Source organism: Gulosibacter sp., from assembly GCF_052090685.1.
Lineage (GTDB): Bacteria > Actinomycetota > Actinomycetes > Actinomycetales > Microbacteriaceae > Gulosibacter.
In genome coordinates, this window is record NZ_JBQDBE010000006.1 from 57,102 (window position 1) to 114,772 (window position 57,671).

The following is a 57,671-nucleotide window of genomic DNA, read 5'->3' on the forward strand; positions in this document are numbered from 1 at the left end:
TGTGCTCATGCAGGGTGTTAAAGGTGTGGAAGAACGCTTCCATCGTGGAGTCCTTGCCCTGCAAGAACTGGATGTCGTCGATCATCAGGATGTCGTTGTTGCGGTACCGGGAATGGAACTCTTGTGCCCGGTTCGCACCGATGGAGTTAATGAAGTCGTTCGTGAACTCCTCGCTCGACACGTAGCGAACCTGGATACCGGGGTAGATGTTTTCCGCGTAGTTGCCGATGGCATGCAGCAGGTGCGTCTTCCCGAGCCCGGCGTCACCGTAAATAAACAGTGGGTTGTAGCTTCGAGCGGGTGCTTCCGCGACCGCAACTGCTGCAGCGTGCGCAAATCGGTTTGAACCACCGATGATGAAATTTTCGAAGGTATAGCGCAGGTTGAGTCGGGAGTCGTGCTCCGGAGGCGCCGTCGGAGCCTCCGCGTGATACGGAGCCTGCTGCAGGACATACGGGGAAGATCCCCCCTGTGGATAACTCGGGGATAAGTCCTCAGCAACCACGTCTGCCTGCGCCAAACTCGCTTGCTCGAGCGCACTTGGTCGAGACTCATCGAGTTGGTGCTCTTTGGTATCGAGTGTCGGGAGTGGTTCGATATCGGGGTTCACGACCACCGCGAAATTTGCGATTCCCGCTTCTGATCCGAGTGTGCCGATCGCGTCGAAGAGTGCTGCGCGACCGCGTTGTTCGATCATCGTGCGGGTCATATCATTTGGCACTTCAAGATAAATTGTGCCGCTGATCACGCCTTTTGGTTCGACGAGCGAAAAAAAACCTCGCATGGATGCGGGGAGAGAATTGTCGGCTTTCAACGTAGTCAGGAGTGATGACCAGATGACGGTGACGTCTTCGGTCATGTACTGCTCCTCGTTCTGCGACTGCCGGTCGGTGTGTGGTGTTCCAAAGCGATGACTATCGCTCAGGCGTGTCTCGCTTGATCTTGCCCGTGGTTGCCTTAACTAATCAAGTTATGCACAGGTCCTGTGGATAACTGTGGAACCTGTGCATAATGTTAGTCGTAGACGCTCAAGCATAGGACCTCCCCCTGGGGTTCTCGCAACCGAATGGCGAATCCTCGGCGCGTCGCGCGAAAAGTGCCACCCTTGGGTGGTAAGTGTCACCAAGTCTCAATGAATACTTGACCCACAATTGTCCTGCGATGTAGTCTGTTCCGGTTGAGCCCGTAGTCAGGGCGAAGAGTCGTTCCCCGTTGACGGGGTCACAATCCCGGAGTCAATTTATGTCTAAGCGTACTTTCCAGCCGAACAACCGCAAGCGTGCCAAGAAGCACGGTTTCCGTCACCGCATGCAGACTCGCGCCGGCCGCGCGATCCTTTCGGCACGTCGTGGCAAGGGCCGCAAGGTTCTCTCGGCGTAGTCTCGGTGCTTGCTCACCCGAATCGAGTCACGCGAGGCGAGGACTATCGTCGAATCTCTCGCAAGGGTCTTCGGGTTGGCGCGCGAGGTTTACTCGTGTTCGCCGAGCTACAAGCTGATGCTGCCGCACCCACCCAATTCGGATTTATCATCACGAAGCGGGTGGGTGTTGCTGTTGTCCGGAACCACCTTCGGCGAAGGCTAAAGGCCATCGCTCGTGAATTGCTCGTGGCGGTACCGACCGGTGCGGCGTTCATCATCCGTGTTTTCCCAGATGCGGCTGAGCTGAATTTTCAGCAGCTTCGCACACGAGTCCGCAGCGCCGTGTTGGATGCTGGCGATCAGCTTGGCGCAACTGCGATCCCCGAGCAGTGCTCATGTTCCGACGTGGTCGATTGACTTGAAACCAGTGCTACACAATCTTGCCCTGATTCCACGAAACATTGGCGTGGCGTTGCTCCTCGGGTACCGGAAAGTGATTTCTCCTATTTACGGTGATGTATGCCGGTACTATCCCACTTGTTCCGCGTATGGTTTAGAGGCAGTACAGATATACGGGCTCATTCGCGGAAGCTGGATGGCACTACGACGAATACTGCGCTGCCACCCCTGGGCCAAGCCTGATTTTGACGAGGTACCTGAACCAAAACGTGTGTTCGCACTGCGCACCACGTCCATTGGTTTTGTCGTATCAACCCTCCAACCGAAAGACTAAGCACCCGCTATGGAATTTATTGACACACTCCTTTGGCCGCTTCGGTGGGTGATCGAGCTCATCCTGGTCGGTGGTCATGCTGGATTGTCGGCTGTTGGACTCGGCGATCTGGATGGCTGGACGTGGATCCTCTCCATTCTTCTGCTGGTGCTGATCGTCCGTTCGGCGATGTTCCCGTTGACGATTCGGCAAGTGAAGTCGATGCGCGGAATGATGGAGCTCCAGCCCGAACTTAAGCGCATCCAGGACAAGTACAAGGGCAAGCGGGACCAGTTCTCGCAGCAGGCCATGCAGCAAGAGACGATGGCGCTCTATAAGGAGCACGGTTCTAGCCCACTTTCCGGCTGCTGGCCGATGCTGATTCAGATGCCGATCTTTTTCGCACTCTTCCGGGTGCTGAACACGGCAAACAACAATGAGGCCGGCGTTGGTCTCATGGATATTGATCTGGCGCAGTCATTCTCAAGCTCTGAAATCTTTGGTGCGCCACTCAGTGCGACCATGATGAACTCGGACGGGGATTTTGCGGTTATCTTTACCGCAATTGTCATCATCATTCTGATGGTCGGATCGCAGTTCTTTACGCAGTTCCAGATCACCTCGCAGAACATCTCTCCGGCGGCCAAGGAGTCGCCGATGTTCAAGCAGCAGCAGATGATGATGTACCTGCTGCCGCTCGTGATGGCGGTATCGGGGCTCATGTTCCCAATCGGTGTGATGAGCTACTGGATGATGTCGAACTTCTGGACCATGGGTCAGCAGTGGTGGACCATTCGGGCGATGCCAACGCCTGGTTCGGATGCGGCAAAGAAGCGTGAAGAGCGCCTCCGCCGTCAAGGTAAGTGGGAGACTTCGCCAGATAATCCCGCGAACCAGAAAAAGAAGAAGAACGGCGTCGAAGAGATCGAGCCAGAGAAGCCGCAGGGTCAGCGGCAGCAGCCCATTTCGAAGCAACGGGCGAAGAAGAAGAAAAAGAAGAAGTAGTTTTGCAAGGTGACGGACTTGGTGCGTCACGAGCCACCCGCTGAAAGGGATGCGAATGAGTAGCGGTACCAGAGAAGACCAACTTCACGAAGACACGGTCGGTGTCGACACGAGTCACGACGATGTTGCTGAGGAGCAGGGCTCTATGGATGCGTCGGGCGCGGATGCCACCGCTGACGCGTCTGCGGCGAGTGAGCTTGTGCAGGACTCGGAGGATGATCAGCTCGAGGACGCCGAGTCTGACGAGGATGAGTCGGACGAAGATGATCGCGACGAAGGTGATATCGCGGCTGACTACATTGAAGAACTGCTCGACATCGCTGACGTTGACGGAGACCTCGAGATTGATGTCACCGGTGGACGTACCTACGTCTCGGTGACTGCCGGTGAGAACTCGAACCTGTCCAAGCTCTCTTCGGGTCAAGTGGTGGATGCTTTGCAGCAGCTCACGCGTCTCGCCGTCCAGGCAGAAACTGGCGAATTTTCCCGCTTGATTCTTGATGTCGGCGGTTCGCGAGACGCACGCAAACGCGAATTGGAAGCGCTGGTGGATCGCGCCGTTGAGCGGATCGTGGATGGCGCAGCAAGCGCGGCACTTCCCCCAATGTCTTCCTATGAACGCAAGATCGTTCACGACATCGCGGCCGACCGAGGCTATCACTCGGAGAGTGAAGGCGAAGGTCGGGACCGCCACACTGTGCTGCGCGCGCAAACGGCATAGAGTCGAACACCATGAGTGACGCGATCGAGATTCCCGAGCCAATCCTTGAGTTGGAGATTGACGGTGAGCGGGTCGAAGTTGAACCGCGACCAGAAGTTGCCGACGAGATCTTTGGTGATCGAATTGGGGTTGCACAGGCATATGCGAACGCGCTCGTCCGCGATGGCGAACTCCTCGGGCTTCTTGGTCCACTTGAGTATCCGCGATTGTGGACGCGTCACATCATTAATTCCGCGCTCATTGCGCCGCTGCTTCACGGCGAGGTGGGTGACGTTGGATCGGGGGCAGGGCTTCCTGGAATTCCACTTGCGATCGCACGACCGGACGTGAAGTTCACGCTGATCGAACCCATGGAGCGCAGGCACACGTGGCTAGTCGAACAAATAGACGAGCTCGCGCTTAGTAATGCAACCGCACTGCGTGGACGAGCGGAAGAGATTGCGGAGAACGTGGCCTTCGATCAGGTGACCGCTCGAGCCGTAGCTGCGCTCTCAAAACTGTTGCCGTGGACGGTTCCGCTCGTGAAATACGGTGGCGAGATCGTATTACTCAAAGGTCGCTCGGCCGAAGCCGAAATCACCAAGGCGGCGAAGGTCATTCGCCGGTTCGACCTCACCGATATTCGAGTGGAAGAAGTCGGCGTGGAACTGGATACGGAGCCGACCCGCGTGGTGCGGGCAACGGTTCAGTAGCGCATTTACATACGCGTGAATATCGGATCGATATTCAGAATAATCGTTGGTTGATCAGGGATTTCTTCTGAAAACTCGTTTTCTTGATTCGAGTAGTTTCACGCCCCGCTTCTTCACCGCAACGAGTCCTGACTGTGGTAGAACGTTAAATTCGTCCGTCCATTTATTGAGCCTGATCCGTTTCACGTGAAACAAATCACAGTCTGACTCATGACTCTTTGTAATTGAATCCAAGTGGTCGTCAGCCGGTCTCCATTATTGAATAGTTGAGCCTTTTCACTTCGATAAGACATCATCCCTCGAAGGAACAATGCTCACTCGGTGATAGGTGCCGAATGCAATTCGATGGCTAGTCGACGATGCGAATGTTTCACGTGAAACTTGATCAACGCTAAGTGATGTGTCTGCTGCTCCATTTAATGCAGGGGTTCGTTTCAATCGAAAACGTATGCACTCCCACTCCTCACACTCGGAGTTTCCATGTGTGGAACCTGGTGTGGAATCGAATGAAACAATAGCTGAATGCTGCCGCTGGTCCATGTTTCACGTGAAACGGTGGGCGGATTTTCATGGACCGATTTTTGTCTTCTACTTCCAAGCCAGTGAAGACGGGATTCACGTGGAAACTAGTGGGCAAGATGGTCAGCCAAGCCTCGTCGGCGGGGCGGTCGCTCCACGCCCAGAGGCCGAGCGCGGCGAGACGTTGTGTTGGGTGGAGAAGTGAGACCCGAGCATTCGATTTGAAGTTGATCCCATCAACTGTAAGTGCGGAGACAAATTGGCACTTCGATACCAGAGTTCGCGGATTGAGCGGTCAAGACCGGGCAATTTTCCCGATGATCGTTCCACATGAAACGTGAGACACGTGATGTCTGCAGTTGGTGGCCAATATCTGAGCTAATCGAGTTCACGCGATTAGCTGTCGGCGTTGTCGGGTGTGGAGAATGGCAAGTGTCCCTCCACGCATTTTCGATCGGATGCCTTCTAGCGCGCGCCGGATTCCGTCGATTCGAGAACTGGAATCGTGGGTGCGTCAGAGCTACATTTCGGAAGTCAATTGGATGCGGAGTTGGGCTGTCTTGGATGAGTATCGAACTGTATTGCTTCAGACATTTGGTTCTTAATAACGAGGCGTCGTTTCACGTGAAACGCTTGCCGACGAGCCTAAGCCCTTGCTCCCAGGGTAAGTGTCTGCTTCTTGTCGAGGAGTGAAGGAGCGGCCCGCGCATGAGTCTCTGCTAGGCACTGCGGATTTGCCGTCTCACGTGAAACGTTCCTTGTGGTCGAGTTGCCCAGTCGGATGAGCTCGATGAGCACTCCGTTAGGCATAAGGCTCGAAGTTTGGTGAGTTCATCAGTCTCTACTTGCTCTGTCGCCTCCTCTCGAAGTCGCGTATTTGCGTGATGCGTGAGAGTCCATTCCGTTAACATTCCTGGTTGCCGCCGGACGATTTGCAGAGGACAATGCCATAGTCCCTGCTCGAAGAGCTGGAATGCGTGATCGCGTGGTGAGTCAGTTTCGTTTGCATCGCTCTCCACTTCGACCTTCTCGACCAGGTTTCACGTGAAACGGTCGGCCGCCATGGACAATTGGTCCTACGGCCAAGTAGGTGTGCTGAAGACGAGTACTCTTCGAGAGACTCAGGAAGTGAAACTGTAGGGCAGGTGGCTTTGAATGGTGAGCTTGCGTGTAGTTGCGCTATCCCGCATCTTTCAATGACTTTCCGATTCACGGATATCGCCCCACTCAACATCTTCTCTTCGGTAGGCGATGGCGTTTTCGGTCCAAGGTGTAGTTTCACGTGAAACATTCTCTTGAACTGGAGTGACGAATGAGCTGGTGAGCTCCCGCAAAGATGCTCTAATCGTCTCTATAGGAGCGCCGTCAGAATTGTGTGGCGACTTTGTCTGTCCCTTCATGCGTTGTCGAACAGCACCGGCTCTCTTTGGACTCGCGTCAAATTGCGGGTTTGGGGTCGTTTGGTCCGGCTACCGAAGTCAACAGTGATGGCGGTCTGGTGCATAGTTCCGAGTCGGTACCCGTGGTGTTGACAGTAGCCGCGTTCATCACGGTTATCCCTCTCTAGCGACGTACAAGGCCAGAGATACTTTGTGTGCGGAACCGACGGTTTCACGTGAAACGGTCGGCTTGGATTAGCTCGTTTCACGTGAAATATTGCTGCACGAGTGAAAATCAGAGTTCCGCCTGAGACGGGAGTTCTTCATGCAACAAAGTCGGTGTTGTAGTTTCACGTGAAACGGGAATGACCGAATGCTCTGCACGTGTCTCAATTTAAGGGCGAATCAGCCCTGCAGATAGCCGATCTTCAGAGCAAAGAGAGTATTTGTCAATTGGTGCGCTGAAGGGAGGGTTTCACGTGAAACGGTGTGCTTTGGATGGTCTTGTTTCACGCGAAACGCGAGTGATCGAATGTTCATTACGCCCCGAAATCGAAGGGTTAGCCGGACTCGGAGATGAAGCAATTCAGACTGAGATGGCCGGCTCAGGCCAAGGATCGGCTACCAGTTCTCGATAGATGCAGCCATCAAATTGGCGCTGTGTAGGTTTCACGTGAAACGGGCAGTACATCGAGGCCGGGAGGCTGCTACCGGCAGGTATTTCTCGATGAGACGCATCATGAGTCGTCAGTGCATTTGGTGGTGTGCTGTGTCGAGGCGTTTCACGTGAAACGGGGTGTAGGTGCCGATCGGCGATGGTTAATGTTCGTTCCTTGGAACGAGAACTGCAAGAACGAACGTGTCAGAGGTGAGAAGGTCAGGCGCAGAGCGCTGATGTAGGGGTGTTAGTGCGAGATAGTTACTACAGCCAAGGAGGGATGGCAGTACGAATTGCTGACATGAAATGTCGGTGGCCAATGAGAACCTGGTACATGTCCCGGAATTAGACAGGAAAGGTCACCGACGGTGCCGGCTCTTAGCCACCAGAACCACAAACTCTCATGTTTCACGTGAAACGTACTTTGATACCGGCCGCGAGCCTCGCGCCGCAATACTGAAACTAAACGAAGATAGAAGTCCCGGATCGCCATCAGTCTTGAATACGGTTTGGGAGAAAGGGTTTGCCAGCATGAGCGACGTTTTTGATTCGCCAATTGCCCGTCAGATCAGCGAGCTGAACGCAAAGAAGAAGACTTTGAAGACGAAAACAGCCCCCCGACCAGGGAAAACTCGCGTGATTACGGTCTCCAACCAAAAGGGTGGTGTGGGCAAAACCACCACAACGGTGAATCTTGCGGCTGCACTTTCCACGTTCGGAATGCGCGTGTTGGTAATCGACAACGACCCCCAGGGAAACGCCTCGACTGCACTGAATATCGAGCACCGAGGTGAAACGCCTGGCACCTACGAAGTACTCATCGATGGTGCGAACCTCGCAGATGTTGTGCAACCCAGTCCGGATCTCAAGAATCTCTACTGCTGCCCGGCAACTCTTGACTTGGCAGGCGCAGAAATTGAACTCGTTCCCATGGTTTCACGTGAAACGCGTCTCAAAACGGCAATCACCAACTACCTTGAGCAGCAAGAGGCGAATGGCGAGCGGATCGATTATGTCTTCATCGATTGCCCTCCTTCGCTCGGGCTTCTCACCATCAACGCCTTCGCCGCAGCGCAGGAAGTGTTGATCCCGATTCAGAGCGAGTACTACGCACTTGAAGGACTCGGGCAACTCCTCGACTCAATCGAACGGCTTCGGGAATACCTCAACCCCGCTCTTAGGGTCGGCACCATCCTTCTGACAATGTTCGATAAACGAACGAATCTTTCGAAGGATGTTGCCGATGAAGTGCGTCGCCACTTCCCAAGTGAGCTACTTGACACTGTCATTCCCCGCTCCGTACGGATTTCTGAGGCACCGAGTTTCAACAAAACAGTCCTCACCTATGACCCCGAAGGCGTCGGTGCAGTCGCCTATAAAGAAGCTGCACTCGAAATGGCAAAACAAGGAGTGACGAGCAATGGCAACTAAGAAGCGTGCCGGTCTTGGCCGAGGGCTGAGCGCCCTCATTCCCCAAGCCCCAATTCAGGACGATCGCGCAATTGATGTGTTCTTTAACGGTTCGGCACCCAGTGGCCGACAAGAACCATCAAAAATTGCCAAGGAAGAAAACCAGAACGCCCAAACGGTTCCTGCGGGCGAAGATTTTAACCCGGATAAAGGTACCCAGAAGCCGGCTGATGGCTCCCAGGAACCCTCAAATTCCTCACGTTTCACGGGAAACACCGAGTCTGTCCAGACAGAGAGCGACAAAAATGCCGAGCTCGACGCTGAAATAGAGGCCGACGTGCGTGCGGCACTTGCCGCATCAAAGAATGGCTCCTCCATCGAGAATGGGCACGACGACATCGCTGCTCGTCAGTTCCAGAATGAAGATCGAGTAGCGGATAGCGTCCACAAGTTATCCACAACTTCTGCACAAGACCTGCCAATGCTTAATCATGGAAATGAAGATGCGGCGGTAGAACCAGCTGAGGGACTACTTCCGGTCCCTGGAGCGCAGCTTGGAAACCTTGATCCCTATCGAATTGTGGCGAACACGCGTCAGCCTCGAAGCGAATTCGATGAAGAGGCGCTCGACGAGCTGACACTCTCGATCCGTGAATTTGGTGTCTTCCAGCCCATCGTGGTGCGTCCACTTAATAGTGATGATCCGCGTCGTGGCGATGCCGACTACGAACTCATTATGGGTGAGCGTCGTTTGCGCGCGACCAAGGCCTCCGGCCGTGACTCCATTCCTGCCATTATTCGTCACACCGATGATGAAGACATGCTTCGGGATGCGCTCCTCGAGAACCTCCATCGCGCTGAACTCAACCCGCTGGAAGAAGCATCCGCGTATCAACAGTTGCTTGATGACTTCGGATGCTCGCAACAAGAACTCTCGGATCGAATCGGTCGCTCCAGACCGCGAATTTCAAACACGCTGCGGCTGCTCAAGTTGCCGGTTGATGTCCAACGAAAGGTTGCCGCTGGTGTCCTCAGCGCCGGTCACGCACGAGCTGTACTCTCGGTGCACGAACCAGCCGCGATGGCGCAACTCTCCGACAAAATCATCAACGAGAACCTTTCGGTACGTGAAGCGGAACTCGCGGCATCCACTATGGGCATTCGAACTGAAAAGAATCCCTCGCGGCAGAGCCAAGTTGGTAGTGACTCACTCAATGCCCACCTGTCTACCGTCGGCGAGCGCCTCGGTGACCGACTCAATACCCGTGTAAAAGTCGTACTGCGAAAGACAAAAGGCCAGATCAGCATCGACTTTGCGTCAGTTGCAGACCTGAATCGAATCCTCGAAGCGATCGGCGAATCCACCGAGGCATAGCGTTCACGAAGGCATTCGAAAGTGACGTCGGGATGCGGTAGTCGGCTATGAAGCTGACCACCGCATCCCGCACTCAGTCAGGTGCTAGACCACGAAATCAGTATGCGTTGGTGTGTTTCGGGGTCCGCGATCTGCAGCGCGTTCGGCGAGCTTTGCGTAGACCTCGGACAACTCGAGCCCCGCGGCGTCGATCCCGAGCGGCAAGAGTGAGGTCTCGGTCATTCCGGGAATCGGGTCGGCCTCAATGAACCACGGAATTCCCTCGTCATCAATAATGAAATCAACGCGAGCCATGTCCGCCATTCCGATGACGTTATAGGCGGTGATGGCGAGCTCAGAGACCTTGGCGATAAGCTCAGGCGCCAGCCGGGCCGGCGCAAAGAACGTCGTCTCACCGGCGTTGTAGCGCGCGGCGTAGTCGTAAACACCACTCGTCGGAACAACCTCCACCGGAGGCACCGCAAACGGGCCGTCACCGAGATCCAGCACCCCCACCATGACTTCGGTGCCGGTGACTTTCCGCTCGATCAAGACTCCCTCGTCATAGGTGAACGCAGTGACGAGCGCACGTGAGAACTGCAAGGTCTCCTCGACGAATGACACACCCTGCGAAGATCCACCTTCGACGGGCTTTACCACCGCAGGGAAATCAATGCCCTTGGAAATCGCATGAATTACGCTCGCGGCACCCAATTCGCGGAACGTATCCTGCGGGAGAACAATCGATTGTGGTGTTCTGAGACCCGCACGCTTCACGAGTGCCTTCGCCGAAGCCTTATCCCAGGCGAGCTTCGCCGCCGTGGGGCGGGAACCGACATACGGCACCTCGAGCGCACGTAGGAGCGAGTACAGCGAACCGTTCTCGCCAGAAACTCCGTGCAACACCGGCCAAACGACGTCGACATCCTCGAAGTTCTCCTCGAGCCAGGGCAAGAGCGTCTCATCGGGCTCACGCACCGTGACCCGAGCGCCTGCCTTGATCAGCGCATCCGAAACCCGCCGACCCGAACGCAGCGACACATCCCGCTCATGTGAGATTCCGCCCGAAAGTATGACTACGTGACGTCCTTCGATCGTCATAAAAACTGCTCCTAGATTCGCGTGAGTATGTCGGGCTGAAATCAGTTGATGTTCGGCGGAGCCGAGGGGAAACGGTTGTCATCATCGGATCGGTTGCTGAAGGTGCCAAAGGTTTCGATGAGGTCGAGCTCGTCATTGATGACGTTCGCGAGTCGACGCACTCCCAGTCGGATGCGTTCGGGCTCGGGCAGCGAATAGGAAAGTCGAATCTTGTCGTGCCCACGACCATCCGCGTAAAAACCGGTGCCGGGCGTGTAGGCAACGAGCTCCTTGGTCGCTCGCGGCAACATTTGCTTTGAATCGAGAGTGTCGGGAAGCTGCACCCACATGAAGAAACCGCCATTGGGGATCGTCCAACTCAACTGCGGCAGGTATTCCTGCATTGCAGCAAGCATCGCATCCCGCCGCTCACGATAAGTGTGCCGGAAGGTGTCGATCTGAGCTCGCCAGTCGCTGCCCTCGAGATACTCGGTCACGAGCCACTGATTCAGCGAGGAGGGTGACAGGATGGACGACTCCACCGCAAGAATAAGCTTCTCGCGAATGCCGTGCGGCGCGAGAACATAACCGACGCGCACCCCCGGAGAGAGAATCTTCGAGAATGACCCGAGGTAAAGCACGTGGTCGGCATCAAGCGACCGGATTGCGTTCGGTGCCTTCTCGTCAAAGTAGAGCAGCCCATACGGGTTGTCCTCGACAATGAGCACACCTTCGCGGATGCACAGATCAAGGACCTCCTGCCGACGCGTTGCCGACATGGTCACCCCGGTGGGGTTATTGAAGTTCGGCACCGTGTACAGAAACTTGACTTCCTTACCTTCGGCCCTGACCTTGCGAATATTTTCGGCAAGCGACTCCATATTGAGCCCCTCGTCGTCCATATCTACGTGGCGAACATCCGCCTCATAGGACTTGAAGGTGCCAAGCGCCCCGACGTAGCTCGGGGTTTCGAGCAGAATCACATCGCCGGGATTGATGAAGAGCTTCGTCACCAGGTCGATCGCGTGCTGCGAGCCGGTGGTCGTGACCACATCGTCGGCCGAGGCACCGGTAATGCCTTCGAGCGCCATGAGCTCCAGGATGCGTTCGCGCAGCTGCGGGATTCCTTGACCCCCACCGTATTGCAGGGCTTCGGGGCCGTGTTCGCGCATCATCCGGTCGAAGGCGCTGCGAACAAGCGAATCCGGAAGCGCGGCGACGAACGGCGAGCCGCCCGCGAGCGACACAACTTCGGGGCGTGACGCCACCGCAAACAGCGCTCGCACCTCACTTACGGTCAGGCCGGAAGTACGGCTCGCATAGTTGTCGTACCAGGGGTCAAGGTTTCTTCCCCCGGGTTGAGTAGCTGGATCTGGCGATGACACGGGCATCCTTCGCGTAATAGACGAAACGCCAGTCTACGCCCGTGCGGACGAAGACTGGCGTTTGACCAGCGGCGTGGACTAGTCGAGGTAACCCGCGAAACTCTTCTCGAAGGCACCCTTGGACTGCGCGCCGATCACTTCCTTGCGGATCTCGCCACCCTCAAAGAGCTTGATCGCGGGAATGCTCGTGACCTGGTATTTCATTGCGAGATCCATTTCTTGATCAACGTCGACCTTGACCACCTTGACGTTGGGGTGCTCGTCCGCGATCTTGTCGAGAATGGGCGATACCTGGCGGCAAGGGCCACACCAGGTTGCCCAGAAGTCGACGATGACGCTGCCTTCAGCGTTGAGGACTTCCTCCTCGAAATTGGCATTTGTGACGTCAATAACCGTGGACATATTCAGATCTCCTTGAACATTGCAAAATGAAAACTACTTATCGGCGAAACTGCTCGGGTTCAGCGCGATTGGGTTGAGCGAGATGACCGGTTCGGATGCGGGCTCTGTTGTTGCTTCGTCGGTGGTTCCGGATGCGTCTTCCGCAACTCGTGCAAGTAGCTCGCGATCGAGCGTGCCGAGGTACTCCTCGACATCAAGTGCCGCAACCGTGCCAGAACCCGCTGCCGTGATTGCCTGACGGTACTGGTCGTCGAGGACGTCGCCAGCGGCAAATACGCCCGGCAGCGAGGTGCGTGAACTGCGGCCCTCGACTGCGACAACACCGGTCTCGGTAAGGTCGAGCTGGTCGCTGAAAAGTTCGGTGCGAGGGTCGTGACCGATTGCGACGAAGGTTCCGGTGAATTCGCGATCAAACTGCTCACCGGTCTGCGTGTTTTCGAGACGAAGGCCTTCGAGACTGGTCTCGCCGAGGTACTCGAGCACCTTCGCGTCGGTGAGCCATTCGATCTTCTCGTTCGAGCGAGCACGGTCGAGCATGATCTGCGAGGCGCGGAAGTTCGCTGAACGGTGGATGATCGTAACGCGGTCGGCGAAGCGGGTGAGGAACAGCGCCTCTTCCATGGCCGAGTCGCCGCCGCCGATCACGGCAATGTGCTGCTCGCGGAAGAACGCACCGTCACAGGTGGCGCACCAGGAAATACCGCGGCCCGAGAGTCGATCCTCACCGGGAACACCGAGGCGGCGATAAGCCGAACCGGTTGCGAGAATCACGGCGAGCGCTTCGTAGTCACCCTCGTAGGCGGTGTGGATGCGCTTGATGTCGCCTTCGAGTTCCACCGATTCAACATCGTCGAAGACGAGTTCGGTACCGAACCGGACTGCCTGATCCTGGAACTTCTGCATCAGATCCGGGCCGAGGATCCCATCCGGGAAACCGGGAAAGTTCTCCACATCGGTCGTGTTCATGAGCTCTCCACCCACGGTGACCGCGGAAGTAAACAGCACCGGCTTGAGACCGGCGCGGGCTACGTAGATTGCTGCGGTATAGCCGGCGGGACCGGAACCAATGATGGCGACATTTCGCATGGGGACGACTCCTGGATGCAGGTGGTTGACTTCGACTGCTATTGAGGGCAACCGAAGAGGTGGCTTGAGTATTCCGCACAGTAGAGCGGATGGACTTTGGGATCAGATGAGCGGTTCATCATCGAGTTCTACGCGCTTTTCGTAGGCCTCTCGCTGCTTCTTACGTTCATATTCGCGCATTTCACGCCGGCTCGGCATCTCAGTGGTGACCTGGCTTGCCATCGCCGCCATTTCACCTTCCGGGCTTGACTGCGAGGTGGAACCAATGCCTGATCCCATATCGGGCGAGTATTGGCGCACGAGTGAGTTGTGCTCTTCGGCAAATTTATCGGCATTCACCGCGGCGGCTGAGTGGCGGGCGAGTTCGACCGAGTGACGACCGCGACGCCCCACGATGCGATTGATGAGCGGGCCAACGAAGGTCTCGATTTCGGGGCTGCGCGTCGCAATGGCAAGACCAAAGAAGACGATTGCCATCGCACCGCCAGCCACCAGGCAGGCGATGAGCGCATTCACAATGCTGATTCGCGCCCAGCCGCTCGCTTCAAATCCGCCGAGCACCCACATGAGCAAGAGCCCGACGATCGCGGCGGGGATGATGAACACGCTGAAGCGCACCGTGGCACGAACAAGATTCCGCCCGTCCACTCTGCCGAGGCGCTTGCGCAGCACGTTGATCATGATCAGGAAGCGCAAAATGGTCGTTGCGGACTGCAAGAGCACGAGCTGCAATACGAGCACTTCCACCGGCGCGAAGTTTGCGATGAGCAAAATACCGGCGAACTGTATGGGTGAAGTGAGGGCGTAGAGCAGGAAGACACTCTTTGTGTCTTCAAACGCGTAGAAGACGCGCTGGATGTAGTAGAGCAGCGAGTAGGCGAGCAAGCTCAGCATCGCTCCGGAAATCAGGATCGCGAGCGCTTCGAGCCCGACGTCGCTCGCATCAAAAATTCTCGCGAAGGCGGGCGAAATCACCATCAGGCCAACGGCGGAGAAAATCATGAACATCGTGATCGATCGCGCACCGCGCGAGAAATCGGCGATGACCGATCTCGTATCCTTGGCGGCAGCTTTCTCGCTCAGCGAGGTAAACATCGTCGTGGTCAGTGACACCGTCACGATTGAGTGCGGCAGCATGAAGATCATCCACGCGTTTTGCCGCGCCGCAATCGAAGCGGCCTGACCGAAAGCCACGTTCGCTGCGACCGTCTCAAGCCAGCCGGTGATCTGCACCACGATGAGCAAACCGAACGACCATCCCGCGAGCTTTCCGATGCGGCTGAGGCCGGTGCCGCGGAAGTGGAAATCGGGCCGGTATTGCAGTCCGGCCTTCTTCAGGAAGAAGAAGAGTACGACCGCCTGTGCGACCACACCGAGGGTGGTACCGCCACCGATCACGGCGATCATTGTTGGCGTCCAGTCCGCGATTTCGCGCGATCCGGCGGGGTCTGCGCCAAAGATGACCGAGAACAGGATGAGCATCAGGATCGCGATGACGTTGTTGAGCGCCGGGGCCCAAGCGAATGGCGCGAAGATACTGCGCGCGTTGAGCACCTCCGACACCACCGCGTACAAGCCGTAGAAGAAAATCTGCGGCAAACACCAGTACGCGAGCGCGATCACCAGGCCGAGTTGCTCTTCCGAGAGCGTGATGCCGTAAATCCACGACAGCACGGGTGCACCGATCGTGACGATCAGCGTGAGTCCGCCGAGCAGCACGATCGAGAGTGTGATGAGTCGGTTCACATACTCGCGACCACCGTCGGGTCGCTTCGTGGCCCGGACGATCTGCGGCACGAGCACCGCGTTGAGCAGACCACCGGCGATCAGCGAGTAGATATTGGTCGGCAGAGAGTTGGCATTCGCAAAGGCGTCGGCGGAGGCCGACCCCACGAGACCGATCGTCTGCGCGAGGACGATGGCCTTGATGAACCCGAGGACACGCGAAACGAGTGTGCCCGAGGCAAGTACGAGGCTCGTACGTCCGAAAGATTTAGCCATTGCTACGTGTCGCTACTGCTTCCTGATTCGCCGGTGTTTTCCACTGCTTCGGGTGTGGATGCGGTGGTTGCATCGGTCGATTCTCCCACTTCGTCGGCTCGATCGCGTTTTCGACGGCGGATTGTTCGCCAGACACCGACGACAAACAGCAGCACACCAGCACCAATTAGCAGGGAAACGGCGACGGTTTCGAGACTCGCGTGTACGTTGACGACGAGTTCCGCAGAGTTGTTGAGCTGCGTGTTCTCGACGGTCCACAGGGTTGCTTCGACACTCGAGACGCCGTTCGCGATGGCCTGAACGGGGATGCTTGCGCGGGTAACGCCTCCCGCGGGGATCGTAATCACGCTGGTGTCAGTGACGGTGAGATGCCCGGTGGTGGCACGTAAGCGCACTTCCACGATCACTTCACGATCGCTCTGATTCTCGATAAAGATCGGAAGCGAACTGTCGTGGCCGATCAGTTGAATTTCGCTGCCTTCTGCGACCGAAATCTGGTCGGCGGCAGCGGTGGCAAACTCAATGAACTCATGCGCAACGGGTGTCCAGCCATCGGTATCAATGATCGGCAGGCGAATCGAGTACAGCAGCTTGGCGCGAAGCTCTTCGGCGACTGCCTGCGGCTCGGCATAGAGTGCCGTGAGCTCGAGACCTCGCTCATTGGCAGTCGCGAGCTCTTCAAACTGGGCGATTGCCGCATCCGAGTGCGAGCCGGGAAGCAGTTCGGTTTCCGTGAGTACCGTTGGATCCTCGGCACGGTCCGGAATCGAGTCGAGTTCGGTCCAACTGTTCTCGGCCATTGCGTCGAGCAGTTGCGCGAGCAGTTCGGGGTCTTCGAGCGCGGCCCGCGGCAGCGTGGTCACGATCTGGCGAGCTTCGTTGGGGAGCTCGCGCGCAATCACAGCAAGCAGGGTGGCGACCTCGGCGGATGCGTCGCGGAAGTCGAGTTCTTCCGTCGCGGTCACCGTGCTCGCGATTGCGGCATCCAACTCCGCGTCGGTCACCAGCACCTCAGTGCCTGCGACCTGGTGCTGCGAGCTGGGTGTCGCGTAGCGGTCTGGTGAGAGCGTGACCTGGTCGCCACTGAGGACGATCGCGCCCGCGCCCCAGTCGCTGAGCGCGTCGAGGTCGCTTACGGTGCCGGCCGCGGGCCATTCCAGTTCGGGACGGGTGTAGTCGAAGGCCATGAGCTCTTCGAGATCCGGCGCCGGCCGAGGCTCGAGGACCTCCTCTTCTTCCTGGGTCGGCTCGGGAGCGTCCTCGGCGACGGTGCCCTCTGGGTCGGTTGCCGTGGGATCGGTCCCAGCTGGTTCAGTGGACGAGGGATCCGAGGGCTGTGGTTCTGCTTCGAGTTGGTCTGTGGGGTCGGCTGGCGGTGTTGGGGGTACTGTTTCGGATGCGGTCGGGTCGCTATTGGTGGGTGTCGGGGTTGGAGTTTCATCCGGCTCAACGACCGTAAAAAATTCGTGATCGGCCGTCGCATAGGAGAAACCTGTGGGCTGCAGGGGCTGCTCGAGTCCGGCCTGCTGTTGGAGCGTGAGGCTCGCATCCGCAAACTCGAGCGGAAAGCTCTCGTTTTCGAGCTGCTCAAGACGCTCGAGCCACGCCACTGCCGTTGCGGGTGCATCCGCACCGAGCGCCCGAATCGAGACCAGCAGTCGCGGGTCAATGGCGAGTGTCGCGTCCGTGCCTGCCACCGCATCCACCAGTAGCGTGAGATCACCCTGCGGCGCAGTAAGGATCTCGAGCTCCGCAATGCTGAGCAGCTCCTCCTCACCGAGGTCGCTCACAATCGGCACGATGGGGCTGATGCTCACAGGCGAAGCAAGCGACTCGGCATTCCAGACGAACGTGGCACGGTCCTGTGCGACAACCTCCCCGTTGGTTTCCCACTCCAGGGTGATGCCACGGGCACCGAACTGTCCATCATTGAGCGATTCCGTGGCCTCGGCGCTCAGCGTTACCGGGATTTCGAAGGTGGCACCCGGCTGGATCGCACCGATGACATCACGGAAAACCTCAGTTCCAGAAGAAGTGTCGGCGTCCGGATCTTCTTCGCCGGTCCACTGATTCAATTCGTAGCGAGTGTCAATCGTGTTGCTGTCGATCAGGAGCGCAATTTCGCTGGCGTCGGCGACCTCCTCGGTCCGGTTCATGAGGACCACGGTGGCTCGCGTTTCCTCGTCGGCGGTGAGCACCCCGCCGTCCAGCAACACGATTTCGGCGGATAACTCGCCATCGACACCGTCCCCAATGGCGCCGCCTGCGGGCGCAGTTGCCGCGTCCGGTGCAGTGGCGGGCGCGGCTGCTGCGAGCGAAGGAACCGCTCCACCGAGCCCAAGCACCACGGCTGTTGCGGCGACAACCCGTCGCCACAGCCGTGGTGCTCGCGGATGCGGTGCATCGGACATGACCTTCAGTGTACGAGCGGTGAGGCTTGGTTCGCCTCGTCCGCGCGACGGAACGCGATATCCGGCTAAACTCGTAGACTGATTCGGTGGAACACGTGCAAACAGCAATGGCGAGACTGACGGAACTCGCCCAATCGGGACCCGTCGCCAAGCTCTCGACGGCTTTCGCCGCCGCGGATGCGCAGCTCGCCCTCGTAGGCGGGCCGGTACGTGACGCCTTCCTCGGCCGCGGGGTCCACGATCTTGACTTTGCGACGGATGCGCGACCTGAACGCATCCTTGAGATAGTGAAACCGATCGCGCAGGCGCACTGGGATATTGGTCGGGAATTTGGCACCATTGGCGCCCGAATTGACGGCGAACAGGTTGAGATCACCACGTATCGCGCCGATACCTATGATGGCCAGTCGCGAAAGCCAGTCGTTGCCTTCGGTGATTCGATCGAAGGCGATTTGCATCGCCGTGACTTCACGGTCAACGCGCTTGCGTTGTCGCTACCCAAGCTCGAACTCGTCGACCCCACGGGTGGGTTCCAAGACCTCATCGACGGGGTCTTACGCACGCCAATTGAGCCTGAAGTGTCTTTCGGCGACGACCCGCTGCGGATGCTGCGGGCGGTGCGATTCACCTCCCAGCTCGGTTTTCACCTGGACGGCGATTCCTTTGCGGCGATTCAAGAACTGACCGAACGCATCCGCGATATTTCGGCGGAACGCGTGCGCGATGAGTTCATCAAGCTCATGGCCACCGATTCACCGCGCGCCGGCATCGAGCTTATGGTCGAAACCGGTCTGGCCGAGATTATCTTGCCGGAGCTTCCCGCCCTGCAGCTCGAACGCGATTCGGCACACCAGCACAAGGATGTGTACGAGCACTCGATTCAGGTGCTCGAAAACGCAATTGCGCTCGAAAAAGAGGCGGCGGCCGGGATTGTCGAGCAGGGTGGGGACATGCCTGCTCCCGATGTGGTGTTGCGGATTGCCGCGCTGCTGCACGATATCGGCAAACCCCGCACGCGTGAATTTGGCCCGAATGGTCAGGTCACCTTCCACGGCCACGACTGGGTCGGTGCGAAGATGACGAAAAAGCGGCTCAGCACGCTGCGCTTCGACAACGACACCGTGAAGCAAATTGCCCGCCTCGTGGAACTCCACATGCGGATGTACAACTACGGCAATGCTGGCTGGACCGACTCGGCCGTGCGCCGCTTCGCACGGGATGCTGGCGAGCGTCTCGAGCAGCTACTGCTGCTCATTCGGGCCGATATCACCACGCGGAACCGGCGGAAGTCCGAGCGACTCCAATTCGGCATCAATGACCTCGAGCACCGACTGGCTGAACTCCGCGAACGCGAAGAAATGGAGTCCATGCGACCGGACCTCGATGGGGATCAGATTATGCGCATCCTCGACCTCAAACCCGGTCGCGAGGTGGGTGAGGCACGGAAGTTCCTACTCGATCTGCGACTCGACGAGGGGCCGCTTGTTGAAGAAGAGGCGACGAAGCGGTTGCTTGAGTGGTGGGCGAACCGCGCCTAAACGGCGCTCCGCGCTGCTAGTAGGAGGTCTCACTTTGCAGGATTGCGAATGGGATCACTGACGCGACGAAGAGGATGATGAGTAGCGGCACGACGATGATGGTCGCGATGTTCAGGCCCAGTCCCCATCCCGCCAGAGCGCGTTTGCCACGGTACTTTTCCATTGCCAAGCCGATGATGCCCGTCACGATGCCCGCGAACGGTGTGAGGAATGCGAAGACTCCGAGAATGGGGATGAACGCAATCACCCACGTTGACAATGCCAGGATGAGCGACCACAGTCCCGGAATGTTCGTGCTGTTTTCGACATTCTGCGTGGGATAGGGATTGGGCGCGTACTGAGGTGCGCCGTACTGCGAAACCGAGTACGGGGTTCCGCCGTACTGCGGCCCGTTGTATTGCGGCCCGCTGTATTGGGGCGCGCCGTACTGCGGCCCGTTTGACTGCGGCCCGCTGTACGGTGCAACCTGTCCTGGAGCCTGACCGTAGGCCGACTGCTGGTAGTCGTTGGGCTGTGGCGCCGGCTCAATCGCACTCTGCCCAGTCCCATAGGGTGACTGCTTGACCTGCTCCGGATCATAAGGCTGCGGCTCGAAGCTCGGCTGACTCTCGCCCGATGTTGACTGTGGGTCCGAGTTGAACGTCATCATCACTCCTCTACTCAGTACTGCTGGGGATGCGGGGAATCTCGTTACGATTCGCCGTGTCTTAGGGGCGAACCGATCCGGGTGTCTCCGGCACCCCAGTCTCCTCCGGGAAGTCACTCGGTGCGGGGCCAGGCGAGTCCAGGTCCGTGGGGTCGTCGGTTTCCGAATCCGTTCCGTAGTCAGGGTTAGAGGTTTCGAAGGACTCTTTAAGTTCCTCTTCCAACTCATCAAATACGCCGGATTCGTCCAGTTGGTTCCAGGTCCACCACGCGCCGGTGATAAACGGCAAGAACATTGAGAGTCCGACCGCAATTGCGCTCACGATCGTGCCGATGATTGCCAAGAGTCGCCGACCTCGATACTTATCCAGCGCGAGGCCGAGCACGCCGAAGACGAGCCCGACGAAGCCGATAAAGATTCCCGCGAACCCGATGAAGGGAATCCAGCACACCGCAAGGCCCACCACGCCAATGATGAGACCGGTAAGTCCAAAGCCATTCAGCCCGGAGCTTGGCGGGGCCGGCTGAGGTTGAGGCGGTGGCTGTTGCGGCGGGTACCCGTGTCCGTTGGGGTACGGAGGGGGCGCGGATGTCATAGCTGCTCCTCTAATCTCGGATACAACCATCTCATCACTCGAACCCGAACGAGTCGATCCAGCGGCGGAGGGATTTTTCTCTACACAAAGACGGATATTTCTACTGGCGTCGTAGCAGTTGACGGTCTAAACTTATGAAGTTGTCCCGTCGCAATCGTGCCGGGCAATGGCATCCGCTCAATTAACCGTAGGGGATGCGATGCAATGACCCTCCTGCTGCGGAACGTCCGCAGCCGTTCAAGACCAAAGGAGGTGGGTTTATCGTGCATCAGTATGAGCTCATGGTGATCATCGATCCAGAGATCGACGAGCGCACCATCGCCCCGAGCCTCGATAAGTTCCTCGCCGTCGTCACCAAGGGTGGCGGCACCATCGAGAACATCGACATCTGGGGACGCCGCAAGCTTGCTTACGAAATCCAGAAGAAGTCGGAAGGCGTTTACGCCGTCGTCAACTTCACCTCTGACGCAGACACTGCGAAGGAGCTCGACCGTCAGCTTCGCCTGTCTGAGGCAATCATGCGCACCAAGGTGCTGCGTGCCGAAGAAGCGATCGCTCGCGTTGCCGCTGCAAAGGCTGAGTCAGCTAAGAAGGCTGAGTACGTAAAGTCGAACGCAGCAGAGGCCGCCAAGGTTGCAGCCTCTTCCAAGTCCGAGACTGAGTAACTACAAGTCCACTAAGTAGGGAGCGCGACATGGCAGGCGACACGATCATCACAGTGGTGGGAAATCTCACCGCCGACCCCGAACTCCGATACACCCCGAACGGGTTCGCGGTAGCGAACTTTACAATCGCATCCACCCCCCGCACGTTCGACCGTCAGGCGAACGAGTGGAAGGATGGCGAGGCACTGTTCCTTCGTGCATCTGTCTGGCGCGAGCACGCTGAAAATGTGGCGGCAACGTTGACCAAGGGTCAGCGCGTCATCGCACAGGGCAAGCTCAAGCAGCGTTCCTACGAATCCCGCGAGGGCGAGAAGCGCACCGCGTTCGAACTCGATGTCGATGAGATCGGTCCGGCGCTTCGCTACTCGACCGCACAGGTCACCCGCAGTTCCGCGGGTGGGGGTGGCGGCGCCGTTGGCGGAGGCCAGCAGCGTCAGCCCCAGCAGCAGTCACAGCCCGTCCAGCAGCAGCGCCCACAGGCCGAAGAGCCGTGGGGCGGCCAGCAGTCTGGTGGCGGCGGTGGCTACGGCTCTGGTGGTTGGGCGGCTCCAGGCGCGGGTCCCTCGGGTGGATTTGACGACGAGCCACCGTTCTAACGGTTGGCGTCTCAACACAGATTCCTAATTTCGAAGAAAGAAGCACATCAGCATGGCTGGTAAGTCCAGCGGCAAGCGCCGCACTATGGGGCGCGGCAAAGACAAGCCCGTAGCACCCGCAAAAAGCATTAAGGTTGGCGTCATTGACTACAAGGACGTCAACACCCTTCGCAAGTTTGTGTCGGAGCGTGGCAAGATCCGCGCCCGTCGCATCACCGGCGTTTCGGTTCAGGAGCAGCGACTCATCGCTCGCGCCGTGAAGAACGCCCGCGAAATGGCCCTCCTTCCGTACGCCGGTTCAGGCCGCTAGGAAGAAAGGACCACCACATCATGGCAAAGGTAATTCTCACTAACGAGGTCTCCGGGCTCGGCTCGGCAGGCGACGTTCTCGAAGTACGCAACGGTTTCGCGCGTAACTACCTGGTCCCACAGGGCCTGGCAGTGAACTGGACCCGTGGCGGCGAGAAGCAGGTCGAACAGATCCAGCAGGCTCGCACTGCTCGTGAACTCCACTCCATCGAAGACGCCCAGGCACTCAAGCAGTCGCTTGAGGCCGCAATCGTCAAGGTCACCGTCAAGGCTGGTAAGGAAGGCCGTCTCTTCGGTTCCGTCCGCCCCGCGGCTGTGGCTGAAGCGATCAAGGCGCAGGGAATCGGCGAAATCGACCAGCGTAAGGTTGTATTCCCCAACCCGATCAAGTCGACCGGTAACCACGAGGCAACCGTGCGTTTGCACGAAGACATTGTCGCAGTCTTCCAGGTTCAGGTGATCGCCGCCCGCTAGGCGGTGTGGACCTCTTCCACAAAAGTTGGTCAAGCATCCTTCGTTGGATGCTTGACCAACTTTTTTTTGTGTGCCTGAGACAACTTATCCACAGCTAAGTCACAGACAGGTGAAAGTCTAAAGTTGAACTTTACACAGTTTGAGATTTTCGACTGTGGACTCGGAAATACCTGATTACGCAGGGATTAATTGTGCTTGCCAGTTCACTTGTCCACAGTTATACACACTGAGTGCACAACCCTCCCCAGGTCCGTCCACGGTGATTCCACAAGTTATCCACAGGGCGTGGTTTTTGTGGAGAGATTGGCCGCTATGGTGACGAAGCGCTTCTTTTTCCGCCCATGTCGGAGGGTCGCGGTAGAAGTATTCCGTACTGGATTAGCGCAGAGAAAGGACGTTGATGACGATCACGCATCTGGGGGCAGAAACTCGCGAGCGCTCGAGGGACGCGCAGGACGGCCCTCGCACCCCGCCGCATGATCTGCTCGCTGAGCAGTCGGCGCTGGGTGGCATGCTCCTGTCGAAGGATGCCGTGGCCGACGTCGTCGAGGAGGTCCGCGGCCCGGACTTCTATATCCCCAAACACGAGATCATCTTTGATGCGCTGCAGACGCTCTATGCCGCTGGCGAGCCCACGGACGTTATTGCCGTCACCGACCAACTCACCAAGACGGGCGACCTGCAGCGCGCCGGTGGCGCCGAGTACCTGCACACCCTCGCGGGAATTGTGCCCACGGCCGCAAACGCCGGGTTCTACGCCAGCATCGTCGCTGAGCGTGCCGTATTGCGTCGCCTGGTCGAAGCGGGCACGCGAATCGTGCAGATGGGCTACGGCGCCGAGGGCGAAGTTGTGGAGCTCGTCAACCAGGCACAGGCCGAAATCTACGGGGTCACCGGTGGCGTAGAGACGGAGGACTACGTCCCCCTCAGCGATGCGCTTAACGCCGCACAGGCCGAGATCGATGCGGCCCAGAACCGCGACGGGACGATGACCGGTGTCCCGACCGGCTTCCGCGACCTCGACGCACTGACGAACGGATTGCACTCCGGGCAGCTCATCATCATCGCTGCTCGCCCGGGTCTCGGTAAGTCGACGTTCGCACTCGACCTATGCCGCAACGCATCCGTGCACGCCAATGAGCCGTCAATTTTCTTCTCGCTCGAAATGAGTCGTGCCGAGATCGCAATGCGTCTACTTTCCGCGGAAGCGAACGTCAAGCTGCAGCACATGCGTACCGGCAAGGTCTCGGATGACGATATGGCGAGGATCATGCGCACCCAGGGTGACATCTCGGAAGCGCCACTGTTCATTGATGACTCACCCAATATGACCCTTGTTGAGATTCGCGCCAAGTGCCGACGACTCAAGCAAAAATACGGCTTGAAACTCATCGTCATCGACTACCTCCAGCTCATGACTTCGGGTAAGCGCGTCGAGTCCCGCCAGCAAGAGGTCTCCGAGTTCTCGCGTGCGTTGAAGCTGCTTGCGAAAGAGCTCGAGGTGCCGGTGATCGCACTCTCGCAGCTGAACCGTAACTCTGAGCAGCGTTCCGACAAGAAACCGGCAATCAGTGACCTGCGTGAATCGGGTTCGCTTGAGCAGGATGCTGACATGGTCATCCTGCTGCACCGCGAAGGTGCCTACGAGAAGGACCACCCGCGCGCCTCAGAAGCCGACTTCATTGTCGCGAAGCACCGTAACGGCCCCACCGACACGATTACCGTGCTCTTCCAGGGCCACCTCTCGAAGTTCGTGGACTATGCGCCGGGCATGGCCCCCGCGCCGGATATGGGGCCGGGCTAAGGGTCAGGTCAGTGGGGGCACAACTCCACTTTCGCGGCTGGAAAAATCCCGATTGGGGCCTGCAACGGGTCGATGTCGCCAAGTTAGGGGACATGTCTCCGTCGGAGACCCCAATCGGGATTTTCTGTGCTCCGGCGCGGGGTCGCTAGGCGGTAATTTCTTCCCGAGCGGCGGCCACTTGCAGCTGACCCTGCGCATCCACGGTCACCGAGATGGTACCGCCTTCGGTGACCTCTTCGCCCACCAGCAGGTCGGCGATCCGGTCATCGAGTTCGCGCTGAATCACACGGCGCAGCGGGCGCGCCCCGAACTCGGGCTCATAGCCAGCATCCGCGATCCACGCGACCGCCGCATCCGCCACTTGCAGCGTGATGCCCTGCGTGGCGAGGCGAGCAATCGACTTGCCGAGCTGCAGTTGTGCAATATCGCGCAACTGCTCTGGTTCGAGCTTGCGGAAGAGTACCGTTTCATCAATGCGGTTGAGGAACTCTGGACGCATCGACTCGCGCAGCTTGCCCATCACCTTCTGGCGCATATCGCGGTCAGCATCTTCGACGCGCCCGGAGGCGAACCCGAGGGGTGCACCCTTGGCCGCGATGAACTCCGAACCAAGGTTCGAGGTCATGATGACCACCGTGTTGCGGAAGTCCACCGTGCGGCCCTGACCGTCGGTGAGACGACCGTCGTCAAGCACCTGCAGCAGCAAGTTGAACACGTCCGGGTGCGCCTTCTCGATCTCATCGAGCAGCACAACCGAGTATGGCCGACGACGCACCTGCTCGGTGAGCTGGCCCGCCTCGTCGTAGCCGAGGTATCCCGGAGGGGCCCCGACCAGTCGTGAAACCGTGTGGCGCTCACCGAACTCACTCATGTCGAAGCGGACCATGGCGGTCTCATCATCAAAGAGCGACTCAGCGAGAGCCTTCGCGAGCTCGGTCTTCCCGACACCAGTGGGTCCGAGGAAGAGGAAGCTGCCAACGGGCCGGGCGGGGTCGCCCATGCCGGTGCGATTGCGACGCACGGCCTTGGCAACTGCGGTGACGGCCTCATCCTGTCCGACCACCCGCTCGTGGAGCTGCTCTTCGAGCCGCGCGAGACGTGATTTCTCCGACTCGGTCATCGACGTGGCCGGGATTCCGGTCGCGCGCGAGACCACTTCGGCGATTTGCTGCTCGTCGACCACGCGGTTTTTCGCAACTGCAGCCTCGGAGTTTGAGGATGCGGTTGCAGCCTCAAACTCCTCGGTCACCGCACGAATTTGGTCGCGGACTTCGCCCGCGCGCTCGAAGTTCTCGGCCTCGATTGCGGCGCGCTTGTCTGCTTCGAGCTCGCCAAGTCGGGTGCGAAGTGCCTCGAGGTCTACGACAGGTCCCGCTTGCAGCGATATTCGTGCACCGGCCTGGTCGATCAGGTCGATCGCCTTGTCGGGGAGGAAACGGTCGCTGATATAACGGTCCGAAAGCTCGACGGCTGCGCGAATTGCCTCCGGCGTGTAGGTCACGCCGTGGTGTTCCGCGTAGCGGTCTTGCAATCCGGTGAGGATGCTCACGGCGTCTTCCACGTTCGGCTCGCCAACGGTGACCGGCTGGAAGCGGCGTGCGAGGGCCGCATCCTTCTCAATCTTGCGGAACTCGTTGAGCGTGGTCGCGCCGACCATGTGTAGGTCGCCGCGAGCAAGGCGCGGCTTCAGGATGTTTCCAGCATCCATCGAGCCCGACTCACCCGAGCCACCGGCACCGACCACAGTGTGTAGCTCGTCGATGAACACGATCGTGTTGCCACCGTCGGCGGCAATCTCATCCATGGCGCCGGTGAGGCGCTCTTCGAAGTCACCGCGATAGCGGGTACCGGAGATCATTCCGGCAAGGTCGAGCGAAATTACCCGCTTGCCCTTGAGCTGCGCGGGCACATCATCGGCAGCAACGGCCTGTGCGAGGCCCTCCGCGATCGCCGTCTTACCGACACCCGCCTCGCCAATCAGCACCGGGTTGTTCTTGGTGCGACGCGCGAGGATCTCTATGGTCTGCTCGATTTCGCGAGCGCGACCGATCACCGGATCGAGCTTGCCCGCGCGAGCCTCAGCCGTGAGGTCGAGCCCGAACTGCTCGAGTATCGAGCCCTTCGCTGCCTCGCCACCTTCGGGACCTGCGGCAGCGTCGAACTGCTGGCCCTCGGCTGACTGTGCACCAGCCTGCAATGACTCCTGGGTGATGCCCGACTTCGCGAGCAGCTGCCCGACCGTCGAGTCCTGGTTCAACACAAAGGCAAAGAACAGGTGCTCGGGGTCAACGTAGGTCGACCCGAAGGCCCGCGCCACCTGATAGCTATCAAGCAGCACGCGCTGGGCGGAACCCGTCAGCGAGTGAGCACCCTCGGCGCGCTTGTCGGTTGCCTCGGGAAGACGCTCGTCGATGGCGTGCGTGATCGCCTCGGGATCGGCTCCGAGGTGCTTGAGGTGGCTCGCGATTGGCTCGGTGACGAGCGAGGCACGCAAGAGGTGGAGCGCGTCGACATCGGTGTGACCGTGTTCGACTGCATAGCTCACGGCACTATTGACGATCTCGTGGGTGCGCTTGCTCAGCAAACGCGTCATATCGATCGAGCGGCCGGAGCGGCTGGATTGCTGACCTCGCAGGTAGCGGGCCAGGAACTCATCGAATGAACCGTCTTGGGAACCGGCAGGACCAAAGAAAGCGGGCATTAGTTGACCTCCAACAGGAAAGTTGAGTGTGTATGACTCAAGTAACGTTGGAAGTGTCTCAAACTATTCCCGAAACTGTCAAAACTGGCGAAGATTATTGAGAGCGGTCGAATCAAGGGGTGATCCGGATGGATTGGATGTCGTGGTTTTCGTTCCTCGACGCGCACGACTACACCATCGCGCGCGAAGTGATTCTCCGCGGCGTCGCGGCGATTTACTTCCTCGCCTTCCTTTCCACGTTTCGACAGTTCCCGGCGCTCCTCGGGGAGCGAGGGTTACTGCCCGCAAAGCGTTTCATCGAACGCACGAGCGGGAAAGACATCCTCACCCTATTTCGCTGGCGGCTGACGCCCTATAGTGACCGCTTATTGCGCATTCTGTGCGTCATTGGCATGGCCCTCGCGCTCGCAGTGGTCGCGGGCCTGCCTCAGCTCGGACCGGGCTGGTTGACGATTCCAGTATTTCTGGTGATGTGGCTGTTCTATTTGTCGATCGTCAATGTCGGCCAACGGTTCTACGGTTTTGGCTGGGAGACAATGCTGCTCGAGGCCGGATTCATTGTGGGGTTTCTCGGGACGAATGCCGTGGCCCCGCCGTTGCTCATCCTGTTGTATTTGCGGTGGCTCATGTTCCGACTCGAATTTGGTGCGGGCATGATCAAGATGCGTGGCGATTCGGCCTGGCGCAATCTCACCGCGATGCACTTCCATCATCAAACGCAGCCCATGCCGAACCCCGTGAGCCGCTGGGCACACCAAAAGCCCGAATGGTGGCATAAATCCGAAACCCTCGGCAGTCACATCATCCAACTCGGGATGCCGTGGCTCCTCTTCTTCCCGCAACCCATCGCATCCTTTGCCGCCGGCGCCATCATCCTGAGCCAACTCATCCTGGTCATCACCGGCAACTACGCCTGGCTGAACTGGCTGACCATCATCCTTGCATTCTCTGGGGTGAGCGACTCGTTCTTGCGCTGGCTGGTTGGCGGTCCGTGGCCGGGATGGGGCTGGGAAGTTTTCGCGATGGCAGCGGCGGATGCGACAGTCGTGCCGATTTCACCGCTGTGGTGGCACGTGATCACCGCGGCGGTGTTCCTGCTCTTAGTGTCCTTGAGTTGGCCGGCGCTCCATAATTTGTTTTGGGCGAAGAAGCAGCGGATGAATGCGAGTTTCAATCGGCTCCACCTCGCGAATGCCTACGGCGCTTTCGGTTCGATGACCAAGGAGCGTCGGGAGTTCGTGATTGAAGGGACCCTCGCCCTCGAGCCTCGCGACGAGGACTGGCGTGCATATGAATTCCCCGGCAAGCCCGGGGACGTGATGCGAACACCGCGTCAGTTTGCGCCCTATCATTTGCGGCTCGACTGGCTGATGTGGTTCGCCGCGCTCGGCGCCTATCGTGAGAAATGGTTCGCTCGCTTTCTTGACCGGCTTCTGCGAGCCGAACCGAGCATCCTGCGACTCCTGCGCGTGGATCCTTTTGATGGCGAGCCACCCGCACTCATCCGCGTACGGGTTTTCGAGTATCGCTACGCGACTCGAGCGGAGCGGCGCGAGACCGGCGCGTACTGGGTGCGCACCCAGGTCGGCACACTGGTGAAGCCGCAGGGCGTCAAACCCTCCTCGCGATGAGCATTTGTCATCACTCGAGCTGGCGCCGAAATTGCCAGGAGTTACCGATGATCTGTCATGGCTTTTGGGAGAAGGTTTGGTAGATGTGGAATGTTGCGTTCCCGCAATGTCCAATCCCACCACGCTTTGCTCCGGGCGGCCATTCGCTCGTATGCAAACGGCGACGATACGAAGGACATGAACTATGACCGACGCACAATCCATACCGCAGCAACGCACTTCCGACCTCATCATCGAGCGGCTCAACCGCTGGGAAGTGAGGCGCCTCTACGGGTACTCGGGAGACGGCAATAATCCGCTGCTCGGCGCTCTGCGTCGAGCAGACAACGCACCCGAGTTCATCCAAGCAAAGCACGAGGAGGGTGCCGCTTTCATGGCGGTGGGCGAGGCGAAGTACGGCGGCACAGTGGGCGTGGTCACGTCCACGCAGGGTCCCGGTGCCGTGCACATCTTGAACGGGCTCTATGACGCCAAACTCGATAGTGCGCCGGTCGTCGCACTTGTCGCGCAGCAACACACCACTGTGCTCGGCTCTGACTATCAGCAAGAGATCGATTTGCAAACCCTTTTTCATGACGTCGCGTCACCGTTCGTGCAGCAGGTGTCTTCTCCTGAGCAAGTGCCACTAGTGCTCGATCGAGCGTTCCGCTCAGCGCTTACGAATTCGAAACCGGCGGTTGTCATCTTGCCGCACGATGTGCAGCAAGAACTCGCCCCCGACCTGGGCCAAGAACACGGTGAGGTGGTATCAGCGCCACTCTGGTCGACCGGTCGGGTTATGCCCCGCGCTGAGGACCTTGAGGCAGCCGCCAGCGTGATTAACGCAGGTGAGAAAACCGCAATACTCGCGGGTCAGGGTATGAAACACGCGCAGACTGAGCTCATCGCCCTCGCGGAACACCTCGGAGCCGGTATAACGATGAGTCTTCTCGGGAAGCCCTACGTGGATGAATCGCATCCTCTCGTTGCGGGCACGATGGGCCACCTCGGCACGACCGCGTCGGCACACGTGCTGCAAGAGTGCGATACTTTGCTCATTGTTGGGTCCAATGATCCCTGGAGTGAGTATTACCCGGCTCCGGGTCAAGCTCGGGCGGTACAGATCGACATTGATCCTGCTGTCCTCGGCAACCGGTACCCGGTGGAAGTCGGCGTAGTCGGCGACAGCGCTCCGACATTGGATGCGCTTCGGCAGCTTGTTGACGCACGTCCAGATTCTGCCTGGCAAGCGGAAGTGCAAGGCGCAATAGAAACCTGGCACGCAATTTCCCGAGCGCGATCGGAAGTCACCGCGCGTCCGTTGAACCCGGAACTGGTCGTACGGAGTTTTGGTGAGCGCATCCCCAGTTCAGCAAACCTCGCTATTGACGTCGGCAGTAGCGTCTATCACTACGTGCGCCAAATCAATTTGCCGACATCGGTTTCGGCTCACTTGTCGAGCACGCTCGCGAGTATGGGGTGTGCGGTGCCTTACGGTATTGCCGCCAAGGAATGCGCACCGCAGCAGCCAGTCGTGGCAGTTGCCGGTGACGGCGCTATGCTGATGCTCGGCATCAATGAGCTCGTCACCGTTGCCGAGCGCTGGCGCACCTGGCAGGACCCGCGCTTCGTGCTGCTCGTCCTGCACAATCATGATCTCGCCGAAGTGAGCTGGGAACAACGGGAAATGGAGTCAGAACCGCGCTTCGAGGCGTCACAGAAAATTCCGCGGTTCGATTTTTCAAAGTACGCGGCGCTACTCGGCCTGCAAGGGCACCGAATTACCGATGCCACCGACCTGCCCGAAGCGCTCGACGCTGCCTTTTCAGCAGACCGTCCGGTTGTGATCGAGGCGATAACTGACCCGGACGTACCCCTCTTGCCGCCGTTACCGCACGGCAAAAGCGCCGCTGAATCCATGCGGTCCGCACTCGAACTCGAAGCGGACGGCAACACACACGCACTCCAACTGCTTGACGAATACGTCCGCATCGAACACTCGCGACAGTGAAGACAGATGAAGACAACAGTTGCCAACCGAAATCGCACGCGCGCGTGAACGCGCCGTTCCGAACTGACGACAAGAAAGACATGACTCATGACTGACGCACAAGCCACGGCGAAGCACACTGATCAGCTGACTTTCCAAGACCCCGTGACCCGCTTCCCATCCATCTCACCGCCCAAACAGCACCAGCCCGAACCCGGTCTCGATCAAGAGCTGATCCCACAGACCGATCGCGGTGAGCATTCTTATCGCGGCACGGGTCGTCTCGAAGGCCGAAAAGCGCTTATCACCGGCGCCGACTCTGGCATTGGCGCGGCCGTTGCCATCGGTTTCGCGCGCGAGGGTGCCGATATTGCGCTCTCGTATTTGCCCGAAGAGGAGGCAGACGCGCAGGAAATCAAGGCGATTATCGAGGATGCAGGCCGTCAAGCCTTCCTCTTCCCTGGTGATATTTCCGATCAAGAGTTTTGTGCCGAACTGGTTGATCGGGCAGCAGAAGCCCTCGGCGGCTTGGATGCGCTGGTGAATAACGCGGGCCGTCAGATTGCCATCGAGGACATTGCCGATCTCAGTGACGAACAGTGGACCCACACCTTCGACACCAATATCCACGCGATCTACCGCATTACGAAGGCAGCGCTGAAGCACATGCCCGCGGGCTCAACGATCGTGAACTCAACATCGATTCAGGCCTACAGCCCCTCGCCGCCACTACTCGACTACGCATCCACTAAGGCTGCAATTAACAACTTCACCAAGGGTCTTGCGCAGCAGCTCGCGCCCAAGGGTATTCGGGTTAACGCGGTGGCTCCCGGACCAATTTGGACACCGCTGCAGGTATCGGATGGTCAGCCCAAGGAGAAACTGCCCAAGTTCGGGAAGAACACCCCGATTGGCCGAGCCGGTCAACCCACCGAACTCGCTCCGGCCTATGTGTTCCTCACCTCATCCGAGTCGAGTTACGTACTCGGTGAGACCCTCAACGTCAACGGCGGAAACCCCTCGCCATAAGCGACAATGTCTCTGAATCTGACAGAATCAGCGTAGACGGGACACCAACCCTCGGTCGGTCTCCCGTACATTGGCAGATCATGGCTTCGTCGGAGAGGGATCGATCGAATGCACGCTGAGCCCGCTGAGCAGGACCGAGGCGATGGTCGGGTGAACGAGAACGGCAGCGGTCGGGGCGCACACGCCGCGTGGTCGGCACCGAACTACCCGCGCCCGCTCGTGATTCTTGCGGGCGTGGTACTGGCAATTGTTGGGCTCATCGCGCTGCAGCAAGTTGCGAGCTTTGTCACCCCGGTATTCCTCGGGCTCAATCTGGTGCTCGCAATCGCTCCCTTCTTCCACTGGATGATGCGCAAGCGCGTGCCCAAAATCCTCGCGGGGGTGATCGCCGGGCTCACCGTCTATGCGCTGCTATTCCTCTTTGTCGGACTGCTCATCTGGTCGGTCGTCGTGCTGATCCAGGAACTGCCCAAATATGGCAGTCAATTCAACGACCTCTATCAGCAATTGCTGGAGTGGCTCTCGGGCTTTGGCGTCTCGCAGGACGTGTTGGTTTCGCAACTGCAGGGGATGCTGAACCCGAGTTCAATTGTGTCGCTCCTGCAAAGCTTCCTCGGCAACTTCGGCAGCGTGATGTCACTGTTCGCGACCCTCGCAGTTGTCATCTTCTTCCTCTTTTTCGATGCCATTACCTTCGAACCCCGCATGGAGCAGGTGCGGGATGAGCGTCCCACCATCGGCAAAGCCTTCGATTCCTTTTCGACCGGCGTCAGCCGCTACTGGATCGTCACCACAATCTTCGGTCTCATCGTCGCGGTGGTGGACGTCGTTGCCCTTGAATTCCTCGGTGTGCCCCTCGCGCTGGTCTGGGGAGTGTTCTCCTTCCTGACGAACTACATCCCCAACATCGGATTCATCATCGGGATGATCCCGCCGGTGCTCATGGCACTCCTCGCCAACGGCTGGGTGAACGCACTCATCGTGCTTGCGCTGTGGTCGATCATCAACTTCGTGATCCAGTCGCTCATCCAGCCCAAGTTCGCGGGCGAGGCGGTGGGCGTGACGCCCACCGTGTCATTCCTCTCACTGCTGGTCTGGGCATTTGCGCTCGGCCCGGTCGGGGCCCTGCTTGCGCTACCCGCAACCCTGCTCGTTAAGGCGGTTCTTGTTGACGCGAATCCAAACGCGCGGTGGGTGAACCTGCTCATCTCTTCCGAACCGGACCTGCGCCGCGGACGGAAGAAGGGCAGCAAAAAGAAGGCTTCGGCCGATTCGCAGCCGGACGCCGCATCGGCGGGATAGCGTGGGGCCATGGCGATTGTCTATAACGCAAAGTTAGTTCCCTCGAAGCCCGATTTGATTGCCGCCTGGCTGCCAACGCAACCGTGGTTTCAGGAACAATCCGGCGCGATTGAGATCCTCGGCGCCTTTCGATTCGACGACCCGAACGGACAGGTGGGCATCGAAACACACATTGTGAAGGGCGCATCCGGCACGATCTATCAGGTGCCACTGAGCTATCGCGGGAGTGCCATGGCGGACGCCGGACGGTTTCTCGTCACCGAACTCGAGCACTCGGTGCTCGGTCACCGCTGGGTGTACGACGCCGCGGCCGATCCCGTCGCGGTGGCCGCATTCGTGGCCGCAATCATGTCTGGACAAACCCAAGTAGACGTCTTCGTCGACGGTCAAGACACGGCTCTCCCTGTATCTGTTGCGGTGCAGGGAACGGGCGAACAGCAGCGAGCTCCGCAGGCAACTCTCGTGGGCCTTCACACTGAAGGTTCCGTGACACGGGTTCGCACCGACTCGCTAGCACTGGATATTTATCGCGTCGTTTCTGGAGTCCGGGAAAGTGCATTCCGGTTGGATGCGCTCTCCGGTTTCGAAGGTACCCCGGCGACTCTCGCAAGCGTGGTGTCGGTCTAACCTAGAGGCATGACCGACGCATCCGCCAATTCCGAAGGCCCGGAGACCTCGCAGGCCGAGGCGGAAATTCGGCGGGCTATGCGCAGTCCCCGCCGCCGCAAATTTGGTGTCGGCGCGGCAATCGCTGCCGGTGTCGTGGTGTTTTCGCTCCTGGTGTGGCTCGCGTTCTCGCTGGGTTTCGAGCGGATGCGTGCCGATCTGCTGATCACCAACACCACGGCTTTGGAAGACACACCGCAAGTCGCGTTTAACGCCGAGTCGCAGGGCTGGACGATGGTTCGTCCCGCAGATACCGTTTCCGGCACCGGGCCGGAGTTCGGGAACGTCGACGGTTCGATTGAGGCAATGTGTGTCTTCTCGTGGCAAACGGGTATGGCTGAGGATTCCGAAATGACCGGCTCGGAGTCCGACGCCGCGGCGACGATGGCGTTGCTCGACGCCGCCGGTTTTGACGGGGACCCGAATAATGTTGTGCGCGTCGTCAGCCAGTCTGGACAGTCAATTGAACTGATGGTGGTGCACTCCGAACTGCATTCGGGGCTTGACACCATGGTGGCGGCACGGACCTTTGCGGGGTCCGATGATTACTTGCTGTTCACCATGAGGTGCGAACGTACCGGGGAGCTTGATCAAGAGATCTTGCAAGAAACACTCTTCGGTGTAGAGCTTGAGCTCGACGTGCGTGACTAGTCGCCTCATCTCTTCTTCGTACCGAACTGTCATCCGCAATACGCAAAAAGCACGCCTCGTGTCGCCAACACGAGGCGGGTATAGCAGGATGAGTGCCGTACCCCTATGAGATTCGGGCCGACAGCGTGCGCGGATTGCAAGGAATGACCCAAACACAGTGAGGACTCCAATGTCGAATCAGTTCCCTCCGGCAGACGGTGGCAACCAACCGTCCGATGGCTCGCAGAATTCGGGTAACTCGCAGCCCGGTCAGCAGAATCCCGGTCAACAGCATCCTGACCAGCAGAACCCGAGCCAGCACAACCCCGGCGTGAACTTTGGTGACGCAGGGAACTCTGGCGCGAGCGGATACTCAGCGTCCGCGGGTGGCTACCAGGGTTACCAACCACAGTCGAACCAGCAGGGCTACAACTCTTACGGCGGCCAGCAGCCCAGTAGCGACCAGGGTCAGTCGGGATTCGGTCAGCAGGGTCAGACCGGTCAGCAGGCTCAGCCCGGTCATCAGGCGCAGCAGGGTTACGGGAACTTTGGCAATCAGGATCAATCGGCACAGGCGGGTCAATCCGGATACGGCTCCTACGGCCAGCAGCCCGGTGGTCACCAACAGGGTGCGAATCAGCCCGGCGGGAACCAGCCCTCGCAGCCAACGTATGGTGCTTCAAATCAGTACGGTCAAGACCAGCAGGGTTACGGTGCGGGCTACGGTCAGCAGCCCCAGTCCGGCGGGTACAACCAGGGCACCTATGGTGCGGCAGGCCAGCCTTCAGGGCCGATGGGCGCAGGGCCTTCCGGCGGTAAGAAGCAGTTCGCACCGTGGATGTGGATCGTCATTGCCGTGGTGGGAGTCTTGCTCCTCGGCGGGCTCATTTGGGGCGCGATCGCAATCTTTAGCGGCGGCGGAAGTTACGCGCTGAACTCGGATGAGGTCGTCGACGACGTCGAGATCGATTACGTCGGGGACTGGGAAGACTCCGGCTACGACACGTATATGAATGACGACAGCAGCTGCAACTATTCACCGGTATTCAGCACCTATGGGTTCTCGGATGTGGACGCTGATGACATCGAAGGAAGCCTCGAAGAGTCCTTCGAAGAGAGCCTCGAATCACTTGGCGACGAGGTGGATGCCGAGCAACTCGGCACGATCTCGGTATCGGACATCAACGGTGAGTCGGTGGAGTTCGCGGTGTATTCGGTCAACGTCGAAGAGACCTACGGCACGTACTCGATGGTCGTTGCGGTGCACCCGTTCTCGGACTCGGGTGACGGACTCTCCTTCTCGCTGAGCTGCATGGACGAAGAGGCGACGCAGGAGGACCTTGAGGCCCTCATTGATGAGACCGAATTTGAGCTAATCCTCCCAGAAGATTAACCAGCCACGCTGTTTTTGAGGCGGCCACCGCAGTTCCTGCGGGGCCCGCCTCTTGATCTGGCGGTGTCAGACCACAGTCGTACGAGTGAGTAGACTAGTCCTCGTGAGCGGTTGCCTCAGCACCGCCATTTGGTCGGATCTCGTCTCGGTCGGGACCGAGGACATCGCTCCGAAAGGAAGCTCGTCGATGAACACGACAGGAAACGCGGTCGCGCGCAAGGACCCGGATCAGTTCCTCCCCGATTCGCTCTGGAAATCCATGCTCTTTCGGGCAGTTCCGGTAATCATCGGTGCGATTGTGATTACGTTCACCCAAGAACACAACGCACGCTTCGGTTTCGCCGTATTCGGCACAGTAGCCCTCTGGTCTGGGATCATCGTTGGTTTCGAAGCCGTCGGTATTAAGGGTCACCCGCTGCGAGCATTTGTGTTCGCCCGTTCCATCCTCGGCGCCATCGTCGGTGGATTCTCGATCTTTATGGCCACCGGCGGCCACGACTGGGCAAATGTCCGTAACTTCATTTGGACGGTATCAATTTGGGCACTTGTTACCGGTGCTATCGAACTTATCGCAGCGCTCGTATACCGCCGCGAAACGGTCTATCGCAATGAAATTATGTTGTCCGGTGCCATCACAATGCTGCTCGGCATCATTGTGGCGTTTGTGCCTCCCGAACTGGACGTGGAGTATGGCGGACTGGAGAATGTCCAGGGTTCACTCACGGCAGACGTCCAAGCCATTGGTTTCGTAGGCGCCTATTTTGCGGTGCTCGGTGTGCTGCTCATCATTGAAGCGTTCACGCTTCGTGCCGCCCTCCGACGCCGCAATGCCGAGCGAGCAGCCGATACCGCAGACAAGAAGGAGAATTAGTGGCGAAGTCATCGTCAAAGAAGAACCGGTCGGCGCAACGAGCGCTCATGAAGCCGTTCGAAGTCGTCGCAATTGCTTTGGCCTGCGGGATCTTCGTATTTGGCGTCGTCATGCTCACCGTGCAGGACTGGCTCCTCGGACTGATTTTCGCCGGCATCAGCATCGTCGTGGTGTTGCTGGTGCTTGCGCTGCTCCTACTCAGCTACAAGCCAAACCCGGATGTTCCGGTCTACCTCGATCGTCAGCTCTATGACTCCAAGGAACCGGGAGCCCAGGATGCGGCCCTCCGTGTCGTGGAGTCTTACGACGAGCAGTTGCCTCGGGAAGAAGACGAGGACACCGAAGACGAACCGACGCCAGCACAGGGTGAACGCGCCGCACAGAGCAATAACCCCGCCCAAGGTGACCAAGCCGATACGACTGAGATCACCAAGGACGAGGCAACCGAGGACGAGGACAACAACCGCTAAGATTTCGCGGTGGTCGGTGCGGCCCGCCTACTGCAAACGATCGACCAGAGCCGAGGAACGACCCACGTACGTGTGGGGCGTGAGCTCGCGGAGGTGAGCCTTCGCATCCTCACCGATATCAAGGCCGTTGACGAACTCGATGAGTTCGGCGTGACCGACCGAGTGCCCGCGAGTGAGGTCCTTGAGGACCGCGTAGGGATCTTCAATCTTCGACCGTCCAGCGATGATTTCGGCACGAATGACGGTCTGGATCGCCTCAGCGAGTACCTCCCAGTTGCCGTCGAGTTCTTCGTGCAGCTTGTCGGCGTTGACATCGAGTTCGCCGAGGCCACGGCGAACGTTGTCGATGGCAAGCAGGGAGTGGCCGAAGCCGACGCCGATGTTTCGCTGCGAGGAAGAGTCGGTGAGGTCACGCTGCAAGCGTGAGGTGACGAGCGTCTGTGCGAGTGAGTCAAGAATGGCGCAGGAGAGTTCGAGGTTTGACTCGGCGTTCTCGAAGCGGATCGGGTTGATCTTGTGCGGCATGGTGGAAGAGCCGGTCGCGCCGGGCTGAGGGATCTGCTTGAACACGCCGCGGGAGATGTAGAACCAAATATCGCTCGCGAAGTTGTGCAGGATGCGGTTGAAGTGGCTGATGTCGGAGTACAGCTCCGCTTGCCAGTCGTGGGACTCAATCTGCGTGGTGAGCGGATTCCAGGTGAGACCAAGCTGGGCGGTGAACTCATCGGCAATGGTCTCCCAATCAAGTTCGGGTGCGACCGCGACGTGCGCAGCGAAGTTACCCGTCGCTCCCGCCCACTTGCCGAGGTATTCTTGCTGCTCGATTCGACGCAGCACTCGGCGCAGACGGTGTGCCACGACCGCAAGCTCTTTGCCGAGCGTTGTGGGGGTTGCGGGCTGGCCGTGGGTGAGTGAGAGTAGCGGCTGGTCGCGCTGTGCGACCGCGAGCTCGGCAATCGCGTCGGTGACTACGGTCGCAGCGGGGAGCCACACCTTGGTGACCGCGTCGCGAATGGTGATCGCATACGAGGTGTTGTTGATGTCCTCCGAGGTGCAACCGAAGTGGGTCAATTCTTCGATCGCGGACAGCCCGAGTTTGCCAAGCTTTCCGCGCACGTAGTACTCGACCGCCTTCACATCGTGTCGAGTACGCGCCTCAATTTCCGCAAGCTGATCAATCGCATCCTGATCGAACTGCTCAACAACCGCGCGCAGCTTCGCCTGGTTCTCGGCCGAGATTGGTTCGGCGCCGAAGACCTGTCGGTTCGTGAGATAAATGAGCCACTCAATCTCAACCGCGACGCGCGCACGGTTCAGGGCAGCCTCGCTGAGATGCTCGCCAATCGGCGCAACGACGGGGAAGTACCGATTGTCGAGGGGGCTGAGGGATTGCGGGGGCAGGGGGCTCATGGCGCTCCGTTCATCGAGAGGGCGCAGAGTCTCGGGCCGCCCGCACCGCTGGCTCAATCTGAATGAGTAGCTGTTCACAGGCCTGCTCGATCGTGTCGCGCACCTCGTCAAATAATTCGTCAGTCCCATAGTAGGGATCTGGAACCTCGAGGTTGTTCCCGCGCGAGGGATCAAAGCTCAAAAGCGGTTGGATGAGCGTGCGATCCTGGTCGTTCTCGGCCCAGGTTCGCAGAATTCGCTGCTGACCGCGATCAAAGGTCAGGATGAGATCAAAATTGCTGAATTTGGCGGGTTCGAACTGCTTCGCGCGGTGACCGTCGCCGGAATATCCAGCACGTTCGAGGGCAGCGCGCGTGCGGGGATCGGCCTTCTCACCGACGTGCCATTCGCCAGTTCCGGCAGAGGTGAGGTGCAGCGCATCGCTCAATCCGCGCTTCCGCACGAACTCACGCATGATTACTTCTGCCATGGGGGAGCGACAGATGTTGCCGGTACACACGAAACAAATTCGGAATACGGGCTGAGGTCCATTCGTCGCCATGGCCGTATTGTCTCGCACTTCGTTTAGGCTCAAGCAAATTTCGGCTGAGACTCGTACTTTCCCGTCGTGCGCTGAGTCTGTGGATGCGCGGTTATGCACAGTCGAGTGGCTCAAGCAAGCGAAACGTGGCGCATCCGGGCATCCTCTTGGCATTCGGCAGATTCGATCGAGGAGTGCGACGTGGGGGATGGTCAGACGACCGGATTGATCACAAACATTGAGCGAGACGTCATTGAACGGGTGCGGCAAGACTGCATTGACCTCGCCTCGGTGTTGCGGGGTGCAATGTCGGACATTAACGGTGATCTCACCACTGCGCTGCAGCAGGCGGAGATCGCAGACTGGGTGTCGACCGCGAGGCTGACATACGACCTGGGGCGCAGCCTGCTGTCGGGCACGCTCTACGCCGCGGCACTCGGGTGTGAGTACGTCGCCTCGCACTATGACGATGCGGTGTGGTTGCTCGATCAGCAGATTGCATTGGAGTTCGCATGAGCTCGACACAGCTGCAAGTGGATACCGCGCAGTTCGGCCCAGCGAGTGAGCGGCTCACCGCGGTGGGTGAGGGTATCGCGACGCTTGAGTCGCACCTTCGTGACCATACGTGGAACCCCGCGGATGCCTGGCGCACCGCGGCAACCTTCAAGGCACTGCAAGCCTCGGGTGAAGCGAGTCTATTGCTGTGGGGACTCTCCGGGATCGCTGCCACGGCGCACGGCCTTGCCGGTCACCTCCTGCAGGCCCAGCAGTGGTACGAGCAGGCGGATGCGCAAATAGTTGAGTCCTTCGCGACCCTCTCTGACCAGGTCACCACGGCACTGGTACTCGGCATCGTTGATGTTGCGGCGTTGGGGACCGGTGCCCTCGTCGGGGCACTGATGGGTCCCGCCGGAATCTCGCTGCTACTCACTGGCGCCGTTGCGTATCACGGGCTTGATCAGGCGGGGTTGGTTCCCGGCGGCGAAGATCTTGCGGCCTGGTTCGCAGAAAACCAGCATGTGCTTGCCAACCCCACGATGGTGATGATCGTTCGCACACTGACCTCAGGCGGCGACGAACTCATTGCCGAGGTGGCGGGAGATGCGGGCGGGGCGGCTGGGCTCGTGCTCTTCGGGCCGCTGGGCGGAGCGCTTGCGAAGACGCTCATCCGACAGGGGATCACTTCACCGCAGTCCGCCGCCGGCAATATTGCCGATGTCATTCAACATGCGCGTGGCAATCACCAATACAAGTTCGATCACACTGAGCGAGAGCCTCTCGCCGCTCCCGAATCGATCGGCGATCTGATGCGCACCATTCCCACAACCGATCCGGAAGGCACACACATCACCGTGAGTGAGTACCTCGCTGCGGACGGCTCGACCGTCTATGTGGTGAGTGTCGCGGGGACGAGCGCAACCGGGTTCGGTGGTGCGGATCCGATGGACAATCTCTCCAACCTTGCCGCCTATGCGGGGCAAGACGATGAAACCATTGGTGCGACTATTGACGCCATGGAGCAAGCCGGGATCGTTCCGGGAGACACCGTTGTGTTCTCCGGCTATTCACAAGGTGCGCTTGTTGTGGCTGAACTGGCGGCATCGGAGGAGTGGAATACCGCATCCGTGCTGCTGGCCGGATCCCCGATTCACGGCAACGCCATTGGTGGCGATATCCCCGTGGTGCAGCTAGAACACAGCGGTGATCTCATCACCGGACTGCAGGGCATTACCGCACCTGCTGCCGGGGAAGTCGCGGTCGTCCACCGCAACCCCTATCCATCGGGAGTGCCGCAGGACCAGGGCATCCTCGGGCCACACATGCTCAAGACCTACGTCGAGACGGCCGATCTTTATGACTCGCATGGAGACGTCGCCGCCAATACGAATCGTGATGCGGTCCTGAACCCGCTCGTCGACGCTACCCCGGTCGCGACGCACGACTTTCATCTCGAGCGGGAATATCCCGATGCGCAGCATCAGGACCAACCGACCCAGAACGCACCGTCGAGTGTGGGAAACGGCGTCGAATCGGTCCTGGAAGAGCTCAGTGATTATGCGGGCGAGCAGTTTCAAGTGCCACTCGACGTTCCGCTTGATCCGGTTGCGATCCCGAATCTTCAGGATGCAGTCGGGCTTGAGTCAACGGCGCCGGACATGCCCATTGGTTTCCGACCGGTGGCACCGAAGCCGGGGATCTAGCCTGAATCCACTGATGAGTGATTGAGGCGACGCTTGGCACTCAGGCAAGCCGCTCGCAGTACGCAACAATGTCGGTATCTTCCTGCAGATGGGCCCTAAAGTCTTCGTGGTGCACCGTGACTGAAGCGTAAAACTCGTCGTCAAGCACCCCGTAGGTAGTCTCGAGCCGAACACCCAATTCACTGCCTATTGCGTCGACTTCATCGCCAAAGAACTCGCCGTCGACAAAAATCCGCTGATGCACGGTGGAGAGCAGATCTACGCAGTCCGACTTGTCCTGCGTCTCGGCGCGATCCTTCACGATCAAGGCACCCGCAACCGCGAACAGTGCGAGCGCGCACACAATGGCTGCGACTCGTGTCCACACAACATAAAGCCGAGTCGGGGCGATGTCGCTTGAACCATCCTCCGATCGCACCCAGAGCCGAGCCAGTTGGAAGCCGGCCCTCGGAAAAATTGCCTGCAGCACGAAGAGCAGCCCGAGCGCGAAGAGTATCGCTAACCATTCGAAGATCATGTGCCGCCCCGGTTTTCTCGAGAATTAACGACGACTTGCAGTGGCGGCCTCGTGGCGGTCAGTCGCCGACAGCGTTACTGCGAGACTCACGTTCGCGACGATCCTGGTTCGTGAAGATGCCATTGAGGATTGCGGAGAACAAGCCCATCAATAGCGCGCCACCCATGGCCCACCAGAAGTTCTCTATCGACAGTCCGAAGCCCGCGAGGTCACTCAACCAGGCGACGAGCCAGAACAAGAAACCGTTCACCACAATGGCAAACAGCCCGAGCGTGAGGCAATACAGCGGCAGCGACACGATGCGAACGATTTTGCCAATGATGGAGTTCACCAAACCCCACACCAATGCGAGCAAGAGGTAGGTGACCACGAGCGCGAGTTGGGTTTCTTCGTAGGCGGTGACCGTGAGACCGCCCGACAGGATCAAGGTGGTGAGCCAGAGGGCGATTGCGTTCAGGACGATTGTGGCGATAAGTCGCATGGACCCCATTCTGACTTGTCCGGATGAAAGGCACCGTAGACTTTGCTCATGTCAGACGTACCAGTGAAGCTTCGCGCCGAGATTCTCGCGCAGCGGGCATACAAACAGGGCAAACCGGCACCGGCAAACTCGTTCAAACTTTCTTCGAATGAGGTGCACTTCCCACCGCTCGACAGCGTTCGAGGTGCGGCCAAGGACTTCAGCGCGATGAATCGCTACCCCGATGCCTCGGCTGGATTGGTGCGCGAGACCCTTGCTGAGCACTACGGCGTTGGTGTGGATAACGTGATCGTCGGCGCCGGATCGGTGTCGCTCCTCTATCAGGCCGTGCAGGCGGCAGCATCGGTCGGCGATGAGGTGATCTATCCGTGGCGTTCCTTCGAGGCATATCCCGGCATGGTTACTTTGACCGGCGCCAAGAGTGTCGAGGTGCCCCTGCGTCGCGACGGGACCACCGATCTAGATGCGGTCGCGGATGCGATCACCGAGCGCGCCCGGCTCATCATTGTCTGCACTCCGAACAACCCCACCGGACCCGCGGTCGGCCAACGGGAGTTTGAGCAGTTCCTCGAAAAGGTGCCGGAGGATCTCCTTGTCATCGCCGACGAGGCCTATATCGAATTCGTCACCGACCCGAACGCGCTCAATGCCACGCGCATCCTCGCGGATCACCCCAACCTCGTGATCGCGCGCACCTTCTCGAAGGCCTACGGCCTTGCCGGACTCCGTGTTGGCTACATGCTTGGCCACCCGAGCGTCATGCAGGCCTTTGCAACGACCGCGATTCCCTTCCTGATCTCGGCGCAAGCGCAGGCTGCGGCGCTCGCGGTCATGGGCGAGCCCGAAGCAATCCGCGCGCGAGTGAACGAAATTACCGCACGACGCGATGAGGTTCGTCGTGCGCTGCTTGATCAGGGCTGGCCGGTTCCCGAGTCGCAGGCCAACTTCATTTGGCTCCCCTGTGGTGAACAGGTGGAAGGGGTCGACGCCATTCTCCGCGAAGGCGGGATCATTGCGAGGGCATTCCCTGGCGACGGAATTCGCGTCTCGATTGCGGAGGAAGAATCGGTCACTCCGCTGCTGGCTGCCTGCTGGCGAGCCATCGAACGCTACCCCTATCTCCGGGCAGAGGAATCGCCTGCCGAGTAGCTCGTCGCCGATGAAATTGTGGAGTGACGCCAACACATCCGCCATTTCATTGGCAGCAGTCGTGAGTTTCTGAGTCGTGCAGGCTCTAGACTGGCGAAGTTGTATCTATCAGCTGGAAGGTTTCGACCGAGTGAGTGCAGCCCCTGAATTTGCGTCCGTTCTCTCCCCCGAGGGACGAATCGCTCCGACACCGGCTTTCGAGCCGTACCTCGATCGGCTCAAGCAAGCCGATGATGACCTTTGGCGCACGGCGTATCGGCAAATGCGACTCGTACGTGCGTTCGACCGGGAAGGCACGAACCTGCAGCGCCAAGGGCAGCTCGCACTGTATGTTCCCGCCGAAGGTCAGGAAGCGGCGCAAATCGGTTCCGGTCTTGCGGCGCGGCCACAGGATGCGCTGTTCCCCTCCTACCGAGAACACGGCGTCGGGCTCGTGCGAGGCCTTGACCTCGTCAAAATTCTCGCCCTCTTACGAGGCGTCACGAACGCCGGTTGGGATCCCGAAGAGGAACAAAACTTCCGCAACTACGTGCTCGTGATCGCATCCCAAACGCTGCACGCGACCGGTTACGCGATGGGCCAGACCTTCGATGGCAAAGTCGGCACCGGCAATCTTGAGGAAGATGAAGCGACGATCGTGTACTTCGGCGACGGCTCAACAAGCCAGGGCGACCTCAACGAAGCGCTCGTGTTTGCCCGCAGCTATAACGCCCCGCAGGTGTTCTTCTTGCAGAACAATCACTGGGCAATTTCGGTCCCCGTTGAGGTCCAGTCGACTGTGCCGCTCTACCGGCGAGCCGACGGATTCGGCATCCCCACCGTCCAAGTCGACGGCAACGACGTGATGGCGAACTGGGCGGTCGCCGGCCACGCGCTCGATAGCGCACGCTCCGGTCAGGGCCCGTTCTTCATCGAGGCCCTCACCTACCGAATGGGCGCCCACACCACGAGCGATGACCCGACGAAGTACCGCACATCCGAAGAAGAGCAGTACTGGCGCGATCGCGATCCGATCGACCGGCTCGAGAAGTACCTTCGTGCCGAAGGCGAAGCCGAAACGTTCTTTGCGCAGATCGACGAGGAAACGAAGGATTACGCGGCCGACATCCGCGCACGCACGCTCGCACTGCCGGAGCCCGAGCCGCTCGGAATGTTCGCGCACGCGTATGCGGACCACAATCTGGAGATCGAACGCCAGCAAATGGCCTTCCTGGACTTCGAAACGTCACTCGAGGAGGACGCATGACGGACCGCGAATCCCTCCCACTCGCGAAGGCACTCAACGCAGGCCTTCGCGCTGCTCTGGAAAACGACGAGAAAGTCCTGCTCATGGGTGAGGACATCGGCACCCTCGGCGGCGTGTTCCGCATTACCGAGCACTTGCAGCGCGACTTTGGCAAGCACCGCGTCTTCGATACCCCCCTCGCGGAGTCCGGCATTATCGGCACCGCCATCGGCCTCGCCATGCGCGGCTATCGGCCGGTGTGCGAGATTCAGTTCGACGGATTTGTGTATCCGGGATTCGACCAGATCACCTCGCAACTCGCGAAATTCCACGCTCGAACCAGCGGTGCGGTGACGCTGCCGATCGTCATCCGCATCCCCTACGGGGGACACGTTGGCGCAATCGAGCACCACATGGAGAGCCCCGAAACCTATTTCGCGCATACACCGGGAATTCGAGTGGTCGCGCCGTCGACGCCGAATGATGCGTACTGGATGATTCAGCAGGCCATTGAGTCCAATGACCCGGTCGTGTTCCTCGAACCGAAGAGCCGGTACTGGCCCAAGGCGGACGTGGACTTTTCCGCGCCGAGCGCTGAAATGGGGCAGACGCGTGTTGCCCGCGAGGGTGAGGATGTCACGCTGATTGGCTTTGGCGCACAAACCACGATGAACCTGCAGGCAGCGCAGATCGCGGCCGATGAGGGAGTCTCCGTCGAGGTCCTCGACCTACGCGGGGTATCACCGATCGATTGGGATCCGCTGTTCGACTCGGTACGCAAAACGGGTCGTGCGGTGATCGCTCAAGAAGCCCCCGGGAATGTCTCGGTGGGCAGTGAAATTGCGGCAACCATCGCTGAACGCTGCTTCTACAGCCTCGAAGCGCCGGTGCTTCGTGCGAGTGCGTACGATGTCCCCTTCCCGCCCCCGCGGCTCGAAAAACACTATCTACCCGACGTGGATCGCGTGCTTGACGCGATTGACCGCACGCTCGATTACTAGGAGTACCGATGGCCATTGAGTTTGAACTCCCCGACGTTGGCGAGGGGCTTACCGAGGCAGAGATCGTCGAATGGCGAGTCAAAGTTGGTGACACTGTCGCGATCAACGATGTGCTCGTCGAGATTGAAACCGCAAAGTCACTCGTTGAACTGCCGAGCCCCTTTGAGGGCACGATCGGTGAACTGCTGGCGGGCGAGGGCGAGACCGTCGAGGTAGGCAAGGCCTTGCTCACCGTTGAAACCGCAGATTCTCCCGGGTCGGCAGTGATTGCAGACCCTGATGATCCTGACGGAGACGGCCACCCCGGCCTGACGTCGGAAGAGTTCGCCGAAGCCGAACGGGATGCGGCCAGCACGGTAGATTCCGAGGGCGGCGCCAACCTGGTTGGCTATGGGACCGCCCCTTCGGCGCAATCTCGCCGTTCGGGTCGACGTCGAAAAGTGGCCGAACGAACCAAGCCCGCAACCGACTCGGAACGCGAGCAGGCACAGGCCGCGGCGCAGGATCATGGGGCACAAAACCGGCCGGCCCGACCCGCATCCGTCCCCGCCGCATCCGCCTACCCGACTGTCGCAAAGCCGCCGATTCGAAAGCTTGCGCGAGATCTCGAAGTGGATCTTGCGGAGGTGCAGGCCACCGGCCTCGCGGGCGAGATCACCCGCGAAGACGTGATCCGTCACGCGGAGCAGGCGAAGCTCTTCACGAACCTCGAAACCCCGGGCTGGAACCCGGTGCGAGAAGAAAAGCACCCCGTGAAGGGCGTGCGCAAGCAGATCGCGCAGAACATGGTGAAGTCGATGTTCACCGCGCCGCACGTGTCGCTATTCGTGGATGTGGATGCCACACGCACGATGGAGTACGTCAAGCGCCTCAAAGCCTCACCCGACTTCGCGGGAGTCAAGATTTCGCCGCTGCTGCTGGTCGCGAAGGCGGTCATCTGGGCAATTCGCCGGAACCCGACGGTGAATGCAACCTGGACCGACGAGGAATACACGATCAAGCACTACGTGAACCTCGGGATCGCCGCGGCGACACCGCGCGGTCTGCTGGTGCCGAATATCAAGGATGCGCAGTCGCTCAGCATGCGGGAGCTCGCCGGTGCGCTCGAGCAGCTCACGATCACGGCGCGTGACGGGAAGACCCCGCCGGCGGATCAGCAGAACGGTACGTTCACGATTACCAATATCGGTGTGTTTGGGATGGATTCCGGTACGCCCGTGCTGATGCCCGGTGAAGTGGGGATTGTTGCCTTCGGTACGGTCCGCCCCAAGCCGTGGGTCGTCAACGACGAGGTGCACGTGCGCCAAATCACCACGCTTGCCGCCTCATTCGACCACCGCCTGGTGGATGGTGACGTTGCGTCACGGTTCCTCGCCGACGTCGCGCGGATCGTAGAGGAGCCGGCGCTGCTGCTGGATTAGCGCCGGACAAGCCGGGAGATGCTTTGCTCAAACTCACTGCCAAAAATACAGCAATCCACAAATATTGCATTATTTGAGAGAAAATGTACTATTAGTGTAAGAGCTGTACGAACGGCAGGATTCACAGCGTTGTGGAACAGGAGCATCCGATGGGCGCAAGGCGCGGAGACCAATACATTGCTGGGCTGAACGATGATCGTGAGGTCTGGTACGGAAGTGAACGGATCAATGTCGCGACCGATCCGCGGTTCAAGGGGTCGGTCGAGGGTATGGCCGCGTATTTTGATTACCAGTGGCAGCACGAGGACGATTGCCTATTCAACAGCCCTTCTAGCGGCGAAAAGATCAGCGTCTCGCATCTCCGACCAAGGAATGACGAAGACATCCGGCGCCGCCATCGGGCTTTTGACCGATTTGCTCGCTATTCGATGGGCATGCTGGGGCGTACGCCTGACTACGTGAACGTCGTTCTTGCCGGACACGTATCTCGGGTCGACCTATGGGAACAGGCCAGCGATCTCAAGTACTACGAGCGCATCTCTCAATATCAGAAGTACGTCGCCGAAAACGACCTGGCGCTTACTCACACCATAGTCCACGCAAATATTGATAAATCAATCGGCGAACTCGATGGTGCCAATGCGGACCTGACACTGCAAGTTGTTGACCGTAGGGAAGATGGCGTCATTGTTCGTGGCGCGAAACTGCTCGCCACGCTGGGTCCAATTGCTGACGAGTGCTATGTGTACCCGGCAACCCCCATCAAACCCGGCTATGAGCAATACGCGATTTCGTTCGCCACCCCAATGAATGCGCCGGGCGTTGTTGTGGTTTGCCGAGACCACTATGGCGTCGATCAGCCGGTAGAAGATCGACCGTTCTCGTCGCGCTTCGATGAGCAAGATGGCGTGGTCATCTTCGACAACGTGTTTATACCGAACGACCGCATCTTCATCGACGGAGAACTCGACCTTTACAATGCGGTGAACCAGGGCACGGCAACGGGGGGAACCCAGCACCAGACTTCGATCCGTGCTGCCGTAAAACTGGAATTCGCGTACGACCTGCTCGCCAAGATGGCTGACACGATGGGCGCTGGTTCCCGTCCCGATATCGCCACGATGCTCGGTGAGGTGCACGGTTACTTCCGGATTGCGAAGGCCGTCATCCATTCCGCAGAGACCCGGGCACACGATTGGGGCGGTGGGGCGTTCTTCATCCATGACGACATCGGTGTGCTGCGCACGGTAATGCCGGAGTGGATGACCCGGGTCAACGAGATCATCAAGACCATCGGTTCCCATAATCTGCTGGCCACGCCGACTCAGTCGGCTTTCGAAGACCCGCGGCTCGGACCCCTGCTCGAACGTTACCTTCCAGGTGCGAAAGACATCTCGGCGCCGGAGCGCGCACAGATATTCCGTACCGCTTGGGATTTCGCGGGCTCGGCACTCGGGTCGCGCATCGATCTCTACGAGCGTTTCTACCTCGGGAGCATAGGCCGCGCACGCATTCTCGAACACATGAAGGCGCAGCGTAAGGGGGAAGGTGGACAGCTCAAGGAGTTCCTCGAGCAATCTGACCGTGTTTCGGAAGGAAACGTCGAATGGGACCAAGTCTCACAGATGTCATAGTTGACCACGCGGCGGCAGTGACCTTTGCGTCGCTGCCGCCCGCGGCGGTTTCCAGAGCAAAAGCTCGACTCTTGGACGCATGCGGGCTCATCGTGGCGGGTACCCGCGCTCAAGGCAGTTCCGAATTCCGCGACCTCGTCGTGTCATGGGGCGGCAGGGCCGATTCAACGGTGATCACGACCCCGACTCGCGTGCCGGCGTTCGCCGCCGCAATGTCGAATGCCGTCCTGATGCGCTCATACGACTTCGAGCCGGTGGGGGCTGACCGCAGCGACGGCAAGCAGATTCCCGCGCACATTACGGGCACGACCGTCTCTGTGGCGCTCGCGGTTGGTGAAGCGGTCGGCGCGAGTGGGCAGGAGGTGCTAAAGGCACTCATCGTTGGCGATGACATCGCGGCACGTCTCGGTCACGCCGTCGGATTTGACGTTTACGGGGGCGGCGATAACACCGGCACGATCAACGTGGTCGGTGGGGCGGTCGTCGCGGGACTACTCTATGGATTCGATCGCGAGCAGCTTCGCCGCACGATTGGCATCGCTATCAATCAGGTCGGTGGAACTATTGACAACATCAACGACAAGACGCTCGCGTTCAAAATGCCGATCGCGTTCTCGGCACGCAACGCAGTGCAGTCCGCAGGGTTTGCGGCCGTCGGGTTCGGAGGACCGCAGGATCCAATCGGTGGTCGGTTCGGCTTCCTCGCGCAGTGGTCGGATGAGCCGAATCCGGATGCGCTGAGCGCTGATCTGGGTCAGGAATACTTTGCCGATGCTGTCCTCAAGCCGTGGCCGTCGTGTCGAGCGAGCCAGCCTTCGATCACGGCTGCCGTTGATCTCGTGGCAACCCAGGGGGTCGAACCCGCCGATATTCGAGAGGTTCGAGTGCACGTTCATCCGCGCGTCAAATCTGGATTTGTCGGCCAGGAGTTCGTGGTGGGGGAATCCCCAGAGGTGTCCGCGGCGTTCAGTATCCGGTTCGGGGTCGCCACCGCGCTTCTCGCGGGCTCCGTACTCCTCGATCACATGACCGAGGAGTACATGCGCAGTACACCATTGCAAGAGATGATCTCGCGCATCGACATTCGAGACACGATTTCCGCGAATGAACCCAGTACTGCAGAGGTCGAGGTGGTGACAGCCGGCGGCGAAATTTATCGTGTACGAGCCGAGCGGGGCCTCGGTGACATCCACTTTTCTCCGCAGGGTGAGGCGCGACTTCGCGAGAAGTACGACCGCGCGATGGCGTGGGGTGGCGTGTCGACCGAGGCAAGCGAGGCGATTCACGATGCGATCCAGTCCGTCGAATCACTGGGATCGTTGCGTCAGATCGTTGATGGCATGGCAATCAATGGATCTCGTGTGCATTAACGATCGCGTGGTCTGCGCGCGTTAGCGCGACGAGCAGATAGGGGGCGAGTTCCGATCGGAACTCGCCCCCTATCTGCGGTGTCGGTCGGCACTATCCGATGCGCAGTCCCTGGTTCACGTAGCGGTTGTAGTCGCGCTGGACGGTGGTGCGCAGCGCCTCGGTGACCTCAGCGGCCGCCTCGTGAAGGGCCTGGATGCGCTCGAATACTTCCGCGGACGATAGCGATTGCGGAATATTGCCCATGCGCAGCACGAGGCCGGAATTGCTCGGACCATCCGCTTCGGGCGCAAACACCGGCACCACGATGCTCGCGAGGTTGATGTCGGTCTCGCCTTCGGCGATCGTACCGCCGAAGCATTCGCGGCTCTCCGCGATTACACCCCGAACGGCGCGATCGCGAGCCGGCGTGAGCTCACCGAGACCGTACTCATTGAGGGCGCCGGCGAGCTTCTCGTACTGATCGCGTGTGTCGCCGGTGGTGTCGTAGCGGGAGATCGCGTAGCCCTGCTCTCGGATCTGTGCAGCATCATCACGGTAGGACTGCAGCACAGCTTCGTCCTGCGGCCAGATTCGGGAGATCCACTGGTCAATCTGAGTCTCGTCCCATGCCACTGCGGCTTCCCCGAGCGGTGGGATGAGCGGGATGCGCACCCCGATTCGTTCTTCGACCTCAATATTCTCGCCGTAGGAACTTGCGCCGATCGTCTGATCGATCGGGCTAATCTGCACGAGAGAGGCGAGGTTGCCTCCAAAGCGGTCGGTGAGGGCATCGAGCTGCGGGCGCGCAGCCTCCGCAACGCGCATCGCAGAGATGAACGACTCGTCAACGTGGGCGCCGAGGCCGGTTGTCGAGAAGCCGCCATAACCACCCTGGAAGAACAACAGTGGGGTGGTGGGACGGGTCACCGCGAGATCATCGACGCTGACGAGTGTGATGAAATGGTCGCCAGCCTCGACCTCCTGCGAAATGCGTCCGTAGATGTGCGCCACGGCATCTGCGATCTCCGGTGCACCGTTGGCGGCCGGGCGCCACTCTATCTTGTCGAACTTTGCCGGGTCCTTGGAAGCAAGGGTGCGGCAGGTCTGGAGCTGGTCCTGAGCGAACACGCTGATGCAGACGGCCTCTGCGTCGCGCAGTTTCGCGTACGTCCCGGAGGAACGCATAGGCATGAAGGACACGATCGGGGGCTCAAGGGATACTGAGTTGAAGGTCCCGACAACCATTCCGATTGGTTCGGCGTCGATGGTGGCGGTCACGACGACGACACCGGTTGGATAGTGCCCCATGACATCTCTGAAATTACGGGGATCGAAGTTCGTCTGCGTGGTCGAGGTCTGAGTCATGATTACTCCTCGGGTTGGCGGCCTCATTGCTGCTGGTGTAAATGCAAGTTCAAACTATGCACTTCTCCAGAATAATATATTCTAGCCGAGGAAAATGCTAGAGTTGAGTTTGGGAATCTATTCAATATTTTTGAAACATGTGCACGAGTCTTTCGACTGTTGTGGAAAGCCATGTGATTGCAGAATGTTGGTGAGTTTGGATGAATCGCTTTCTGGACGTATTGCCACTGGAGTGCATTCCGGCGTGGTCAGAGAAGACCTTGCCGAAGAAAGGAAATATCATGAGTGCTAAGCCGAAGCGCCGCATGGCTCTGACGACTTTCGTCATCCCTGCTGGTCACCACAAGGATTCCTGGCGCCGCGAAGGCAGCCGAATCGAAGAAGTACCGGGGCTCGAGTACGTCGTTGAGCTCGCGCAGATGGCCGAGGACGCAAAGATCGACGCGGTCTTCTTTGGTGACATTGCGAACGCGAATCCGACGCTGCGCGGAGATATCAAGACCAATGGATACTTCGAGCCGATCTCGACGCTTTCGGCTATCGCTGCGCGCACCAAGAGCATCGGATTAATCGGTACTGTCTCCACATCCTTCGAGAACCCCTACTCGGTTGCTCGCCAAATCGCGGGCATCGATCACATGTCTGGCGGCCGCGCCGGATGGAACCTTGTGACTTCATTTGACGGGTTCCAGAACTATGGCTTTGATGAAGCCCCCTCACCTGAGGCGCGCTACCGTCGGGCGACTGAATTCGCGCAGGTCGTGAAGGCATTGTGGGATTCGTGGCAGGATGATGCGGTCATTGCGGACCGCGGATCCGGAAGCTTCATCGATCCGGAAAAGGTGCACCGCATCAACCACGTGGGCGAGCACTTCAAGGTTGAGGGACCGTTACCCGGGCCGCGCTCACCGCAGGGCCATCCCGTCATCGTTCAGGCAGGTTCGTCTGGACCGGGGCTGGACCTCGGCAGTTCAGTCGCCGACGCGATCTATACCGCGCAGCCAGTCAAGGAGCGGTCGGTCGAGTTCTACTCGAAGTTCAAAAAGATGCTCGTGGAAAAGGGGCGCAACCCCGAACACACCAAGGTGCTTCCGGGAATTCTTCCGATCATCGGTAGCACGCTGAAAGAGGCACAGGAACTCGCGGATGAGCTGGGTTCGCTCGTAAATCTTGAATATGGTCGAGCTCAGGTTTCGGCGGGGCTCGCCGGGGTTGACCTGTCTTCACTTGACTATGACGACCGCATCCCCGCGGAGTGGTTGAGCGAGGACCCTGCTCTCGGGAGTCGCTACCATGTTTTCCGCAGTAAGGTTGTCGATCAGGAGATGACGCTCCGCGATCTCATCATCGATATGGCTCGATCGGCGGGGCACCAGTGGATCATCGGGACGCCGCAGACCATCGCGGACAGCATGGTCGACTGGTTCGAGTCGGGAGCCTGCGACGGCTTCAATCTCAACTCGCCATACAACCCTGGTGGAATGAAGCAGATGTGCGAATTGCTCGTGCCGGAGTTACAGAACCGCGGCTACGCGCGCACCGAGTACGAGGGCAGCACGCTCCGTGAACATCTCGGTCTGCCTCGTCCCGCTGTGTGACTGATCTGACGATGTTAGGTCGAGTTCGCCACGAAGGGGTGTCGGTCCAGGAGCGCTTGGACGACACCCCTTTTGTGATGCAGATTTTTGCACGTGGCGCAAATAACCGAATGTGCCGTGCCTATTGTCAAATCTGCAAGTTATGCAGTATAAATAAGTAATGCATTCTTATATCGCATGAGTGCATCCAAAGTTCTCAATGAGGAGACGGATTTCGATGGCTACAACGATGACGGTTGCTAGGCGATTTGGCGCAGTAGCCGCAGCACTGGCACTGACTACGGGACTGGCAGCGTGCAGTGGCGCCGGCACATCGCCGGCGAATACCGAGGGCGACGCTGGAACGACTGCAATCACCGTCCTGCATGCGCCGATTAATTACGAGGTGCTGTATATCGCGCAGCAGGAAGGCTTCTTCGACGAGGCTGGCCTGGACGTGACGATCACTCCGGGCGGTACAGCTCAGGACAACCTCGGTCAGCTTGCTGGGGGGTCGGCGGACCTCGCTATCGTCTCTTGGGACGCGGCAGTGACTGCCACGGCCGAAGGGGTTCCGATCAAGCTGATTTCGAGCAATGCCGAAATTAGCACCGAGATCGACACTTCGGCGATTATGGTGCGCGCGGACAGCGGCATTACAGAAGTCGCGGACCTGGAGGGGAAGACCATAGCATTCAACTCAATCGGCAGTGGGGGCAATGTTCCAGTCTTGCAGGCGCTCGAGGACGCCGGGGTGGATCTCGAGTCTGTCGAGCAGGTTGCGATTCCCTTTGCGAGTATGCAGGCTGCACTCGAAGGCTCTCAGGTCGACGCAGTGTTCCCGTCGGATAGCTTTTTCGCGCAGATGACTGGAAATGAAGAATTCGTCGAAATTGCCCACCCATCCCGTGAATACCGAGGAGGTCTCGGGATCACACTGTGGTCGGCGACGGATTCATGGTTGGCGGAAAACGCCGAAACTGCTACTAAATTCAATGAAGCCATGGCCGCGGCGACAGAGTTCTACAATGAACCAGAGAACACGCAGGTCGTATACGAAATTCGCGCCCAGGTCAGCGGCCAGCCTATCGAAGATGTGCAAGGCCCTCTCGTGATCTTCGATCCCGCAATTGACGCCACGGTGTCACAGGCAACTACAGATGCCCTTGAGGAGTTCGGGTTCGTGACCGAGCCGAAGTCCGTTGACGAGATTTTATGGGAGGAAGCCCCACGCAAGTAGTGGAGGTTAATCAAATATGACCGTTCAAACGCAAGATACCGCCCCCGGGGCGGTCGAAATACGCGGTGCGAAACCGCGGCGTCTCGATTGGAAGCTTCTCGCCCAACGCATCCTTGCATTGATCGTGATTTTCGCGCTGTGGGAACTGGGCGTCAGGACGGGGATCTTCCCATCCATGGCTCCAAGCGTGATCGATGTCATTACATCGATTTTCACCGTTCTCGCGAATCCCGCCTTCTGGTCGGCGCTTATAAACACGCTGGCGGCGTCCACCACGGGCTGGCTCATTGCTTGTGCGAGTGGCATCGTGCTTGGTCTGCTCATCGGGACAATTCGCCCACTAGACCGATCCACCTCACTTGTCGTTGAGTTTGGTCGTGCATTCCCAACGATTGCTCTGATGCCGGTAGTCATGCTGCTGCTCGGGGCTACGATGACAATGGAAATCACCATGGTGGTACTCGCGGCCGTGTGGCCCGTGCTTGTGCAGTCAATTCTCGGGTCTCGGCGACTTGATCCCAATATTGTCGACACGGTTAAGATATTCCGAATCCCGAAGGCACTTTGGTTCACGCGCGTACTGCTGCCCTCGGCATTGCCATTCATCGCGACGGGTGTCCGTATCTCCGCTTCAATTGCCATCCTCGCTGCGGTCGGTGTGGAAGTACTTACACAGGTCCCCGGCCTTGGTCGACTTATCACACTTGCGCAAGAAGCTCAGCGCTGGGACCTTGCGTTTGCCTATCTCTTCTATGCCGGAATTTTCGGCTGGCTAATCGCGACATTATTGAATAAGGGCGAAGGCCGGTTGCTTGCTTGGAATAGGAGGAGCGATGACTAGCGCGACGACACAGGAAAAGGCCGAACAGGCTGTGAACACCCAACAAGCCCAGAAACCGAACATTTCTGCCCGTAAGAACGTCAAATTCGTGAATGGCGTTTCGCAGCTACTTTGGATGCTTTGGCTTCCGGTGCTGTTAGTGGTGATCTGGTGGTTCGCTTCCGCGAACAGCACCAATATCTATGTTCCTCCGCTCGAGGATATCGTCTCTTCCGTGGTGCGTGACTTCCGAGAAGGTACGCTGCTCATTGCGATGGGCACTAGCCTGTTGAACCTGTTCATCGGAATGCTTATCGCGATTGGTATCGGTGTGGCCGCCGGTCTCTGGCTCGGTGAAACGAAGCGCCTACGGATGGTTCTCGATCCCTACATTCACTTCCTGCGCTCCGTTCCGCAGTCGGCGCTCGTGCCACTCATCATCGGCGCGTTCGGAATCGGCTCAGAGCCTAAAATCTATGCGATCGCGTTCGCCTGTGTGTGGCCAATCCTCCTCAACACGATCGACGGCAGCCTAGGAGTCAACGTTGGCGTGCGCCGCACGGCTCGTGTCTTTGGCATTCCTCGGTGGCTGTATTTCACTCGCGTGGTCCTTCCCGGTGCGATGCCGCAGATCGTCGCCGGCATTCGCGTCGCACTCCCGATTGGTATCGTCGTAATGGTGGTGAGCGAACTGTTCGCGTCAAACGTCGGTCTCGGCTTTTATATCCTGAATGCCTCCAGCACTTTCCAGATCCCCGAAACATGGGGTGGAGCGCTACTTGTCGGTGTGATCGGCTACATCCTTGTGGCGCTGTTCGCTCTCGTCGAGAAACGACTTCTCGGCTGGTACTTCAAATCCGCTTCGCGCTAGATCAGTAATTTCACCAACGTATTGACGAAGGAGTCGACTTATGACTGCTCAACAAAGTATTCACACTGGCACGCTCGGCACGCTCGGCGGCGAAGCGCTCCTCAAGGTTGAGAACCTCATCCTCGGTTACGGTGAGGGCGCCGAGGAGAAACGCATTATTGAAAATCTCAGTCTCGAGGTGGGCTACAGCGAATTTGTCTCGATAGTCGGTCCATCGGGTGTAGGCAAAACCACCCTGCTGCGAGGTCTGTCAGGTCTCTTGAAGCCAAAGTCTGGGTTGCTCGACATACATGGCGAGCCCATCAACGGGCCGCACCCTGACATCGGCGTGGTCTTCCAGGATTACTCGAGCACGCTTATGCCTTGGATGACGAGTCGTGAGAACGTCGCGTTCCCGCTTCAGGGCCAAGGGAAAGGCAAGGCTGAGCGCAATAAGCTGGCCGACGAAGCGCTAGAGAAAGTGGGCCTCGGCGGCCAGGGGGATAAGTTTCCCTGGGAGATGTCAGGCGGTATGCAGCAGCGTGTGTCGATTGCGCGCGCGCTCGCGTACAACGCTCAGATTCTGCTCATGGATGAACCATTCGCCTCCGTGGATGCGCAGACGCGCTTCGATCTCGAAGACCTAGTGATTCAACTGCGTGAAAAGCTCGGGGTGACGATCATGCTAGTGACTCACGATGTAGACGAGGCTATCTACCTGGCCGACAAGGTCATTGTGATCGCCAACAAACCTGCAACCGTGGTCGACGTCATCGAGACAGGCTTCGGCAGCAATCGTGACCAGGTCACGACCAAGGCTGACCCTCGATTCCAGGACGCTCGCGCGCGAATCCTCACGCGCCTCCGAAAGTAGTCACGAACGCAAAAAGGGAGCGGCTCCGACCAACGTGGTCGGAGCCGCTTCCTTTTACGATGGTGACCGAGTTCGTCGCAATCGCGATGACTACTTCGCCGCGACCGCCTCGGTCGCGGGGAAGAGACCGTGCGAACGGAACTCGGAGAAGTCGTAGATCGACCACTTGGTTGCCCATGCACGGTCGTCCTTCGGCCAAATGACAGGCGGACGCTCATCGTCGTAAATGTGTTCGAGGTCAGCGTAGAGCTCGACGACGGCGCCCGTAGGCTCGACGTAGTACGCGGCGATGTTGTGGCCGGCTCCGTGACGCACTGGGCCCATGAGTAGTCTCAGGTCGTGCTCGTGGAGACGGTCGCCCACCTTGCCGAGTTCGGCGATGGATTGCACCTGCCACGCGTGGTGGTGCATCCAACCCTTGCCTTTCATGAGCGCGATCCCATGGTGTTCGGCATTGCAGCGGAGGAAGTACGCGAAGTCGTCACCGATAATGTCGCTGACGCGGAACTCGAGGATGTCCACAAAGAACGTCAGCATCGCTTGCAGATTCTGCGGATGCAGGTTCACGTGT

Annotated in this window: 52 protein-coding genes (2 of these 52 cut by a window edge); 36 read left to right on the plus strand and 16 right to left on the minus strand. The window is 59.1% G+C overall.

Annotated elements, in window-relative coordinates:
* Nucleotides 1-859, minus strand: partial view of a chromosomal replication initiator protein DnaA gene (gene dnaA / locus ACTHXA_RS05310; protein WP_441670103.1) — the 5' portion only. 662 nt of this gene lie to the left of the window's left edge; only the first 859 of its 1,521 coding nucleotides appear in the window; it begins with the start codon at nucleotides 857-859; its stop codon lies off the left edge, out of view.
* 383 nt (nucleotides 860-1,242) lie between these two features.
* On the opposite strand from dnaA, the gene rpmH reads away from it, so the two are divergent.
* The 8 genes from rpmH to ACTHXA_RS05350 all read left to right on the plus strand — a co-directional run bounded on the left by rpmH (nucleotide 1,243) and on the right by ACTHXA_RS05350 (nucleotide 9,832).
* On the plus strand, nucleotides 1,243-1,380 hold the full coding sequence (gene rpmH, locus ACTHXA_RS05315) for a 50S ribosomal protein L34 (RefSeq protein WP_441670105.1): 138 nt from the start codon (nucleotides 1,243-1,245) through the stop codon (nucleotides 1,378-1,380).
* Between the two features lie 5 nt (nucleotides 1,381-1,385).
* Nucleotides 1,386-1,778, plus strand: a complete 393-nt coding sequence (gene rnpA / locus ACTHXA_RS05320) for a ribonuclease P protein component (RefSeq protein WP_441670107.1) — start codon at nucleotides 1,386-1,388, stop codon at nucleotides 1,776-1,778.
* Nucleotides 1,711-2,094: a membrane protein insertion efficiency factor YidD gene (yidD, locus tag ACTHXA_RS05325; protein WP_441670109.1), complete on the plus strand. Its 384-nt coding sequence runs from the start codon at nucleotides 1,711-1,713 to the stop codon at nucleotides 2,092-2,094. The genes rnpA and yidD overlap by 68 nt, the downstream gene beginning before the upstream one ends.
* 9 nt (nucleotides 2,095-2,103) lie before the next feature.
* Entirely contained in the window at nucleotides 2,104-3,078 is a 975-nt protein-coding gene (gene yidC / locus ACTHXA_RS05330; protein ID WP_441670111.1) for a membrane protein insertase YidC, read from the plus strand.
* A gap of 145 nt (nucleotides 3,079-3,223) precedes the next feature.
* Complete coding sequence (locus ACTHXA_RS05335) at nucleotides 3,224-3,799, plus strand: Jag family protein (RefSeq protein WP_441670296.1); 576 nt, start codon at nucleotides 3,224-3,226, stop codon at nucleotides 3,797-3,799.
* A gap of 11 nt (nucleotides 3,800-3,810) precedes the next feature.
* Nucleotides 3,811-4,491 carry a 16S rRNA (guanine(527)-N(7))-methyltransferase RsmG gene (gene rsmG, locus ACTHXA_RS05340; RefSeq protein WP_441670113.1) on the plus strand — a complete coding sequence of 227 codons (681 nt, stop codon included), beginning with the start codon at nucleotides 3,811-3,813 and terminating at the stop codon, nucleotides 4,489-4,491.
* 2,868 nt (nucleotides 4,492-7,359) lie between these two features.
* A complete protein-coding gene (locus ACTHXA_RS05345) occupies nucleotides 7,360-8,478 on the plus strand; it encodes a ParA family protein (protein WP_441670115.1) in 1,119 nt (372 codons plus the stop codon).
* Nucleotides 8,479-8,833: 355 nt separating this feature from the next.
* Nucleotides 8,834-9,832, plus strand: a complete 999-nt coding sequence (locus tag ACTHXA_RS05350; RefSeq protein ID WP_441670298.1) for a ParB/RepB/Spo0J family partition protein — start codon at nucleotides 8,834-8,836, stop codon at nucleotides 9,830-9,832.
* 84 nt (nucleotides 9,833-9,916) lie between these two features.
* Here ACTHXA_RS05350 and ACTHXA_RS05355 read toward each other — a convergent pair whose 3' ends face one another.
* From ACTHXA_RS05355 to ACTHXA_RS05380, 6 genes are all read right to left on the minus strand, one after another.
* Entirely contained in the window at nucleotides 9,917-10,912 is a 996-nt protein-coding gene (locus ACTHXA_RS05355; protein WP_441670117.1) for a D-alanine--D-alanine ligase family protein, read from the minus strand.
* Nucleotides 10,913-10,953: 41 nt separating this feature from the next.
* A complete protein-coding gene (locus tag ACTHXA_RS05360) occupies nucleotides 10,954-12,282 on the minus strand; it encodes an aminotransferase-like domain-containing protein (protein WP_441670119.1) in 1,329 nt (442 codons plus the stop codon).
* A gap of 72 nt (nucleotides 12,283-12,354) precedes the next feature.
* A complete protein-coding gene (gene trxA / locus ACTHXA_RS05365; protein ID WP_441670121.1) occupies nucleotides 12,355-12,678 on the minus strand; it encodes a thioredoxin in 324 nt (107 codons plus the stop codon).
* 33 nt (nucleotides 12,679-12,711) lie between these two features.
* Nucleotides 12,712-13,764, minus strand: a complete 1,053-nt coding sequence (gene trxB, locus ACTHXA_RS05370) for a thioredoxin-disulfide reductase (protein WP_441670123.1) — start codon at nucleotides 13,762-13,764, stop codon at nucleotides 12,712-12,714.
* 102 nt (nucleotides 13,765-13,866) lie between these two features.
* Nucleotides 13,867-15,765, minus strand: a complete 1,899-nt coding sequence (gene murJ, locus ACTHXA_RS05375; RefSeq protein WP_441670125.1) for a murein biosynthesis integral membrane protein MurJ — start codon at nucleotides 15,763-15,765, stop codon at nucleotides 13,867-13,869.
* A 2-nt stretch (nucleotides 15,766-15,767) separates the two neighbouring features.
* Nucleotides 15,768-18,176, minus strand: coding sequence for a DUF6049 family protein (locus ACTHXA_RS05380; RefSeq protein ID WP_441670127.1), 2,409 nt, complete (start codon nucleotides 18,174-18,176; stop codon nucleotides 15,768-15,770).
* An 86-nt stretch (nucleotides 18,177-18,262) separates the two neighbouring features.
* Between ACTHXA_RS05380 and ACTHXA_RS05385 the strand changes: the two genes are divergently transcribed.
* The gene (locus tag ACTHXA_RS05385; protein ID WP_441670129.1) at nucleotides 18,263-19,714 is read left to right on the plus strand and encodes a CCA tRNA nucleotidyltransferase; all 1,452 of its coding nucleotides are present in this window, start codon (nucleotides 18,263-18,265) and stop codon (nucleotides 19,712-19,714) included.
* A 16-nt stretch (nucleotides 19,715-19,730) separates the two neighbouring features.
* Here ACTHXA_RS05385 and ACTHXA_RS05390 read toward each other — a convergent pair whose 3' ends face one another.
* On the minus strand, nucleotides 19,731-20,360 hold the full coding sequence (locus ACTHXA_RS05390) for a hypothetical protein (RefSeq protein ID WP_441670131.1): 630 nt from the start codon (nucleotides 20,358-20,360) through the stop codon (nucleotides 19,731-19,733).
* A 61-nt stretch (nucleotides 20,361-20,421) separates the two neighbouring features.
* Nucleotides 20,422-20,955, minus strand: coding sequence for a hypothetical protein (locus ACTHXA_RS05395; protein WP_441670133.1), 534 nt, complete (start codon nucleotides 20,953-20,955; stop codon nucleotides 20,422-20,424).
* Between the two features lie 263 nt (nucleotides 20,956-21,218).
* Between ACTHXA_RS05395 and rpsF the strand changes: the two genes are divergently transcribed.
* From rpsF to dnaB, 5 genes are all read left to right on the plus strand, one after another.
* A complete protein-coding gene (gene rpsF, locus ACTHXA_RS05400) occupies nucleotides 21,219-21,620 on the plus strand; it encodes a 30S ribosomal protein S6 (RefSeq protein ID WP_441670135.1) in 402 nt (133 codons plus the stop codon).
* Nucleotides 21,621-21,649: 29 nt separating this feature from the next.
* Nucleotides 21,650-22,216, plus strand: coding sequence for a single-stranded DNA-binding protein (locus ACTHXA_RS05405; protein WP_441670137.1), 567 nt, complete (start codon nucleotides 21,650-21,652; stop codon nucleotides 22,214-22,216).
* Nucleotides 22,217-22,268: 52 nt separating this feature from the next.
* Nucleotides 22,269-22,526, plus strand: a complete 258-nt coding sequence (rpsR, locus tag ACTHXA_RS05410; protein WP_441670139.1) for a 30S ribosomal protein S18 — start codon at nucleotides 22,269-22,271, stop codon at nucleotides 22,524-22,526.
* Nucleotides 22,527-22,546: 20 nt separating this feature from the next.
* A complete protein-coding gene (gene rplI, locus ACTHXA_RS05415; RefSeq protein WP_441670141.1) occupies nucleotides 22,547-22,999 on the plus strand; it encodes a 50S ribosomal protein L9 in 453 nt (150 codons plus the stop codon).
* A gap of 400 nt (nucleotides 23,000-23,399) precedes the next feature.
* Entirely contained in the window at nucleotides 23,400-24,803 is a 1,404-nt protein-coding gene (gene dnaB, locus ACTHXA_RS05420) for a replicative DNA helicase (RefSeq protein WP_441670143.1), read from the plus strand.
* 145 nt (nucleotides 24,804-24,948) lie between these two features.
* Here the strand turns inward: dnaB and ACTHXA_RS05425 are convergent, their stop codons facing one another.
* Nucleotides 24,949-27,504 carry an ATP-dependent Clp protease ATP-binding subunit gene (locus ACTHXA_RS05425; RefSeq protein ID WP_441670145.1) on the minus strand — a complete coding sequence of 852 codons (2,556 nt, stop codon included), beginning with the start codon at nucleotides 27,502-27,504 and terminating at the stop codon, nucleotides 24,949-24,951.
* A gap of 128 nt (nucleotides 27,505-27,632) precedes the next feature.
* On the opposite strand from ACTHXA_RS05425, the gene ACTHXA_RS05430 reads away from it, so the two are divergent.
* From ACTHXA_RS05430 to ACTHXA_RS05470, 9 genes are all read left to right on the plus strand, one after another.
* On the plus strand, nucleotides 27,633-29,135 hold the full coding sequence (locus tag ACTHXA_RS05430) for a lipase maturation factor family protein (RefSeq protein ID WP_441670147.1): 1,503 nt from the start codon (nucleotides 27,633-27,635) through the stop codon (nucleotides 29,133-29,135).
* A gap of 184 nt (nucleotides 29,136-29,319) precedes the next feature.
* Nucleotides 29,320-31,125 (plus strand): thiamine pyrophosphate-requiring protein, encoded by a 1,806-nt coding sequence (locus ACTHXA_RS05435; RefSeq protein ID WP_441670149.1) that lies wholly within the window; start codon nucleotides 29,320-29,322, stop codon nucleotides 31,123-31,125.
* Between the two features lie 87 nt (nucleotides 31,126-31,212).
* Nucleotides 31,213-32,133 (plus strand): SDR family oxidoreductase, encoded by a 921-nt coding sequence (locus ACTHXA_RS05440; RefSeq protein ID WP_441670151.1) that lies wholly within the window; start codon nucleotides 31,213-31,215, stop codon nucleotides 32,131-32,133.
* A 108-nt stretch (nucleotides 32,134-32,241) separates the two neighbouring features.
* Complete coding sequence (locus ACTHXA_RS05445; protein WP_441670153.1) at nucleotides 32,242-33,435, plus strand: AI-2E family transporter; 1,194 nt, start codon at nucleotides 32,242-32,244, stop codon at nucleotides 33,433-33,435.
* A gap of 9 nt (nucleotides 33,436-33,444) precedes the next feature.
* The gene (locus ACTHXA_RS05450) at nucleotides 33,445-34,062 is read left to right on the plus strand and encodes a CG0192-related protein (RefSeq protein ID WP_441670155.1); all 618 of its coding nucleotides are present in this window, start codon (nucleotides 33,445-33,447) and stop codon (nucleotides 34,060-34,062) included.
* 9 nt (nucleotides 34,063-34,071) lie between these two features.
* Nucleotides 34,072-34,752 carry a hypothetical protein gene (locus ACTHXA_RS05455; protein WP_441670157.1) on the plus strand — a complete coding sequence of 227 codons (681 nt, stop codon included), beginning with the start codon at nucleotides 34,072-34,074 and terminating at the stop codon, nucleotides 34,750-34,752.
* Between the two features lie 169 nt (nucleotides 34,753-34,921).
* Nucleotides 34,922-36,124, plus strand: coding sequence for a hypothetical protein (locus tag ACTHXA_RS05460; RefSeq protein WP_441670159.1), 1,203 nt, complete (start codon nucleotides 34,922-34,924; stop codon nucleotides 36,122-36,124).
* 85 nt (nucleotides 36,125-36,209) lie between these two features.
* Nucleotides 36,210-36,995 (plus strand): HdeD family acid-resistance protein, encoded by a 786-nt coding sequence (locus ACTHXA_RS05465; RefSeq protein WP_441670161.1) that lies wholly within the window; start codon nucleotides 36,210-36,212, stop codon nucleotides 36,993-36,995.
* Nucleotides 36,995-37,465, plus strand: a complete 471-nt coding sequence (locus ACTHXA_RS05470; RefSeq protein WP_441670163.1) for a hypothetical protein — start codon at nucleotides 36,995-36,997, stop codon at nucleotides 37,463-37,465. The genes ACTHXA_RS05465 and ACTHXA_RS05470 overlap by 1 nt, the downstream gene beginning before the upstream one ends.
* 27 nt (nucleotides 37,466-37,492) lie before the next feature.
* On the opposite strand, the gene purB is transcribed toward ACTHXA_RS05470, so the two are convergent.
* Together purB and ACTHXA_RS05480 are read right to left on the minus strand one after the other, a co-directional pair.
* Nucleotides 37,493-38,875 (minus strand): adenylosuccinate lyase, encoded by a 1,383-nt coding sequence (gene purB, locus ACTHXA_RS05475; protein ID WP_441670165.1) that lies wholly within the window; start codon nucleotides 38,873-38,875, stop codon nucleotides 37,493-37,495.
* A gap of 10 nt (nucleotides 38,876-38,885) precedes the next feature.
* Entirely contained in the window at nucleotides 38,886-39,416 is a 531-nt protein-coding gene (locus tag ACTHXA_RS05480; protein WP_441670167.1) for a low molecular weight protein-tyrosine-phosphatase, read from the minus strand.
* 105 nt (nucleotides 39,417-39,521) lie between these two features.
* On the opposite strand from ACTHXA_RS05480, the gene ACTHXA_RS05485 reads away from it, so the two are divergent.
* On the plus strand, nucleotides 39,522-39,911 hold the full coding sequence (locus tag ACTHXA_RS05485) for a hypothetical protein (RefSeq protein WP_441670169.1): 390 nt from the start codon (nucleotides 39,522-39,524) through the stop codon (nucleotides 39,909-39,911).
* Nucleotides 39,908-41,596: a hypothetical protein gene (locus tag ACTHXA_RS05490; protein ID WP_441670171.1), complete on the plus strand. Its 1,689-nt coding sequence runs from the start codon at nucleotides 39,908-39,910 to the stop codon at nucleotides 41,594-41,596. Before ACTHXA_RS05485 ends, ACTHXA_RS05490 begins: the two co-directional genes overlap by 4 nt.
* A 40-nt stretch (nucleotides 41,597-41,636) precedes the next feature.
* Here the strand turns inward: ACTHXA_RS05490 and ACTHXA_RS05495 are convergent, their stop codons facing one another.
* A complete protein-coding gene (locus tag ACTHXA_RS05495) occupies nucleotides 41,637-42,113 on the minus strand; it encodes a hypothetical protein (protein WP_441670172.1) in 477 nt (158 codons plus the stop codon).
* Nucleotides 42,114-42,171: 58 nt separating this feature from the next.
* Nucleotides 42,172-42,594, minus strand: a complete 423-nt coding sequence (locus ACTHXA_RS05500; RefSeq protein WP_441670174.1) for a phage holin family protein — start codon at nucleotides 42,592-42,594, stop codon at nucleotides 42,172-42,174.
* Between the two features lie 48 nt (nucleotides 42,595-42,642).
* Between ACTHXA_RS05500 and ACTHXA_RS05505 the strand changes: the two genes are divergently transcribed.
* The 6 genes from ACTHXA_RS05505 (at nucleotide 42,643) to ACTHXA_RS05530 (ending at nucleotide 50,394) form a co-directional block, all read left to right on the plus strand.
* On the plus strand, nucleotides 42,643-43,743 hold the full coding sequence (locus ACTHXA_RS05505) for a histidinol-phosphate transaminase (protein ID WP_441670176.1): 1,101 nt from the start codon (nucleotides 42,643-42,645) through the stop codon (nucleotides 43,741-43,743).
* 130 nt (nucleotides 43,744-43,873) lie between these two features.
* Nucleotides 43,874-44,989 (plus strand): thiamine pyrophosphate-dependent enzyme, encoded by a 1,116-nt coding sequence (locus tag ACTHXA_RS05510; protein ID WP_441670178.1) that lies wholly within the window; start codon nucleotides 43,874-43,876, stop codon nucleotides 44,987-44,989.
* Nucleotides 44,986-45,969 carry an alpha-ketoacid dehydrogenase subunit beta gene (locus ACTHXA_RS05515; protein ID WP_441670180.1) on the plus strand — a complete coding sequence of 328 codons (984 nt, stop codon included), beginning with the start codon at nucleotides 44,986-44,988 and terminating at the stop codon, nucleotides 45,967-45,969. Before ACTHXA_RS05510 ends, ACTHXA_RS05515 begins: the two co-directional genes overlap by 4 nt.
* Before the next feature lie 8 nt (nucleotides 45,970-45,977).
* Complete coding sequence (locus ACTHXA_RS05520) at nucleotides 45,978-47,390, plus strand: dihydrolipoamide acetyltransferase family protein (protein ID WP_441670182.1); 1,413 nt, start codon at nucleotides 45,978-45,980, stop codon at nucleotides 47,388-47,390.
* Nucleotides 47,391-47,539: 149 nt separating this feature from the next.
* Complete coding sequence (locus tag ACTHXA_RS05525; RefSeq protein WP_441670184.1) at nucleotides 47,540-49,024, plus strand: 4-hydroxyphenylacetate 3-hydroxylase N-terminal domain-containing protein; 1,485 nt, start codon at nucleotides 47,540-47,542, stop codon at nucleotides 49,022-49,024.
* Nucleotides 48,997-50,394 (plus strand): MmgE/PrpD family protein, encoded by a 1,398-nt coding sequence (locus tag ACTHXA_RS05530; protein ID WP_441670186.1) that lies wholly within the window; start codon nucleotides 48,997-48,999, stop codon nucleotides 50,392-50,394. The genes ACTHXA_RS05525 and ACTHXA_RS05530 overlap by 28 nt, the downstream gene beginning before the upstream one ends.
* A gap of 91 nt (nucleotides 50,395-50,485) precedes the next feature.
* Here ACTHXA_RS05530 and ACTHXA_RS05535 read toward each other — a convergent pair whose 3' ends face one another.
* A complete protein-coding gene (locus ACTHXA_RS05535; protein WP_441670188.1) occupies nucleotides 50,486-51,739 on the minus strand; it encodes a flavin reductase in 1,254 nt (417 codons plus the stop codon).
* Nucleotides 51,740-52,020: 281 nt separating this feature from the next.
* Between ACTHXA_RS05535 and ACTHXA_RS05540 the strand changes: the two genes are divergently transcribed.
* The 5 genes from ACTHXA_RS05540 to ACTHXA_RS05560 all read left to right on the plus strand — a co-directional run bounded on the left by ACTHXA_RS05540 (nucleotide 52,021) and on the right by ACTHXA_RS05560 (nucleotide 57,100).
* Nucleotides 52,021-53,337, plus strand: a complete 1,317-nt coding sequence (locus tag ACTHXA_RS05540) for an LLM class flavin-dependent oxidoreductase (protein ID WP_441670190.1) — start codon at nucleotides 52,021-52,023, stop codon at nucleotides 53,335-53,337.
* 217 nt (nucleotides 53,338-53,554) lie between these two features.
* Nucleotides 53,555-54,556: an ABC transporter substrate-binding protein gene (locus ACTHXA_RS05545; protein WP_441670192.1), complete on the plus strand. Its 1,002-nt coding sequence runs from the start codon at nucleotides 53,555-53,557 to the stop codon at nucleotides 54,554-54,556.
* A gap of 16 nt (nucleotides 54,557-54,572) precedes the next feature.
* Nucleotides 54,573-55,397 (plus strand): ABC transporter permease, encoded by an 825-nt coding sequence (locus ACTHXA_RS05550; protein WP_441670194.1) that lies wholly within the window; start codon nucleotides 54,573-54,575, stop codon nucleotides 55,395-55,397.
* Entirely contained in the window at nucleotides 55,390-56,247 is an 858-nt protein-coding gene (locus ACTHXA_RS05555; protein WP_441670196.1) for an ABC transporter permease, read from the plus strand. Before ACTHXA_RS05550 ends, ACTHXA_RS05555 begins: the two co-directional genes overlap by 8 nt.
* A 40-nt stretch (nucleotides 56,248-56,287) precedes the next feature.
* Nucleotides 56,288-57,100, plus strand: coding sequence for an ABC transporter ATP-binding protein (locus ACTHXA_RS05560; RefSeq protein ID WP_441670198.1), 813 nt, complete (start codon nucleotides 56,288-56,290; stop codon nucleotides 57,098-57,100).
* A 90-nt stretch (nucleotides 57,101-57,190) separates the two neighbouring features.
* Here the strand turns inward: ACTHXA_RS05560 and ACTHXA_RS05565 are convergent, their stop codons facing one another.
* On the minus strand, nucleotides 57,191-57,671 hold the 3' portion of the coding sequence (locus tag ACTHXA_RS05565; RefSeq protein ID WP_441670200.1) for a VOC family protein. Its footprint extends 410 nt past the window's final position; only the last 481 of its 891 coding nucleotides appear in the window; the start codon falls outside the window, past its right edge; the stop codon is at nucleotides 57,191-57,193.

Bases quoted from the DNA above. Each gene is read 5' to 3' on its own strand.
- rpmH (WP_441670105.1), top strand. From the start codon at position 1,243: ATGTCTAAGCGTACTTTCCAGCCGAACAACCGCAAGCGTGCCAAGAAG.
- yidD (WP_441670109.1), top strand. From the start codon at position 1,711: ATGCTGGCGATCAGCTTGGCGCAACTGCGATCCCCGAGCAGTGCTCAT.
- yidC (WP_441670111.1), top strand. From the start codon at position 2,104: ATGGAATTTATTGACACACTCCTTTGGCCGCTTCGGTGGGTGATCGAG.
- ACTHXA_RS05335 (WP_441670296.1), top strand. From the start codon at position 3,224: ATGGATGCGTCGGGCGCGGATGCCACCGCTGACGCGTCTGCGGCGAGT.
- rsmG (WP_441670113.1), top strand. From the start codon at position 3,811: ATGAGTGACGCGATCGAGATTCCCGAGCCAATCCTTGAGTTGGAGATT.
- ACTHXA_RS05355 (WP_441670117.1), bottom strand. From the start codon at position 10,912: ATGACGATCGAAGGACGTCACGTAGTCATACTTTCGGGCGGAATCTCA.
- ACTHXA_RS05360 (WP_441670119.1), bottom strand. From the start codon at position 12,282: ATGCCCGTGTCATCGCCAGATCCAGCTACTCAACCCGGGGGAAGAAAC.
- trxA (WP_441670121.1), bottom strand. From the start codon at position 12,678: ATGTCCACGGTTATTGACGTCACAAATGCCAATTTCGAGGAGGAAGTC.
- trxB (WP_441670123.1), bottom strand. From the start codon at position 13,764: ATGCGAAATGTCGCCATCATTGGTTCCGGTCCCGCCGGCTATACCGCA.
- murJ (WP_441670125.1), bottom strand. From the start codon at position 15,765: ATGGCTAAATCTTTCGGACGTACGAGCCTCGTACTTGCCTCGGGCACA.
- ACTHXA_RS05380 (WP_441670127.1), bottom strand. From the start codon at position 18,176: ATGTCCGATGCACCGCATCCGCGAGCACCACGGCTGTGGCGACGGGTT.
- ACTHXA_RS05390 (WP_441670131.1), bottom strand. From the start codon at position 20,360: ATGACGTTCAACTCGGACCCACAGTCAACATCGGGCGAGAGTCAGCCG.
- ACTHXA_RS05395 (WP_441670133.1), bottom strand. From the start codon at position 20,955: ATGACATCCGCGCCCCCTCCGTACCCCAACGGACACGGGTACCCGCCG.
- ACTHXA_RS05405 (WP_441670137.1), top strand. From the start codon at position 21,650: ATGGCAGGCGACACGATCATCACAGTGGTGGGAAATCTCACCGCCGAC.
- rpsR (WP_441670139.1), top strand. From the start codon at position 22,269: ATGGCTGGTAAGTCCAGCGGCAAGCGCCGCACTATGGGGCGCGGCAAA.
- rplI (WP_441670141.1), top strand. From the start codon at position 22,547: ATGGCAAAGGTAATTCTCACTAACGAGGTCTCCGGGCTCGGCTCGGCA.
- dnaB (WP_441670143.1), top strand. From the start codon at position 23,400: ATGACGATCACGCATCTGGGGGCAGAAACTCGCGAGCGCTCGAGGGAC.
- ACTHXA_RS05425 (WP_441670145.1), bottom strand. From the start codon at position 27,504: ATGCCCGCTTTCTTTGGTCCTGCCGGTTCCCAAGACGGTTCATTCGAT.
- ACTHXA_RS05430 (WP_441670147.1), top strand. From the start codon at position 27,633: ATGGATTGGATGTCGTGGTTTTCGTTCCTCGACGCGCACGACTACACC.
- ACTHXA_RS05435 (WP_441670149.1), top strand. From the start codon at position 29,320: ATGACCGACGCACAATCCATACCGCAGCAACGCACTTCCGACCTCATC.
- ACTHXA_RS05440 (WP_441670151.1), top strand. From the start codon at position 31,213: ATGACTGACGCACAAGCCACGGCGAAGCACACTGATCAGCTGACTTTC.
- ACTHXA_RS05445 (WP_441670153.1), top strand. From the start codon at position 32,242: ATGCACGCTGAGCCCGCTGAGCAGGACCGAGGCGATGGTCGGGTGAAC.
- ACTHXA_RS05450 (WP_441670155.1), top strand. From the start codon at position 33,445: ATGGCGATTGTCTATAACGCAAAGTTAGTTCCCTCGAAGCCCGATTTG.
- ACTHXA_RS05455 (WP_441670157.1), top strand. From the start codon at position 34,072: ATGACCGACGCATCCGCCAATTCCGAAGGCCCGGAGACCTCGCAGGCC.
- ACTHXA_RS05460 (WP_441670159.1), top strand. From the start codon at position 34,922: ATGTCGAATCAGTTCCCTCCGGCAGACGGTGGCAACCAACCGTCCGAT.
- purB (WP_441670165.1), bottom strand. From the start codon at position 38,875: ATGAGCCCCCTGCCCCCGCAATCCCTCAGCCCCCTCGACAATCGGTAC.
- ACTHXA_RS05480 (WP_441670167.1), bottom strand. From the start codon at position 39,416: ATGGCGACGAATGGACCTCAGCCCGTATTCCGAATTTGTTTCGTGTGT.
- ACTHXA_RS05490 (WP_441670171.1), top strand. From the start codon at position 39,908: ATGAGCTCGACACAGCTGCAAGTGGATACCGCGCAGTTCGGCCCAGCG.
- ACTHXA_RS05495 (WP_441670172.1), bottom strand. From the start codon at position 42,113: ATGATCTTCGAATGGTTAGCGATACTCTTCGCGCTCGGGCTGCTCTTC.
- ACTHXA_RS05500 (WP_441670174.1), bottom strand. From the start codon at position 42,594: ATGCGACTTATCGCCACAATCGTCCTGAACGCAATCGCCCTCTGGCTC.
- ACTHXA_RS05505 (WP_441670176.1), top strand. From the start codon at position 42,643: ATGTCAGACGTACCAGTGAAGCTTCGCGCCGAGATTCTCGCGCAGCGG.
- ACTHXA_RS05515 (WP_441670180.1), top strand. From the start codon at position 44,986: ATGACGGACCGCGAATCCCTCCCACTCGCGAAGGCACTCAACGCAGGC.
- ACTHXA_RS05520 (WP_441670182.1), top strand. From the start codon at position 45,978: ATGGCCATTGAGTTTGAACTCCCCGACGTTGGCGAGGGGCTTACCGAG.
- ACTHXA_RS05525 (WP_441670184.1), top strand. From the start codon at position 47,540: ATGGGCGCAAGGCGCGGAGACCAATACATTGCTGGGCTGAACGATGAT.
- ACTHXA_RS05530 (WP_441670186.1), top strand. From the start codon at position 48,997: ATGGGACCAAGTCTCACAGATGTCATAGTTGACCACGCGGCGGCAGTG.
- ACTHXA_RS05535 (WP_441670188.1), bottom strand. From the start codon at position 51,739: ATGACTCAGACCTCGACCACGCAGACGAACTTCGATCCCCGTAATTTC.
- ACTHXA_RS05540 (WP_441670190.1), top strand. From the start codon at position 52,021: ATGAGTGCTAAGCCGAAGCGCCGCATGGCTCTGACGACTTTCGTCATC.
- ACTHXA_RS05545 (WP_441670192.1), top strand. From the start codon at position 53,555: ATGGCTACAACGATGACGGTTGCTAGGCGATTTGGCGCAGTAGCCGCA.
- ACTHXA_RS05550 (WP_441670194.1), top strand. From the start codon at position 54,573: ATGACCGTTCAAACGCAAGATACCGCCCCCGGGGCGGTCGAAATACGC.
- ACTHXA_RS05555 (WP_441670196.1), top strand. From the start codon at position 55,390: ATGACTAGCGCGACGACACAGGAAAAGGCCGAACAGGCTGTGAACACC.
- ACTHXA_RS05560 (WP_441670198.1), top strand. From the start codon at position 56,288: ATGACTGCTCAACAAAGTATTCACACTGGCACGCTCGGCACGCTCGGC.